The organism is Massilia sp. GER05, from assembly GCF_052056005.1.
GTDB classification, from domain to species: Bacteria; Pseudomonadota; Gammaproteobacteria; order Burkholderiales; family Burkholderiaceae_D; genus Telluria; species Telluria orientalis.
Map to the genome: position 1 here is coordinate 516,928 of NZ_CP178858.1, position 55,811 is coordinate 572,738.

Sequence of the window (55,811 nt, forward strand, 5' to 3'; positions counted from 1 at the left end):
CGGCCACGGCCATCAGCAGCCAGAACGCGAAGACGGCGCAGCCGATCAGGCCGGCCAGCGGCAGGTGCCGGCGCGGCTTGCGCCGGGCGATGGGAGAAATCACGGAGGTCTTCATTTTCTTAACCTTGGGTTGGAAACGATTGCGCACACATCCGCCACGGTCAGCAGCACCAGGTAGCCGGCGCAGAACAGCATCGCGCAGGCCTGCACCACGGGCATGTCGCGCATGGTGACGGAATCGACCATCAGGCTCGCGATGCCCGGATAGTTAAAGATCGATTCGATGATGATCACGCCGCCGATCAGGTAGGACAGCGACAGCGCCACCGCGTTGGCGATCGGGCCGATCGCGTTCGGCAGCGCGTGGGACAGCACCATGCGCACTGGACGCACCCCCTTCAGGCGCGCCATCTCGACGTAGGACGCATTGAGCTGGTCGATCACGGCGGCGCGGGTCATGCGCGCCATCTGCGCCACGATCCCGCAGCACAAGGTCATGACCGGCAACGCATAGGCGCGCATGAATTGGCCGAAGGTGGCGATATCGTCGGTGTGCGACAGCGCGGACAGCCAGCGCAGCTTGACAGCGAACAGCAGCACCGCCAGCGTGGCGATCAGGAACTCCGGCACGGAGACGGTCCACACCGTCGCCACGCTGACGACGCGGTCGAACAGCGAGCCGCGGTACATCGCGGACAGGATGCCGAGCGCCAGCGCGAGCGGCACCGAGACGACGGTGGTGGCCGCCGCCAGCATCAGCGAGTTCGACAGGCGGCCGCCGATCAGCTCCGTCACCGGCAGGCCGTTCGCCATGGCCACGCCGGGATGGCCGGTCAGCAGCCCGCCCAGCCAGTGCAGGTAGCGCACGTGGGCCGGCAGGTCGAGCCCCAGCTTGGCCCGCAGCGCGGCCACCAGCTCGGGCGTCGCTTCCTGGCCAAGCGCCGCCTGCGCCGCGTCGCCCGGCAGCAGGCTGGTGATGGTGAAGATCACCACCGACACCGCCAGCAGCGTCAGCACCCCGACACCCACGCGGTTCAATACCAGTCGTACGGTGGTCCCGTTCATGATCACGCTTCCAGCCAGATCTGGTCGGCGAACATATAGCCCATCATCCCGCCGAGCGGATGGCTGGCGTAGCCCCTGACCTTGTTGCCGAGACCGTCGAGCGAGTGGATGAACATGGGGATGCCGACGCCGCACTGTTCGTGCACGAGCACCTGCATGTCGCCGTACATCTGCTTGCGCCTGGCTTCATCGGTTTCGCCGCGCGCCAGGTCGAGCAGCTGGTCGAACTTCTCGTTCTTCCAGCCCGACACGTTCATCGGCGAATCGGATTTGTAGAACAGCGAGAACATCAGGTCGACCGTCTGGCGCGGATTGATATTCCCGAACGACATCGGGTGCTTGGCCCAGTGGTTCGACCAGTAGCCGTCCGGCGGCATGCGCTTGATGTCCAGGTTGAGGCCGGCCCTCTGCGCCGACAGCTGGATGATCTGGGCCATGTCGACCGAGCCGCCGGCGGCGGTCGAGGCCACGATCGGCAGGGTCTGGCCGGCCATGCCGGATTTCTTCAGGTAGAACTTGGCCTTGTCCAGGTCGAACTTGCGCTGCGGCAGGCCGGCGAAATAGAAGCGGTTGCCGGGCTGCACCGGCTGGTCGTTCGCGATAGTGCCGTAGCCGCGCATTGCCACCTTGCGGATCTGTTCGCGGTCCAGCATGTATTTCATGGCCAGCACGAAGTTCGGGTTCTTCACCGGGCCGAGCTGGTCGCGCATGATGAGGTCGGTGTACAGGCCCGTCTTCGATTCGAACAGCGTGCAACCGGAGCCCGAGAAACTGGCCGCCGAGCGCGGGTTCACGCCGTTGATCAACTGCACGTCGCCCGACAGCAGCGCGTTGACGCGGGCCGCCTCGTCCGGGATCGAAAAATATTCGATCTCGTCCAGGTAGGGCTTGCCCGGCTTCCAGTACTCGTCGTTGCGCACGCCGATCGAGCGCACGCCCGGCCTGAATTCCTTGCACTTGTAGGGCCCGGTGCCGACCGCCGTCGCGAAGTCGGTGGTACCGTCCTTGACGATGGCGAAATGGGACGCGGCCAGCAGCGCCGGCAAGTCGACGTTCGCCGAATTGAGCCTGATCTGCACTTCGAGCGGGCCGGTGGCCTTGACCTCCGCGAACTCGTCGGCCACGGTCTTGACCTTGGACGCGTTGGCGGGATTCTTGTGGCGCAGCAGCGAGTACACGACGTCCGCCGCACCGAGCGCCTTGCCGTCGTGGAAGCGCACGTCCTTGCGCAGCTTGACGGTCCACAGCGTGCCGTCCTTGCTGTCGACCGATTCGGCCAGCGCCATCTGCGGCGCGAGCTTCGCGTCGATGGTCGTCAGGCAGCTGTAGAACATGTAGTGCCGCACGTAGTCGGCGATGGTGCTGCCCCTGGCGGGATCGAGTGTATCGGCCGTCGATCCGGACCCCATGGCGACCCGGATCCGGCCGCCCTTGCGCGGGGTCTGGGCCAGCGCGGTGCCGGGGAAGGTCAGCAGGCCGCCTGCGGTGGAAGCCAGCATGCCGCCCGCCAGCAGCGTGCGCATCACGTCACGGCGCGTGGCGCTTGCGGGAACGCCGGCGGCGTCGAATGGTGTGTCGCTCATGATTGTCTCCTTGGTCTTGAAATAATTGTTCAGTGCAGCCAGTCCTGCAGCCGGTAATACGCGCCCACCACCGGCAGGAACCAGGGTGTGCCGAAATGCCCGGGCACGGCCGGCCATTCCAGGTGGCGCCACGGGTTCAGTTCGGCGCGGCCGGCCATGACGTCGGCCATCACCTGCCCCATGTGGACCGACATCTGCACGCCGTGTCCGCTGTAGCCCGTCGAGTAGTACATCCCGCAGTGCTCGCCTGCGCGCGGCAGGCGGTCGGCCGTCATGTCGACCAGGCCGCCCCAGCAATAGTCGATGCCGACCCCGCGCAGCGCCGGGAACATCTTTTCCATGGCCGCGCGCAGGACGACGCCGCTCTTTTGGTCCGAGCGCGGATTCGACAGCGCGAAGCGCGCCCGCCCGCCGAACAACAGGCGGTTGTCCGGCGAGATGCGGAAGTAATTGCCGATGTTCCTGGACGTGACGTAGTTGCGGCGCCGCGGCAGCAGGCGGCCGAGCAGCGCCGGATCCAGCGGTTCGGTCGCGATGATGAAGCTGCCCACCGAGATCATGCGGCGGCGGAACCAGGAAAACGGCCCCTGGCGTGAGTTGCCGGTCGCCAGCAGCACCTGGCCGGCCTGGACGACGCCGCGGCTGGTGGTGACGCGGAACCCGCCCGCGGGGAGGCGGTCGAGCCCCGTCACCGGGGTGTGTTCATGAATGCGCGCACCGGCACGGGCGGCGGCATGGGCCAGGCCGACGCCGAATTTCCCCATGTGCATTTGCGCGCTGGTGTTCTGCAGCAGGCCGCCGTAGAACTGGCTTGATGCGACCTCGTCGCGGATCCGCGCCGCGGACACCATCTCGACGTGCGGATCGACCTCGCGCCGCAGCACGTCGCAACTGCGCGCCAGCTTGTCGTAGTGCTCCGGCTTGGCCGCCAGCTTGAGCTTGCCGACGCGCGCGAAGTCGCAGTCGATGGCTTCCCGCGCGACCAGGTGTTCGACCGTGTCGACCGCGGCGTTGTAGGCCTGGTAGAACGAGCGCGCCGTGTCGACGCCGAGCCGGGCGGCGAGCGCCCCGAAATCGTGCGCGGTGCCGCTGTTGCAGTGCCCGCCGTTGCGGCCCGACGCTTCGCCGACGACGCGGCCCGCCTCCAGCACCAGCACCGAGGCGCCGCGCCGGGCCAGCGTCAGCGCCGCCGACAACCCGGTAAAGCCGGCCCCGACCACGACCACGTCGGCGTGCCCCGTCACCGGTTCCGCTGCGCCGTCGGCAAAGACCGGTGCCGTATCGAGCCAATAAGATTCGAGCTTCATGATCGTGTCCTGTCGAGGTAGCTTTCCGGGTGCATGCGCATGCCGCTTACAGGCCGACCAGCGCCGGCAGGCCGCCCAGGTCCGTGATCTGGTGCGAACCCCACACCGGCCACGCCGGTTCGTGCCCGCGCGCCACGAAGACCTTGTTCTTGATGCCGACGTCGTCGGCCGACAGGTGGTCGTAGCGCATGCTCGACGACACGTGCAGGATGTCTTCGGGATTGCAGCCCAGCTGGTCGATCATGTACTCGAACGCGCGCAGGCGCGGCTTGTACGCTTGCGCCTGCTGCGCCGTGTAGACGCGGTGGAACGGCGCGCCGAGCTTGTCGACGCTGGCCTGGATCTGGGCATCCATCGCGTTCGACAGGATCACCAGCTTGTACTCCTTGGCCAGGCGTGCCAGCGCGGCCGGCACGTCCGCGTGCGGGTTCCAGGTCGGCACCGCGCGGTAGAAGTTCAGGCCCTCGTTGTCGCGGTATTCGACGGCCCAGCGCTTGCAGGTGCGCTCGACCGAATTGCACAGCAGCTGGTCGTACGGGCGCCAGTCGCCCATCACTTCGTCCAGGCGGTAGCGCGCGAAGTCGGTGGTGAATTGCTGCATGTTCTCCGGGGCGACGCGGTCGGCGAACAGTTCGCGCGCCAGCTCCGCCATCTGGAAGTTGATCAGGGTGCCGTAGCAGTCGAAGGAAATGTATTTGGGCCGCAGGTTGGTAGTCATGGTTCTGGTTCCTTAGATGATTGATGTTGGCGGTTCGGGTCAGGAAGCGCGTTCGTAGGGCGATTCGCGGTCACTGCAACGTCGTCTCCTGCATCCATTACACCATCGCCTCCCTGCACGAAAATCCCGTTCTGACCCTGGCAAAACAGAACAAACCGTGGCATTTGCGGCGCCTTTCGGCACACTATGCGGCGCCGAAAAACGTCAGTCCTCCAGGGCGAAATCGACCAGCACGCTCTTGTGGCGCAGGTTCGCTTCGTACGCCTGGCGGCCGAGGTCCTTGCCGATGCCGGAGCGCTTGTAGCCGCCGGTCGGAATCACGTAATCGGCCGTGCGGCCATAGCGGTTGATCCACACCGTGCCGGCCTCGATGCCGCGCGCCAGGCGCAGGGCGCGGCCGATGTCTGCGGTATGCACCCCGGCGGCCAGGCCGTAGTCCGGGTGGTCGGCCAGCGCCAGCGCCTCCGCCTCGTCGTCGAACGCCTGCACCGTGATCACCGGTCCGAAGATTTCCGACTTCACGGCATCCATCGCGGGATCGACGCCGGCCAGGATGGTCGGCTGGTAGTACGCACCGTCGTTGCCGCAGTCGACCGGGCCGCCGCCGGCGACCAGTCGGCCGCCCGCGGCGATCGTGCGCTGCACGATGCCGTCGATGCGGTCCATCTCGCGGCGCGCGATGATGGGGCCCAGCGTGGCCTCGGGGTCCCACGTGGTCCCGGCCCGGAGTTCGGCGAAGACTGCAACCAGGCGCTCGACGACGCGATCCGCCACCGCGCGCTCCACGATCAGGCGCGACCCGGCCACGCACACCTGGCCGGCATTCAGCGTGATGGCGCGTGCGACGGTGCGAACGGTGCGTTCGAGGTCGGGCGCGTCGGCGAACACCACTTGCGGGCTCTTGCCGCCCAACTCCAGCGTGACCGGTTTGGTGCCGCTTTCCGCGCAGGCGGCCATGATGGCGGCGCCGCTGCGGGTCGATCCGGTGAACGTCACTTTCGCGATGCGCGGATGGCGGCACAAGGCGGCGCCGGCACCCTGGCCGTCGCCCTGGACGATGTTGAAGATCCCCGCGGGCATGCCGGCCTCGATGGCCAGTTCGGCCAGGCGCAGCACGGAGAACGGCGTCATCTCGGAGGGCTTGAGGACCACCGCGTTGCCCGCCGCCAGCGCCGGCGCCACCTTCCAGGAGGCCATGACCAGCGGGAGGTTCCAGGGGGCGATGGCGGCGATCACGCCATAGGGTTCGGCGATGGTCATGCCGAGATGGTCGGTGCGGGTCGGCGCGATGTCGCCGCCAATCTTGTCGGCCCACTCGGCGAAGAAGCGGATGCCGTCCGCGGTGAACGGCACGTCCCAGCCGGCGGCATCCTTGAGCGGACGGGTCGAGCCGACCGCCTCCAGCCGCGCCAGGACCTGCGCGTCGGCGTCGATCAGGTCGGCCCAGCGGCGCAGCACGCGCGCGCGCTCGCGCGGCGCGCAGCGCGCCCAGTTGCTGGTCTTCCAGGCGCGCCACGCATCCTGTACCGCGCGGTCGACCAGGTCGGCGTCGGCCAGCGGCACGCCGGCGTACACCCGGCCATCGGACGGGCGCCTGACGTCCATCGCCTGCGCGCCCCCCGCCACATATTGCCCGCCGATGAAGTGGGCGCTGCGTATTGCCACCCGGTCGGGGTCGAAACGTTCCATCGTGTGTCCTTTCAGTGTTGCGTCATATGCGACTCTGAAAAGATTGTAGGAGCGTTCCCCAAGCATTTTATGCGGTCCGGCCGGCCCGGAACGGCACAAGCTTTCGTATTGAAGCGGCAAATGGTGGATCGTTTCGAATTGCATTTACCCCGTCGCCGGATGGATTCGTGTGTGGCATGATGCGACCGGATAGCCACTCGGCGAGGAGCATTCACATGAAAGATCGAAACGCAAAAAGCCAGGTGCGGTACCGCAGGATGACGGCCGCCGACCTGCCGGCGGCGCACAAGCTGTCGCTGTCCGTGTTATGGCCGCACCGCCTGGAAGACTGGCAGTTCATCCACGCACTCGGTGAAGGCATCGTCGCCGAAGACACATCCGGCATCGTCGGCACCATCATGTGCTGGCTGCACGGCCCCGACTACGCGTCGCTCGGCATGACCATCGTCGCACCCGGCCACCGGGACCGGGGAATCGCGAGCGCGCTGCTCGAGCGCATCCTGACGGAGATCGGCGACCGCACCATCCTGCTGCATACCACCGCGACCGGGGTGCGCTTCATCGAACACAAAGGTTTCGTCCAGACGGGCTGGGTGCACCAGCACCAGGGCAGCGTGTTCCGCGCCCCGTTCGTGCCGCTCGGCCCGGGCGAACGGATCCGGCCGGTCGGTCCACGCGACGAGGCGGTGCTGGCCGATCTGGCCACGCGCTCGACCGGCGTGCCGCGCGCCACCGTGATCAAGCACCTGCTGACCGTGGCGGACGTCGTCGCCATCGACCGCTACGGCGACCTCGTCGCCTTCGCGGCGCTGCGCAAGTTCGGCCACGGCTATGTGATCGGCCCCGTCGTCGCGGCCGACGCCGGGCACGCCAAGGCGCTGATCGCCCATTGGGCCGGCACGCAGGCGGGGGCATTCGTCCGCGTCGACGTGCCGGACAGCAGCGGCCTCAGTCCCTGGCTCACCGAAATGGGCCTCGTCCAGGTCGAGGAATCGGTACACGCGATGATGCGCGGCGACCCGCCGCGGCCCGCGGGTCCCGTCAAGCGCTTCGCCCTGCTCAGCCAGTCGCTCGGCTGACCGGAAGGACAGATCATGACAACGACATATACCGCCATCACCTGCCGCCCGATGCGCGAGGACGACCTGCCCGCAGCGCTCGCGCTGTCGCAAGCCGTGCGCTGGCCGCATCGTCCCGAGGACTGGCAGTTCGCCCTGCGCCTGGGCACCGGCTTCGTGGCCGAGGAAGACGGCGCCGTGGCCGGCACCGCGCTGTGCTGGCATCAGGGCGCGCACCACGGTTCGCTGGGGCTGATCATCGTGGCCCCGGCCCACCAGGGCAAGGGCATCGGCCGCCGGCTGATGCACCTGGTGCTCGACCAGCTCGGCGACCGCTGCACGGTGCTCAACGCCACCGTGGCCGGGCAGCCGCTGTACGAAAGCCTGGGCTTCCGTGCCATCGGCACGCTCCACCAGCACCAGGGCATATTTGCCCCCCGGCGGCATCGGCGGGACCGCGTGCGCGCCCGGCCACCGCCGCCGACATCCCCGCCATCGTCGCACTGGCGAACCGCGGCACCGGGATGGTGCGCGACGAGTTGCTGAAACACCTGATCGGCGTGGCCGACGGCGCCGTGCTGGAGCAGGATGGCGCCGTGACCGGTTTTTCGCTGATACGGCCGTTCGGCCGCGGCCACGTGATCGGGCCGGTGGTCGCGGCCGACGCCGAGTGCGCGCAGGCGCTGATCGCGACGTGGGGCGATGCCTACGCCGGCGCCTTCGTGCGCCTGGACGTGACGGGGTCGAGCGGCCTGGGCGAATGGCTGGCGCAGGCCGGGCTGGCCGAGGTGGACACCGCGGTGACGATGGCCCGCCATGGCGTGCCGGCGCAGGACGCTACGGTCCGGCAGTTCGCCATCGTCAGCCAGGCGCTCTGCTGACCGGTCAATAACCGCTGGTCCGGTCGATGACGCCGTCGACCGGCAGTCCGCGCTCGATCCGGGCGATCCTGGCCGCGATCTGGCACGCGCTTTCCCGGCGCAACGTCAGCGCGGCCACGTGCGGCGTGATCTCGATGCGCGGATGCCGCCAGAACGGGTGATCGGGCGGCAGCGGCTCCTCGCGGAACACGTCCAGCGTGGCCTGGGCCAGCTGTCCGCTGTCGAGCGCGCGCAGCAGGTCTTCCTCGACCAGGTGGGCGCCTCGTCCGATGTTGATCAACTGCGCGCCCGGCGCCAGCCGCGCGAACAGCGCCCGGTCGAGTATGTCCGCCGTGTGCGGCGTCAACGGGAGCAGGTTCACCAGCACGTCCAGGCCATCGAGAAAGTCCGGCAACGCGGCCGGCCCGGCAAAACAGGCGACCTGGCCGACTGCGCGCGGTCCGCGGCTCCAGCCGCGCACCGCGAATCCCAGCTGGGCCAGCGCGCCGGCCACGGGCGTGCCGAGCGCGCCCAGGCCCATGACTCCGACCGCGTGCGTAGCTGCGTCGCGTCCGGGCAGGGGTTGCCAGCGCCGGGCCCGCTGGAGCACGGCGTACTCGGGGAAGCGGCGCACGTGGCGCAGCACGGCGGCCAGCACGTACTGCACCATTTGCGGTGCCATCCCGGCATCGTCCAGCTTGATCAGGGGCACGTGGGGCGGCAACAGGTCCGGCTGCGCCGCCAGCGGCGCGAGCACGGCATCCACGCCCGCGCCGAGGTTGAACACGGCCTTCAGCCGCGCGCGTCCGGCGAGCGCCTCCATGGGCGGATTCCAGACCAGCGCATAGTCGGCGGCGGCACGGTCGCCCGGTCGCCATGGGCGCACGCGGGCCGCCGGCAGCACGGCGGCGAGTTCGTCGATCCAGGACGCGGCGTCGCCATCCGGCAGGCATACGAGGATATCCATGTGCGCCTCACGCCAGACGTGCGTTGCCGGCCGCCGGTTGCCGGTCGAGCTGGAAGACGGCCACCAGTTCGCCCAGCGCGCCGGCCTGGTCGCGCAACGAGGCCGCGGCACCGGCGGCATCGTCGACCAGCAGCGCGTTGCGCTGCGTGACCTCGTCGAGATGGCCGATCGCGGCGCTGATCCGGTCGATGCCCGCGCTCTGCCGCTGGCTGGCGGCGGCGATGTCGCCCACGATGTGCGTGACCCGATCGACGCTGTCCACGATGTCCCACATCGTCTGGCCGGCCTGGCGCACCAGCGCGGTGCCGGCGCCGATCTGGCCCACCGACGCGTCGATCAGGGCCTTGATTTCCCGGGCCGCGCCGGCGGAGCGCTGGGCCAGGCTGCGCACCTCCCCCGCGACCACGGCGAAGCCGCGCCCCTGTTCGCCGGCGCGCGCCGCCTCCACCGCCGCATTCAACGCCAGGATGTTGGTCTGGAAGGCGATGCCGTCGATGACGCCGATGATGTCGACGATCCGGTTCGCCGACGCGTTGATCGACTCCATCCTGTCCACCACGCCGGCCACGACCTCGCCGCCCCGTTGCGCGGTCGCGGCGGCCGAGGCCACCAGCCGGTCGGCGTCGCGCGCGCTGTCGGCGTTCTGCTTCACGGCCCTGGCCACCTGGTCCATCGATGCCGCCGTCTGCCGCAGGGCGTTGGCCTGCTCCTCGATCTGGCCGCGCAAATCCGCGCTGCCGCCGGCGACCTGGGTCGACGCGGCGCCGATCGTCACCGCCGTGGCGTCGATCCGGCCGATGGTCCGGGCCAGGTCGCGCTGCATGGAATCCATCGCGGCCAGCAGGCTGCGCCGGTCGTCCGCGCGCAGGGCGACCGCGCCGCTCAAGTCCCCTGCCGCGATGCGGCGCACGATGGCGGCCGCATAGGCCGGCTCGCCGCCGAGGTCGCGATAGATGTGGCGGATCAGGTAGCCGCCGAACAGCGCGGCGGCGAGCGTGCCCAGCGCAATGGCCGCTGCCGCGCCGTTGCGCAATACCGTGTAGCGCGCGGCCGCCCGCTCATACTCGCGCCGTGCCGCGTCCACCTGCAGCCGGCGCAAGCCGTGCATGTCCTCCGCGACCTCCACCGCCATCGGGCGCATGTGCTCCTGCGCGGCCTTGGCCGCTTCCACATCGCCGCTCCGCAGGGCGGCCTTGGCCGGCCGCAGCCCCTCGTCCCGCATCCGCGTCCAGGCGGCGCCGAAGCGGTCGGCCAGGCGCCGCTCCTCCGGCAGGATGGCGGCGGGCAGGCAGGCGCGCCAGGCCTCGTCGATCTCGGCGGCGTTGCGCTCGATGCGCGCCGATTCGGCCTTGATGTCGGCCATCGGGTCGTTGATGGCCTGCGCCAGCGACAGGCGGTTTTGCAGCAGCAGCGCGTCGATGCGCGAGATCCGCTCCAGCATCAGTGCGCGGTTCTCGTAGACCTCCTTGAGGCCCTGGTTGGCCAGCTGCATGCCGTGCAGGCCGAGCACGCCGATGCCGGCCGCGAGGACCGACAGGAAGGCGATCACGATGCCGAGGCGGGTCTTGATGGTGAGGGTCAAGGCAATCTCCTGATGAGTTACGGGCTGCGTCGGGCAGGCAGTATCGCACCGGGTGCGCAGCAGGAAATTCCGAATCCTTCGCAATTACGCAATGCCCGCCATGTTTTCCAGCGCGCCGGCGGCAGCTATCGCTGCGCGCCCGTGGCTACCATGTCGCTGTCTTCCCCTTTCATCTGGAGCCCTTCATGTCTACCCATTCCCTCGTCGCGCTGGACCGCGACCACCTGATCCACCCCCTCGTCAATTACCAGGTCCATGAGCAAAGAGGCGTCACGATCCTCGAATCGGGCCACGGCGCCTACCTGCGCGACGCGCAGGGCACGGAACTGCTGGACGCGTTTTCCGGCCTGTGGTGCGTCAACGTCGGTTATGGCCAGGAGAGCGTGGTCCGGGCCGCCGCCGAGCAGATGCGCAAGCTGCCTTATGCGACCGGCTATTTCCATTTCGGGTCCGAACCCGCCATCCGCCTTGCCGCACGCCTGGTGGAACTGGCGCCGGCCTCGCTGCGCCACGTGTATTTCACGCTGGGCGGCTCGGACGCGGACGATTCCGCCATCCGCTTCGTCACGCACTACTACAACTCGACCGGCCGTCCGACCAAGAAGCAGTTCATCTCGCTCGAGCGCGGCTACCATGGCTCGTCCACGATGGGCGCGGGCCTGACCGCGCTGGCCGTGTTCCACCACAATTTCGACCTGCCCCTGCCCCAGCAGCACAAGATTCCCTCACCTTACCCGTACCGCAATCCAGCCGGTTCCGATCCGGACACCATCATCCGCACGTCGGTCGAGGCGCTACGCGCCAAGGTCCGCGAGCTGGGCCAGGACAATGTAGCGGCGTTCTTCTGCGAACCGATCCAGGGCTCCGGCGGCGTGCTCGTGCCGCCCAAGGGCTGGCTCAAGGCGATGCGCGACGCCTGCCGCGAACTGGACATCCTGTTCGTCGTCGACGAAGTCATCACGGGCTTCGGCCGAACGGGCCCGATGTTCGCGTGCGAGGAGGAAGGCGTGGAGCCGGACCTGATGGTCGTGGCCAAGGGTCTCACGGCAGGCTACGCGCCGATGGGCGCCGTGCTGATGTCCGACGCGGTGTACCGCGGCATCGCCGACCACATGCCGGCCGGCGTACCGGTGGGCCATGGCCATACGTATTCCGCGCACCCGGTGAGCGCTGCGGTCGGCCTCGAAGTGCTGCGCCTGTACACCGAAGGCGGGCTGCTGGCCAACGGCCAGGCCCAGGCACCGCGCTTCGAACAGGGCCTGCGCGACCTGCTCTCGCACCCGCTCGTCGGCGACGCGCGCAGCCGCGGGCTGCTCGGCGCGCTCGAACTGGTCGCCGACAAGGCCGACAAGACCCGCTTCGACCCCGCGCTGAAGCTGCACGAGCGCATCGCCGTCGCGGCCTACCGCAACCGCCTCGTGTTCCGCGCCTTCGGCGACAACGTGCTCGGCTTCGCCCCGGCCCTGTGCTATACGGCGGATGACTTCGACCTGATGTTCGAGCGCCTGACCCGGACCCTCGACGAGGTGCTCGACCAGGCCGACGTGCGCCGCGCGCTCAAGACAATTTGATGTGGCCTCAGGGAAAAATCATCATATGCATTACAGAGACGCTGATAGTATGATGATTAGCATCAACGGCGAGACAGAAATGGCAGGCCACGATGATCCCTGATACCCTCAAGCTGGACCGGATCGACATCCGCATCCTCAGCCACCTGCAGCGTAACGGCCGGGTCACGAATGTCGACCTGGCCGATGCCGTGGGCCTGTCTCCCAGCCCGTGCCTGATCCGCGTGAAGCGCCTGGAGAAGGCGGGCTACATCAACGGCTACGGGGCCCATCTGCAGCTCGAGAAACTCGGCGACATGCAGGTGGTCTTCACGCAGGTCACCCTGTCGGACCACCGCCGCGAGGACTTCGCCAAGTTCGAGGCCGCCATCCGTAGCATCGACGAGATCGTCGAATGTCATCTGGTCAGCGGCGGCTTCGACTACCTGCTCAAGTTCGTCACCCGCAGCGTCGCCCACTACCACAGCATCGCCGAAGACGTGCTCCGGCAGAGCATCAACATCGAGAAATACTTCAGCTACATCGTGATCCAGTCGCCCTTCGTCAAGCACCACTATCCGATCGAGAAGCTGTTCTCCTCGCACGAGTGACGAGACGGCGGCCGCGGCCTAGCGCGGCGGCTTGTATTCCGGGAACATTTCCTTGTACAGGAAGGCCATCAGTTCGTCCGTATCCTGCGGCCGGGCCGACAGCGTGACGACGCGGTTCAGGCGATGCGAATCCCACTCGAAGTCGCCGGTCTTTTCCTTGCGGATCAGCTCGATCATCTTCTTGACGATCGCGGTCTCGATGTCCGGTTCGCTGCCGCGCTCGACCGTCACGGCCGTCAGCCAGCGGCGCTTGAAGTTCGGGTTCCAGCCGCGGAATTTCAGGTCCGCCCGGCTGAACGTCTTGTTGGAGATGCTGAACACGCCGCCCGTCTCGTTCGGATCCTGGCCGCCGCGGCCGTTGATGGCGGCGATGTTCGCCAGCGCGTTGCGCGTGCCGCGCGCGGCTTCGCTTTCCTCGGCCTGGTCCGTCTGCGCCGGGGCGCCGCGGCGCTTGCGCTGGGCCTCGATATACGCCTGCATGTCGACTTCCTGCGGCGGCGCCTTCGTCTCTTCCTTCGGCGGCTGCGGCTTTTCCTCCACCGTTTTGACCTCCGGCACGGTGATCGTGTTCGGCAGGCGCGGCATCGTGATGCGGGGCGGCGTGAACTTCGGCGCGGCCGCTGCCTTGGCGGTGTGCTTCGGTGCCTGCTCGGCCGGCTTGGCGGCGGGCTTGTTCTGCTTCAGCGGCGGCAGCCACACGACGGCTTCGCCGGCTTTCGGCGGCGCGTGCTTTTCGATTTTCGGCTGGAACAGCCAGACGGCCACGAGCAGCAGGTGCAGCCCGATCGTGATCGCGATGCCGGTCCGGTTCGGGCCCTTCTGCCCATAGATGACCACTTTCCGTCCGGGCAGCGGCTGGCCGCAATGTGCGCAGACATCGCTGTCTTCCAGCGGGATATGGGAATGGTCACGCAAGATAATGAACGCCTCCGGTTGGAGGACAAATAAATGATATTGACGAGGCGCAGTCTAACCCGTTTGGATTAGCCGCGCACGCGCTGTTAAGGATCTGTAATGAGAGTACAAGCTGGGTAGCTTAATGGTTGTTACAGTGTGTATCAAACTTGCCCAGCAGAATCGTTACGCCACCTTCGTCAATACCGGCTTCCGCCCCTGCTCCACATCCACGAGCTGCGTATCCGTCATCGGGCCGCTGCCGCTGTACTTGTCGAGGTACAAATAAATCACCGGGGTGATGTACAGCGTGATGACTTGCGAGAAGATCAGGCCGCCGCACACCGCAAGACCCAGCGGCTGGCGCAGCTCGGCGCCGGCACCCAGGCCCAGGGCGATCGGCAGCGCGCCCATCAGCGCGGCCAGCGTCGTCATCAAGATCGGGCGGAAGCGCAGGATGCACGCCTCGCGGATCGCCTGCTCCGGCGCCATGCCCCGGTTGCGCTGGGCGTCGAGGGCGAAGTCGATCATCATGATCGCGTTCTTTTTCACGATGCCAATCAGCATCAGGATGCCGATGATGGCGATCATCGTCAGGTCCAGGTCGAACAGGCGCAAGGTCAGCAGCGCGCCCACCGCGGCGGACGGCAGGCCGGCCAGGATCGTGATCGGGTGGATGAAACTCTCGTACAGCACGCCCAGCAGCACGTAGATGACGCCGACCGCGGCGACGATCAGGATCAGCTGGCTCGACTGGGAATCCTGGAACACGGCCGCGTCGCCGCCGTATTTCGTGATGATCGACGCGGGCAGCTTCATGTCGCGGCCCATCTGCTCGATGGCGGCCGTGGCGTCGCCGAGCGGCGCGTCCGGCGCGAGGTTGAACGACAGCGTGATCGCCTGCAGCTGGCCCTGGTGGTTGACGGCGATGGGGCCGACCGTGCGTTTCACCGTCGCCACGCTGGAGAGCTGCACCAGCTGGCCCGTCTTGCTGCGCACGGACAGGCGCGACAGCGCATCCTCGAACTGGCGGTCTTCATTCGCCGTTTCCAGGATCACGTAATAGCTTGCCGCGCTCGAATAAATCGTCGAGACCTGGCGCTCGCCGAACGCCGCGTACAGCGCCGTGCGGATGTCGCCCAGCTGCACGCCCAGCAGGTTCGCCTTGTCGCGGTCGATGTCGAGCTTGGCCTGCAAGCCCTTGTCCTGCGTATCGCTCGTCACGTCACGGAACAGCGGGTTGTTGCGCATGCGTTCCTGGTACTCGTTGGCCCACTGGCCGATGTCCGCCCCGGACACGCTCTGCAGCGTGTACTGGTAGCGGCTCTTGCTCGGGCGGCCGCCCAGCTGCAGGTTCTGCACGGGTGCCATGTAGACGTTGACGCCGGCGATCCCGCGCAGCGACTTGCGCAGGCGGTCGACGACCTGCGGCATCTTGTCGCGCTGGTTGCGGGGTTTCAGCACGATGAACATGCGGCCGTTGTTGCCGCCGCCGGTGAACGACGTGACGTCCTGCACGGCCGGATCGGCCTGGATGACTTCCGCCACCTTCGTCTGCAGCACGACGAGCGCGGACGACGAAATGTCCTCGGCGGCCTCGGTCGTCACGCGCAACTGGCCGATGTCTTCCTCGGGGAAGAAGCCTTTCGGGATGGTCGTGTACAGCACGACGGTCAGCGCGAACGTGCCGAACGCGACGATCAACACGACGAAGCGGTGCTTCAGCGCCACGTCGAGCGTCTTCTCGTAGGCATTGCGCAGCGCCGTGAAGCCGCGCTCGAAATGGCGGCCGATGAAGGTTTTCTCTTCCGTGTGGTCGTGGCCATGCGCGGGGAGCAGGCGCGATGCCAGCATCGGCACGAGGGTCAGCGACACGGCGGCCGACACGAGGATCGCGAGGCCGACGATGACGGCGAATTCGTGGAACAGCAGGCCGATCACGCCCGGCATGAAGAAGATCGGGATGAACACGGCGATCAGCGACACCGAGATCGACACGATGGTAAAGCCCATCTCGGCCGAGCCGTCGAGCGCGGCGCGCAGCGGCTTCTTGCCCATCTCGATGTGGCGCACGATGTTTTCCAGCACGACGATCGCATCGTCGACGACGAGGCCGACGGCGAGCGTGATGCCCAGTAGAGAAATATTGTCGAGGCTGTAGCCGAGCCAGAACAGCAGCGCCAGCGCGCCCAGCAGCGAGATCGGCATCGTGATCGCGGGGATGAATGTGGCGGACGCGCGGTGCAGGAACAGGAAGATCACGAGCACGACGAGGCCCACCGTCAGCGCCAGCGTAAAGTTCACGTCGTGGATCGCCTCGCGGATCGATCTGGAGCGGTCGTTGACGAGGTTGATCTTGATGGACGCCGGCAGCTGCGACTGGAAGCGCGGCAGCAGGCGGCGCACGCCGTCGACCACTTCGACCGTGTTCGCGTTCGGCTGGCGCTGCACGAGCAGCACAATGGCGCGCTCGCCGTTGTAGGCGCCGAAGGCCCGGGTCGACTGGTAGCTGTCCTCGACGGTCGCGACGTCGCGCAGGCGCACCGGCAGGCCGTCGCGCGTGGCGACGATCAGGTTTTCGAAGTCGGCCGCCTTCATCATCTGGGCGGGGCCCTGGATGGTCATGGTCTGCTGCGGGCCGTCCAGGATGCCCAGCGCCGAATTCGAGTTGGCCGAGCGCAGCGCCGTCGCCAGCTCGTCCATCGTGATGTTGCGGGCATTCATGAGATCGGTCTTCGCGCGCACGCGCACGGCGAAGCGCTTGCCGCCGTTGACGGACACCTGCGCCACGCCCGGCAACGTCGAGATCGCGGGCGACACGAGGTTTTCCGCGTAGTCGTTCAGCTCGGACAGGTTCATCGACGGCGACGTCATCGTCATGAACAGCACGGGCGCATCGGCCGGATTGACCTTGCGGTACGACGGCAGCGTCGTCATTTCCTGCGGCAGCTGGCGCTGGGCTGCAAGCAACGCCGCCTGGACGTCGACGGCGGCCGCGTTGACGTCGATCGACGGGTCGAATTCCAGGGTGAGCGACGTGCTGCCCTGCGTGCTCGTCGACGTGATCAGGTTGATGCCGGCGATGGTCGAGAACTGCTTTTCGAGCGGCAGCGCGACGGACGACGCCATCGTCTCGGGACTGGCGCCGTCCAGGTTGGCGTTGACGTTGATGACGGGCGTGTTATAGCTGGGCAGCGCCGCGACGGGGATGTGCGAATACGCCAGGATGCCCACGAGGATCAGGCTGATCGACAGCAGCACGACCATCACGGGCCGGCGGATGCACAGTTCGGACAGGTTCATCGTGTTCAGCCCTTGTCGGCGACGTGGACGTCTTTGCCCTTGCCTTTACCCATTTCGGACGCCAGGCGGACCTTGGCGCCCGGGCGCACGTTCTGCTTGCCGTCGGTAATGACCTGCTCGCTGCCGGCGAGACCGCTGACGGCCGCATCGACGCCCGCGCCGTACACGCGGCGCACGGGCACGAGGCGGGCCGAGTGGTCCTTCTCGAGCACGTAGACGAACGTGCCCTGGGCATTGGTGATGATGGCGTTCTGCGGGATCACGACGGCATCCTTCAAGGTCTGCACGATGACCTTCGTGCTCACGTACTGGCCGGGCCACAGTGTGGTCTCGCGGTTGTCGAACTCGGCCTTCACCCTGATCGTGCCGGCCTGCGGGTCGACCGTGTTGTCGACGAAGCTCAGCAGGCCCTTCACCGGTGCCAGGTCGGCGCCCGGCAGCGCCTCGACCTCGACCTTGCCCCGCTTCTGCGCCGCCAGCAGCGACGGCAGGCTGGATTCCGGCAACGTGAACGCGACGGTGATCGGGTCGAGCTGGGTGATCGTCGTGAGCGACGTCGCCGGCTGCACGAGGCTGCCCGGATAGACGTTGATGCCGCCCACGCGGCCGGACATCGGCGCGCGGATCGCGGTGTAGCTCGTCGTGACGCTGCTCGCGCGCGCGGCGGCGCTGTCGGCCTGCAGGGTGGCGCGGGCCTGGTCGACCTGGGCACGCAGCGTGTCGACGGCGCTCTGGGCGATGAAGTGCTGCGCGAACAGATCCTGGCTGCGCTTGTATTGCCGCTCGAGGTCGGCCAGCGACGCGCGGTCGCGTGCGACCTGGGCCTGGGCCTTGTCGAGGTTGGCGCGGTCTTCGCGGTCGTCGAGCGAGAACATCAGCTCGCCCTGTTTGACGAACTGGCCTTCCTTGATGTGGACTTGGCGGATGGTGGCGGTCGTCTGCGGGTGCAGGTCGACGGCGCGGATCGGCGTCACGGTGCCGTTGGCCTGCTGCACGACGGACACGTCCTGGCGGTGCGGCGCCACGACGTTGACGACGGCCGGCGGCTGCGCCCCTTTACCCTTGCCGCCCGGGGCGGCGGCCCCGTCGGCATGCGCATCGGAACCGCGGTTTACGGCCCACGTGCCGGCGCCGACGGCAACGACAATGCCGGCGACGATCGCGATATTCCTGGTCTTCATTCCACTCCCTGTGCCGCCTGTCCGCGGTCTTTCTCTTTGTGTATTTATGCGATGAGGATGACGCCGGCCGCAAGACCGAGTCTCCGCCGGAGATTCTCCCACACGGGTGTAACAGTAATGTTTCTGCCCGTGCGATTTTTCAGCGTGCTTATTTGCCGGGATAAAACTCCGGCAACATCAGGGTCGCTTCGAGCCCGCCTTCCGGATGATTGGCGAGGTTGATGCTGCCGCCGTGCTGCTCGGCGATGTTGCGGGCGATGGTGAGCCCGAGGCCCGTGCCGCCCGATTCGCGCGAGCGCGACGTCTCCACCCGGTAGAACGGGTCGAACACGCGGGCCAGCTCGGCGCCCGGGATGCCGGGGCCGGCATCGCGGATACGGATGCGCGCCGCGCCGTTGATGCGGTCGACGCTGACCCTGGCCGCGTGGCCGTACTTGACGGCGTTGTCGATCAGGTTCACCAGGCAGCGGCGCAGGTCCATCGGCCGGCCCAGCAGCGCCATGCCGGCGTGGCCGGACAGGGTCACGCGCTGGCAGCTCTCGGCCGCGTCGGCGACGACGGAGTCCAGCAGCGAGTCGAGGTCCAGCATCTGCATGGCCTCGTTCGTGTCCATGCTGCGCGCCAGGTCGAGGCCTTCGCGCACCATCGCCTGCATCGCGGACAGGTCGCCGATCAGGCGCTCCTGCAGTTCCGGCTCGTTGACCTTTTCCAGGCGCAGGCGCATGCGCGTGAGCGGCGTCTGCAGGTCGTGCGTGATCGCGGCCAGCATCTGCGTGCGCTGGAAGATGTACTGGCGGATGCGCGCCTGCATCGCGTTGAAGGCGGCGCTGGCCTGGCGGATCTCGTCGGCGCCCGTGAGGTCGAGCGGCGGGTGGTTGATGTCGTTGCCGAGGTCTTTCGCGGCCTGCGCCAGCTGCTTCAGCGGCCGCGTCGTCATGCGCGCGACGAGGTAGGCGAGGAAGGCCACGCTGACGAGGAACATCGAGATCGTCCACGTGTAATCGGTGCGTTGCGGCGACGTGGCCGAGCGCGGCGGCAGCACGGACAGCACGAGGTCGTCACCGTCGCGCAGGCGTACGGCGATGCTCTCGCACGTGCCGCGCCACTTCATGCGCAACAGGCCGAACACGACGGGCTGTTCGCGCGCCGTCGAGCACGCGGCGGGACGCGCGGCCAGCGAGCGCATCATATAGCCTTTGCCCATGCGGGCGGCGAGCGCCTGGGTGAATTCGGAGTTGGTCGGGGCAAGCGCCGCCGGATGGGTGTCGACGTCGGCGAGCTGCATGCCGGGACGGTTGGCGACGTCGAGGTAGGCCTTGCGCGCGGACTCGGGGACGATCTCGGTGGCCATGATGAGCTGTTCGGCCCGGTCGAGGTTGTGCAGGTCGCGGAACTCGTCGATGACGCGCGCACGTTCGGCGTCGGCCAGCAGCTGGGTCAGCGCGGCCGTGAGCAGGATGCCCAGCAGCAGGGTAGCAAACACGCGGCCCGTCATCGAGCCGAGGAAAGCTCTCACGCGCTCGGCTCCACCGTGACCTGGCCGGCCAGCACGTAGCCGCCGTTGCGGACGGTCTTGATGATCTGGGGCATGCGCGCATCCTCGCCCAGCTTCTGGCGCAGGCGGCTGATCTGGATGTCGATCGAGCGGTCGAACGGATCGGCGTCGCGGCCCTGCGTGAGGTTCAGCAACTGGTCGCGGTTCAGCACGCGGTTCGGGTGCTCCAGGAAAACGCGCAGCAGGCGGAACTCGGCGCCCGACAGCATGATGACGACACCTTGCGGATTGACGAGATGGCGCGCGGTGAGGTCGAGCGTCCAGCCCGAGAATTTCATCTGCTGCACGTTCTCGACCTGCGAGCTCGGCGGCATCGCGTGGCTGCGGCGCAGCACGCTGCGGATGCGCGCCAGCAGTTCACGCGGCTCGAAGGGCTTCGGCAGGTAGTCGTCCGCGCCCATTTCGAGGCCGAGGATGCGGTCCAGCGGCTCGCTGCGGGCAGTGAGCATGATGACGGGCATGGTCGAATGCGCGCGCAGCTTGCGGCACAGCGTGAGCCCGTCGTCGCCCGGCAGGTTCAGGTCGAGCACGATCAGGTCCGGACGCGACTCGTCCAGGAGTTTCCACATGGCGGTGCCGTCGGCTGCGGCAAGGGCGCGGTAGCCGTTCGCTTCGAGGTAATCGGCCAGCAGCGAGCGGATATCGCGGTCGTCGTCGACGATCAGGATGGTAGATGGATTGTCCATATCGCCATTATCGCGAGTTGTTCGACCCCTGAACAGTCACTTTGTATCGGCTTGTATATGGATCTTCCAGGGAAACAAATTGATACAAAGAACGAGAGACGGGAAACGCTGCGCTTACATCTTGCGCCCATGATGGGAACCGTGCGAAGACGACGCGATGCACGCAGATCGGAGCATGAAGACAACGTTTGGCGGTTTGCCAACTTTTACCCCTACTAGGAACCTGAGATGAAAACCTATCGCAAACACCTCCTCGCCGCCCTGTCCGCGCTGACCCTCGGCGCCGCTGCACTGGGCGCCCATGCACAGACGACGGACCAGCCCGCACCGCAAGCCCGCCACGGCATGCAGCACCAGAAGCTGACTCCGGAACAGCGCGCGCAATTCCGCGCCAAGCGGATCGCGAAGCTGCACGACGAGCTGAAGATCACGCCGGCCCAGGAAAACGCCTGGAATGCGTTCGTGGGGTCGATGCAGCCGCCGGCACGCCAACAGCACGACCGCGCCGCCCGGGCCAACCTGACGGCACCGGAACGCATGGCGAAGATGATCGAGCGGCACAAGCAGCGCACTGCGGCGCTCGAGCAGCGCCAGGCGTCGCTGAGCACCTTCTACTCGGTCCTGAGCGCGGACCAGAAGAAGACGTTCGATGAGAAGGCGGCACGCTTCGGACACCGCGGCCATGGTGGCTGGCAGCATCGCGGCCACACCGCACAAGGCTGATCAGGCGTAGGGTGGGCGGCCCCGCCCACGCGCGATGCTTGCACATTGCCGGCGTTACGCGTGGGCACAGGTGCCCACCCTACATTTTGCTCAACGATGCAAGGAACTTGCGCGCATCCTGATAGCCGATCACCCGGCTATCAGGAATTTCCTTCCCCTGCTTGTCGAACAGGATGATGCCCGGCGGCCCGAACAGTCCGAAGCGCTTGAGCAGCGCCCGGTCATCCGCATCGTTGGCCGTCACGTCGACCTGCAGCAGCACCGTGTTCGCCAGCCGCGTCTTGACGGCCGGATCGACGAACGTCAGCTTTTCCATTTCCTTGCACGACACGCACCAGTCGGCGTAAAAATCCAGCATCGCGGTGCGGCCACCGGTGGCGGCCAGCGCGGCGTCGAGCTGGTCGACGGTCTTGATGCGCGTGAACGCGAGCGGCTGCGCGGGCGCGCCGCCCGTGAAGCGGGCCAGCGGCGCGAGCGGGTCGCGCGCACCGCTGGCCACGCCGACGAGCTGCGTGGCGCCCAGCACGACGCTGGCGGCGCCTAAAGCGAGACCGGCGTAGGGTGGGCGCCCCGCGCCCGCGCGGACACGCATCCAGGAGCCGCTCACCAGATAAAATCCGTATCCCAGCAGCAGGGCGGCCCACAAGACCATCTGCACGATGCCCGGCAGGACGGGCGCGGCCATCCACAAGGCCATCGCCAGCATCAGGACGCCAAAGAAGCGCTTCACGGATTCCATCCACAGCCCGGCGCGCGGCAGCAGCGAGCCGGCGGACACCCCCACGAGCAGCAGCGGAATGCTCATCCCGACCGCCATCGCGAACAGCGCGGCGCCGCCGATGACGACATCGCGCGTCTGGCTGATGTACACGAGCGCACCCGCGAGCGGCGCCGCCACGCACGGGCCGACGATCAGTGCGGAGATCGCCCCCATCACGAACACGCCGGCCAGCTTGCCGGACGACTGGCGGCCAGAGGCACTGGTCAGCCGCGTCTGCAGCGCGGCGGGGACTTGCAACTGGTAGACGTCGAACATCGACAACGCCATCACGACGATGAGCAGCGCGAAGCCGCCCAGCACCCACGGGTTCTGCAGCGCCGCGGCGAGACCTTCGCCCAGCAGGCCGGCCGCCACGCCCAGCGCCGTGTAGACGATCGCCATCCCGAACGAGTACGCGAGCGACAGCACGAAGCCGCGCGTGCGGTGCACCTGTTTGCCTTCACCCACGATGATCGACGACAGGATCGGTACCATCGGCAGCACGCACGGCGTGAACGCGAGGCCCAGGCCCAGCAGGATGAACGCGGGGACGATGGCCAGCAGGCGGCCGCCTTGCAGCAGTGAGGCGATGCCGGAGAGTTCGGACGGTGCCGCCGGTTTCACGGGCGGCGCGGCAGGTGCGGTCGGGGTGTCGACCTGCGGCGCGGGCTGCGGGGCCTGGCCCGGGAAGTTGAAACCGCCGCCCTGCCCCGGCGCGACGCTCATCTGCGGTTCGCTGCCGCCGGCACCCGGCGTGAGCTGAACGGACGCATCCTGCGGCGGATAGCACAGGCCCTTGTCGGCACAGCCCTGGCCGGTGGCGGTCAGGGTGAACGGTCCCGCGGCCTCGACAGGGATGCGGATCTCGACGCCGTTGTGATAGGTCTCGACGTTTTTCTGGAACGTGTCGTCGTACTTGATCTTGCCCGGCGGTATGACGGGCTCGCCCAGCTTCGCGCCGCTTGCCGTGAAGCGGAAGCGCTCGCGGTACATGTAGTAGCCGTCGGCGATCGCATAGTTCACGACGATCGTGTGCGCGTCGGCCATCTGCGCGGAGAACTTGAATGCCTGCTCGGGCGGCAGGAAATCGTCGTCGGCGTGGGCGGTGGAGACGAAGGCGGCGCAGGCCAGCAGCAACGTGCACAGGGCGGCCAGCAGGCGCGCGGCGGGCGATAGGGAAGATCGGAGCATGGATCGGCAAATTGGTTCAACGCAACGGGCATGGTACACCGGGCGCTGTTCCATTGCACGGCGGCCGGCGAAACGGCACGGCCGCCGTGTGATCGCTCAGGCAGCGAGGCGGACGGCCGGCACCGGCTTGCGCGACTCATTGCCGGTGTGGAAAACGCTCACGATGCGCGCGAGGTGCCGGGCCTGCTCGTCCAGGCTGGACGCCGCCGCCGCGGCCTGTTCCACGAGCGCCGCGTTCTGCTGGGTGGTGCCGTCCAGCACCGTGATCGCGTCATTCACTTGGTGGATGCCCGACGCCTGTTCGCGCGACGCCACGACGATTTCCGCTACGAAGGCCGACACGCGCTGCACGCTGGCGAGGATATCGTCCATCGACGTGCCGGCCTGGCTCACGAGACGGCTGCCGGCCGCGACACGCTCCACGCTTTCATCGATGAGCTGCTTGATTTCCTTCGCCGCCGCCGCGCTGCGCTGCGCCAGGCTGCGCACTTCGCCGGCGACGACCGCAAAGCCGCGCCCCTGTTCTCCCGCCCTGGCGGCCTCGACAGCAGCATTGAGCGCGAGGATATTGGTCTGGAATGCGATGCCGTCGATGACGCCGATGATGTCGACGATCCTGCGGGCGCTGTCGTTGATCGCTTCCATGGTCGCCACCACCTCGGACACGACCTTGCCGCCCTGCTGGGCCACGGTGGAAGCCTGGATCGCCACCAGGCTGGCCTGGTCGGCATTTTGCGCATTCTCCTTCACGGTCGACATGAACTCTTCCATGGACGCCGCCGTCTCTTCCAGGCTCGATGCCTGCGCCTCGGTGCGGGCCGACAAATCCGCATTGCCGAGCGCAATGTCGCCGGTCGTCGCACCGATGGTATCGACGCCGACCCGGACCTCGCGCACGATGTTGCGCAGGTTGTCGTTCATGCGCCCGAGGGAAGCCAGCAGCCGCGCCGTTTCGTTGCGACCTTCGGCCGCGATGCGCGCCGTCAGGTCGCCAGCGGCAACGCGTTCCGCGATTTCGACGGCACTGTTCAGCGGCTGGGTCACGGAGCGTGCGATGACGTAGAGCATCAGGCCGCCGAAGGCAAACAGGACGGTGACGGCGGCCAGCATGCCCAGCCGTGTGCGCTGGAGGGCGGAAATCCGTGCGTCGAGCAGGCCGTCGAATCGCTCCGTAGCCTTGTGTGCGAACGCGTACTGGGCGTCGATGGCGGCCGTCGTGCGCTTGACGTATTCCGGTCCGGAGAACGTGAGCGACTCCGCCTTCACGATCTCATCCATCGCCAGCTTCATCGTCTGTTGCGCCTGCTCGCGCATGTCCCGGATCGAATCGCCCAGCGGCCCAGCGAACGCCGGGTTGGCGCGCGCGGCCTTGTCGTACTGGCTCGTCATCTGGTGCAACCGGTCGGCGACGCGCGCCACGATCGCGGACAACGCCAGTCGCTCTTCCGGGCTGGCGGCAGCGGCGGCCAGCAGGCCGGCGCCCTTCGCCCGCATCTTGCCGAGCTCTTCGGAAAGATATGGCAGCTGGTAATAAATGGCCTGGACCAGCTGGTACGAATCCACGCTGGGGTCCAGGTTCAGGCCGTAATGATCGGCCAACTGGTCCTCCACGTCGAGCAGCTTCGGCACGAGGGCCGTATGCGCCTCATAGCTCTGGGGCACCGTGATCGTGCCCGCGACCACGCGTCCGCGCAGCGCTTCCCAGTCGCGCTTCGCCTCCGACCACGCCCGGTCGATGCGCGGATCGTGCAGGCCGGCGACGATGGCCGACATGGCCGCATAGTTGGCGTCCACCTCAACCTGCTTCTTGTCCCGCTTCGGGATCGACTCGGCGACGCCGCCGACGACGAGCGCCGCCAGGCCGCGATGCTGTTGCGTGGTCTGGATGGTATCGAGGATGGTGGCCACCGGCGTGCGCGCCCTCGCTTCGAGTTCCAGGGCATCGAGCGCCTTGCCGGTCTCGCGCAGGTAGAGCGAGGCCGGGATCGCGGCGACGATGACGCCCACCACGCTGAGGATCGCGAATTTATGCCAGAGCAGCAGGTGCTCGAGTCGATGTTGCAGGCCCATGATCTTGTCTACCGTTGAATGATGGTTTGTATCCAAACGGAAACAATAATTGCCCTTCACTTAAACCGCAATACGTATTTACTAGTTCGGGCGGAGATACGACAGGTCGATAGGCGTCATGGCGAAAAAAAACCAGGCGCGAGGCCTGGTTTTTCATGATGCTTGAACCGCGATTACTCGGCGGTCGGCGCGTCTTCAGCCGAGGTGACTTCCGGACGGTCGACCAGCTCGACGAAGGCCATCGGGGCGTTGTCGCCAACGCGGAAGCCCATCTTCAGGATGCGGATGTAGCCGCCCGGACGCGCGTTGTAGCGCGGGCCGATTTCAGCGAACAGCTTCTGGACGATTTCGCGGTCACGCAGACGGGCGAATGCCAGGCGCTTGTTGGCCAGGGTGTCGTTCTTGCCCAGGGTGATGATCGGCTCGACGACTTTGCGCAGTTCCTTGGCTTTCGGAACGGTGGTCTTGATCGCTTCGTGACGCAGCAGCGAAACGGTCATGTTGCGCAGCATGGCGAGGCGGTGGGACGAGGTACGGTTCAGCTTGCGAAGGCCGTGACGGTGACGCATGGTAATTCCTTTCGAGTTAAGTTTAAATCCGAGCTCTTCGATCGCCGCTGTGTGCGACGCGGGCCGGTTGGCGATAAAACGCCCGGGACACCTGCCCCGGGCGGGTACTACGAATTACTTTTCCAGACCTGCGGGCGGCCAGTTTTCCAGCTTCATGCCCAGGGTCAGACCACGGGAAGCCAGGACTTCCTTGATCTCGTTCAGCGACTTGCGGCCCAGGTTCGGCGTCTTCAGCAGTTCGTTTTCCGAACGCTGGATCAGGTCGCCGATGTAGTAGATGTTCTCGGCCTTCAGGCAGTTTGCCGAACGGACGGTCAGTTCCAGGTCGTCCACCGGGCGCAGCAGGATCGGATCGACCAGCGGTGCACGCGACGGTGCTTCCGCGGCGGCTTCCGTGCCTTCCAGGGCAGCGAACACGTTCAGCTGGTCGACCAGGACGCGGGCCGACTGGCGGATCGCTTCTTCCGGCGTGATGACGCCGTTGGTCTCGATGTTGATGATCAGTTTGTCGAGGTCGGTACGCTGTTCGACGCGGGCCGATTCCACGGCATACGACACGCGGCGGACCGGCGAGAACGATGCGTCCAGGATGATGCGGCCGATGGTCTTGTTCGTGTCTTCCGACAGACGGCGCACGTTACCCGGCACATAGCCGCGGCCTTTTTCGACCTTGATCTGCATGTCCAGCTTGCCGCCGGCGGTCAGATGGGCGATCACGTGGTCCGGGTTGATCAGTTCCACGTCATGCGGCAGGTCGATGTCCGATGCCAGGACCGGGCCTTCGCCTTCCTTCTTCAGGGTCAGCGTCACGGAGTCGCGGTTGTGCACCTTGAACACGACGCCTTTCAGGTTCAGCAGCAGGTCGACGACGTCTTCCTGCACACCGTCCAGCGACGAGTACTCGTGCACGACGCCGGCGATCGTCACTTCGGTCGGCGCGTAGCCGATCATCGACGACAGCAGCACGCGGCGCAGCGCGTTACCCAGCGTGTGGCCATAACCACGTTCGAACGGTTCCATCACGACTTTCGCGTGGCCGGCGCCGAGCGTTTCGACATCGATAATACGTGGCTTCAACAAACTATTTTGCATGAGTGTCCTCTTCAATACCCTCGGCTCGTTACACCGATAAGGCTGATGGCATCAGTAGTGGAAACGCCTGCTTCTGGGAGCAGGCGGTAAGGCGAATTCGGTATTAGACGGAGGATAAAACCCCCGTCGTTCCCGCGAAGGCGGGAACCCAAGTTTGCTAGCGTTACGTCAGCTCATGCAAAACTTGGGTCCCCGCCTTCGCGGGGATGACAAATGGAGCGGCGCGCCGCTCCATTTGTCAATTAACGCGAGTACAGTTCGACGATCAGCGCTTCGTTGACGTCGGCAGCGATCTCGTTACGCTCCGGATAGGCGCGGAAGGTTGCTTCCATTTTCTTGGCATCGACCGACACCCAGCTCGGGAAACCAACCTGCTCGGCCAGCGACAGCGCTTCGACGATACGGGTCTGCTTCTTGGCCTTTTCGCGGACGGCGATGACGTCGCCGGTCTTGACCTGGTACGAAGCGATGTTCACGACGTTGCCGTTCACGGTCAGCGCTTTGTGGCTGACCAGCTGACGTGCTTCGGCGCGGGTCGAGCCGAAGCCCATGCGGTAGACGACGTTGTCCAGGCGCGATTCCAGCAGCTTCAGCAGGGTCTCACCGGTGTTGCCCTTGCGGCGCGACGCTTCGGCGAAGTAGCGGCGGAACTGACGTTCCAGCACGCCGTAGATACGCTTGACCTTCTGCTTTTCACGCAACTGGTTGCCGTAGTCCGACGTACGCTGGCCCGACTTGACGCCGTGCTGGCCCGGCTTGACGTCCAGTTTGCACTTGGAGTCGAGCGAGCGGCGTGCGCTCTTCAGGAACAAGTCGGTGCCTTCACGGCGCGACAGTTTTGCTTTAGGTCCGATATAACGTGCCACGTTAAACTTCCTTTGTTTGAATGATCACGCCCCGGATGCGGCTTGAGCCACAACAGGCGCTAGTCCAGTTCTTCGATGAGACCGGACGTGGCTTACAAAATACCTCAGAGCCGGGACGGCCCGAGGCGACAATAGCCGGGCAGTATAACCCATTTCTGGGTTAACTGCACCGGCGATTCTTTACACCACGGCGTGTGGCGCATCAATGCTGCGACGGGCGGCGAACCGCCCGGGCAACATTAGATACGACGACGCTTCGGCGGACGGCAGCCGTTGTGCGGAACCGGCGTCACGTCCTGGATCTCGGTGATCTTGATACCCAGGTTGTTCAGCGCGCGCACAGCCGACTCACGGCCCGGGCCCGGGCCCTTGATGCGGACTTCCAGGTTCTTCACGCCGTATTCCTGAGCAACCTTGCCAGCTGCTTCAGCTGCGACCTGAGCCGCAAACGGGGTCGATTTACGCGAACCCTTGAAACCTGCGCCGCCGGACGTCGCCCACGACAGGGCATTGCCCTGACGATCGGTGATCGTGATGATGGTGTTGTTGAACGATGCGTGGACGTGTGCGATGCCTTCGGCGACGTTCTTTTTGACTTTCTTGCGGATGCGGGCTGCAGCCGCCGAGCTTTGTTGCTTAGCCATGGTCAGTTCCTAGATTATTTCTTGAGCGATTGAGCTGCCTTGCGCGGGCCCTTGCGGGTACGTGCATTGGTACGGGTGCGTTGACCGCGGACCGGCAGGCCCTTGCGGTGACGCATGCCGCGGTAGCAGCCCAGGTCCATCAGACGCTTGATGCTCATGGACAGCTCACGGCGCAGGTCGCCCTCGACCACGAACTTGCCGACTGCATCACGCAGCTTTTCCAGCTCGTTGTCGTCCAGGTCCTTGACCTTCTTGTTGGTCGCAACGCCGGTCGATTCGCAGATTTGCTTCGAGCGGGTACGGCCGATACCATAGATCGCCGTCAGGCCGATGACGGTGTGCTGGTGATTGGGGACGTTGACCCCTGCAATACGTGCCATTCGATATTCCTCGTATTAACCTTGACGCTGCTTGTGACGCGGCTCGACGCAGATCACACGGACCACGCCCTTGCGCTTGATGATCTTGCAGTTGCGGCAGATCCGCTTGACTGAAGCGTTAACTTTCATTTTGCACTCTCTTCCAGATTCGATAACTTGATTAGTTTTACTTGGTGCGGAACACGATGCGGGCCCGGGACAAGTCGTAAGGGGTCAGTTCCACCGTTACCTTGTCACCCGGAAGAATGCGGATGTAATTCATCCGCATTTTACCCGAGATATGTCCAAGCACCACGTGCCCGTTTTCCAGCTTCACGCGAAAGGTCGCGTTCGGGAGGTTCTCCAGAATCTCCCCTTGCATTTGGATGACGTCGTCTTTTGCCATTCGGTCTATTCACTCCTGGGGGGCGCCAGCCGCTCAACGCGACGGGATACCGCCCTTGAAATTAGCCTTGCGCAGCAGCGATTCATATTGCTGCGACATGACGTAGTTCTGCACCTGCGCCATGAAATCCATCGTGACGACCACGATGATCAGGAGCGAGGTTCCGCCAAAGTAGAAAGGTACTTTCCACTGGCTCTGGAAGAACTCCGGCACCAGGCACACCAGCGTGATATAGACTGCACCGGCCAGGGTCAGGCGCATCAGGATCTTGTCGATGTAGCGTGCGGTCTGCTCGCCCGGACGGATGCCCGGTACAAACGCGCCGCTCTTCTTCAAGTTGTCCGCCGTTTCCTTGCTGTTGAATACCAGCGCCGTGTAGAAGAAGCAGAAGAACACGATGGCCACCGCATACAGCAACGCGTGGATCGGTTCGCCCGGGCTCAGCGAGGCAGCGAGGTCTTTCAGGAACCCGACGACGGGGCTGTTGACATCTTTGCCGCGCGTGAACCAGTCGACGATCGTGGCCGGGAACAGGATGATCGACGAAGCGAAGATCGGCGGGATCACCCCAGCCATGTTCAGCTTCAGCGGCAGGTGGCTGGTTTGGCCACCATAGATCTTGTTACCGACCTGGCGTTTCGCGTAATTCACCAGGATCTTGCGCTGGCCGCGTTCGACGAACACGACAGCGTAAGTCACCAGGGCTACCAGAATCACGATGACGATCGCGGAGAAGCTACCGATCGAACCGTTCGACACCAGGGTGAACAAGCCACTCAGTGCGCCCGGCAGACCAGCTGCGATACCGGCAAAAATGATGATCGAGATACCGTTGCCAAGACCACGTTCGGTGATCTGCTCGCCCAGCCACATGAGGAACATGGTGCCGGTCAGCAGGGTCACGACGGTCACGAGGCGAAAGCCCATGCCCGGATCGAGCACGAGGCCTTGCTGCGCCTCGAGCGCGACGGCGATACCGAACGCCTGGAACAGAGCCAGCACGACCGTGAAGTAACGGGTGTACTGGGTGATCTTGCGGCGGCCGGCCTCGCCCTCCTTCTTCAGTGCCTCCATCTGCGGCGAGACGATCGACACCAGCTGCATGATGATCGAAGCCGAAATGTACGGCGTGATGCCAAGTGCGAACACGGCAAAACGAGACAAGGCACCGCCCGAGAACATGTTGAACATGCCGAGAATGCCGCCCTCGTTCTGCTTGAACAGCTGGGCCATGGCGACCGGATCAATCCCGGGGACCGGGATATGAGCTCCGATACGGTACACGACCAATGCGCCAAGCAAGAACCACAACCGGCCCCAGGGGAAACCGGATGCAGCGCTTTTACCAAGTTGTGAATTAGTCGCCAATTTTTGCTCCGATCAGGCAGCGGTCGCGTTTAGGCGACCGAGCCGCCAGCTGCTTCGATCGCTGCTTTCGCGCCAGCGGTTGCCTTGATGCCTTTCAGGTTCACCGCTTTGGTGATTTCGCCCGACAGGATCACGCGCACGTCGCGAGCGACGACCGGCAGCACGCCGGCTTGCTTGAGCACCAGGACGTCGACGTCGGCAACGGCCAGGTTGTTCAGGTCCGACAGACGCACTTCAGCCTTGAACGTAGCGTTCAGCGACTTGAAGCCACGCTTCGGCAGACGGCGCTGCAGAGGCATCTGACCGCCTTCGAAGCCGACTTTGTGGAAGCCGCCCGAACGCGATTTCTGACCCTTGTGGCCGCGGCCGGCGGTCTTGCCCAGGCCCGAGCCGATACCGCGACCGACGCGGCGCTTGGCGTGTTTCGCGCCTTCAGCGGGTTGGATGGTATTGAGTTGCATTATTTTCTCCGTTGACCAAGCCGCGGCTTAGTCGACAATTTTCACGAGGTAGTTGACCTTGTTGATCATGCCGCGGATCGCCGGGGTGTCCTGCAGCTCGGAAACCGAGTTGACACGACGCAGACCCAGACCGCGCACGGTGGCGCGGTGATCCTGGCGGGTACCGATCAGGCCTTTGACCAGCTTGACTTTGATGGTGTTTGCCATAGTTATTCCCCTTAACCCAGGATCTCTTCCACCGACTTGCCGCGCTTGGCAGCGATGTCGGCCGGAGTGCTCATTTTTGCCAGACCGTCGAGGGTCGCGCGAACCAGGTTGTACGGGTTCGACGAACCGGTCGACTTGGCGACGACGTCGGTCACGCCCATGACTTCGAAGATTGCGCGCATTGCGCCACCTGCGATCACGCCGGTACCCGGCTTGGCCGGCGACATCATCACGTACGACGCGCCGTGGCGGCCGGTGACGGAGTGCTGCAGCGTACCGTTCTTCAGGGGCACCTTGATCAGGTTGCGGCGGGCTTCTTCCATCGCTTTTTGCACGCCGACCGGAACTTCCTTCGACTTGCCTTTGCCCATGCCGATGCGGCCATCGCCGTCACCGACAACGGTCAGCGCTGCAAAACCCATGATACGACCACCCTTCACCACTTTGGTGACGCGGTTGATCGCGATCATTTTCTCGCGCATGCCATCATCCGGCTTGTCGCTTGCCATTTTCGCTTGCATTTTTGCCATGACGATTCTTCCTTAGAACTTCAGACCAGCTTCGCGCGCGGCTTCTGCCAGCGCCTTCACACGGCCGTGGTAACGGAAACCCGAACGGTCGAATGCGACTTCGGTGATCCCTGCTTTCAGTGCTTTTTCTGCGACGCGCTTGCCAACCAGTGCGGCTGCAGCGGCGTTGCCGCCGGCACCCGACTTGCCGCCCAGCTCGGCGCGCACTTCTGCTTCCAGCGTCGAAGCCGAAACCAGGACCTTCGCATCCGGGCTGATCAGGTTCGCATAGATGTGCAGGTTCGTGCGGTGCACCGACAGGCGGTTCACGCCCAGCTGCGCGATCTTGATGCGGGTTTGGCGTCCGCGACGCAGACGCGATTCTTTCTTGTCCATCGTCAGCTCCGATTATTTCTTCTTGGTTTCTTTAAGCTTCACCACTTCGTCCGCATAACGGACACCCTTGCCTTTGTACGGCTCAGGCGAGCGGTAAGCGCGCACTTCTGCGGCAACCTGACCGACCTGTTGACGGTTGATACCCTTGATCAGGATCTCGGTCGGGGTCGGGGTCGCTGCGGTGACGCCTTCCGGCATCGCGTGCAGCACAGGGTGCGAGAAGCCCAGCGACAGGTTCAGGGCGTTGCCTTGGACGGCGGCCTTGTAACCCACGCCGACCAGGGTCAGGCGCTTTTCGAAACCTTTGGTGACACCGGTCACCATGTTGTTCACCAGTGCACGCAGGGTGCCCGACATGGCGTTCGATTCGCGGGAATCGTCGATCACGTCAAAGGTCAGCGTGCCATTGTTGTTTTCCACTTTGACCAGGCCGTTCAGCGGCTGGGTCAGGGTGCCCAGCGGGCCCTTGACGGTGATCGACGACGCGTTGATCGCGACATCGGTACCGGCCGGGACGGCGATTGGCATCTTAGCTACTCGAGACATCGTCTACTCCTTAAGCCACGTAGCAAATCACTTCGCCACCGACACCGGTAGCGCGTGCTTTGCGGTCGGTCATCACACCCTTCGGGGTCGAGACGATCGCCACGCCCAGGCCGTTCATGACCTGAGGGATCTCGTCTTTGCCCTTGTAGATGCGCAGGCCAGGACGGGAGACGCGCTCGATGCGCTCGATAACCGGACGGCCGACGTAGTACTTCAAACCGATTTTCAGTTCAGCCTTGCCACCTTCGGTGGACACGGCGTAATCTTCGATGTAACCCTCATCCTTCAGGACGTTGGCAATCGCAACTTTCAGCTTCGACGACGGCATTTCGACGGTGGTCTTCTGCACGCCTTGCGCGTTGCGAATACGGGTCAGCATATCGGCGATAGGATCGCTCATACTCATTGCTTATTCTCCTATTACCAGCTAGCTTTGGTCATACCCGGGATTTCGCCTTTCATGGCGAATTCGCGGAGTTTGGTACGGGCCAGACCGAATTTACGGAAAGTGCCACGGGGACGGCCGGTCATGGCGCAGCGGTTACGCTGGCGGGTCGGCGCCGAGTTACGCGGCAGGGCCTGCAGCTTCAGGCGTGCTTCGTAACGCTCTTCTTCGGTCTTCGACTGGTCGTCGATGATTGCTTTCAGAGCGGCACGCTTTGCGGCGAATTTCTCCACCAGGTCTGCACGCTTCTGTTCGCGGTTAATCAGTGCAAGTTTTGCCATGTTCTTAGTTCCGGAACGGGAATTTGAATGCGGCGAGCAGCGCTTTGGCTTCTTCGTCGGTCTTAGCGGTCGTGGTGATCGAGATGTTCATGCCACGCAGCGCATCGATCTTGTCGTAATCGATTTCCGGGAAGATGATCTGCTCTTTGACGCCGATGTTGTAGTTGCCGCGACCATCGAACGATTTGCCGCTGACGCCACGGAAGTCACGCACGCGCGGCAGGGCCACGGTGATGAAACGGTCCAGGAATTCGTACATGCGGGCGCCACGCAGGGTCACCATCGTGCCGATCGGGTAGCCTTCGCGGATCTTGAAACCTGCGATTGCCTTGCGAGCCTTGGTCACGACCGGCTTCTGGCCAGCGATCTTCGTCAGGTCGCCGGTTGCGTGCTCGATGATCTTCTTGTCGGCGACAGCTTCCGACAGACCCATGTTCAGGGTGATCTTGGTCAGGCGCGGCACTTCCATCACCGACTTGTAACCGAATTTTTCGGTCAGTTCGGCAACGACTTTGTCTTTATAAACTTGTTGGAGACGGGCCATTTCTCATTACCCTTTCACTACTTCGCCGTTCGACTTGAAGACGCGGACTTTTTTGCCATCCACTTCTTTGAAGCCAACGCGATCAGCCTTGCCGGTCGCTGCGTTAAACAGCGCGACGTTCGACACGTGAATCGGCATGGTCTTGTCGACGATACCACCAGTTACGCCGGTCATCGGGTTCGGCTTGACGGCCTTCTTGGCCACGTTCACGCCTTCGACGATGACGTGCTCAGCATCTACGCGCTGCTGAACGACACCGCGCTTGCCTTTGTCTTTACCGGCCAGAACGATGACTTCGTCGTTTTTACGAATCTTATCCATTGCTGCTCCCTTACAGAACTTCAGGTGCCAGGGACACGATCTTCATGAACTTCTCGGTACGCAGTTCGCGCGTCACCGGTCCGAAGATGCGGGTACCGATCGGCTCCAGCTTGCTGTTCAGCAGGACGGCGGCATTGCCGTCGAACTTCACCAGGGAGCCGTCCTGGCGGCGCACACCTTTAGCGGTACGCACGACCACGGCGTTGTAGATTTCACCCTTCTTGACGCGGCCGCGCGGAGCAGCTTGCTTCACGGTGACCTTGATCACGTCGCCAATGCTGGCGTAACGGCGCTTGGAGCCGCCCAATACCTTGATGCACAGAACTTCTTTTGCACCGGTATTGTCGGCCACTTCGAGCCGGCTTTCGGTTTGAATCATGATATTTTCTTTCCCAACTTAAGCCGAAGAAACCCCACGGAAAACCGTAGGCCTGCGGTCAGTCTTGGTCCCGCCGTCCGCACTCATTGCAAGCGCGTACGTTTGGGTGATTGGACTTTCCAATGTTCGTTGCAGGCCGCAGTTACCGAAGGACAAACTGCGGCAACACATGAACGAAGCCCGCTAGTATTCCACATACCAGCGGGCCACGCAAGACAAATTTTAGAGACGTTGTAACAACGCCCCTTCAGGCATTACAGAACCGGAGCTACCTGCAGAACTTTGGTCAGGGTCCAAGCCTTCGTCTTCGAGATCGGGCGACCTTCCGCGATCTCGACGGTGTCGCCGATTTTCGCCTGGTTGGTCTCGTCGTGCGCGTGATACTTGTTCGAGCGCACGATGATCTTGCCGTACAGCGGGTGCTTGACGTGACGTTCGATCAGCACGGTCACCGTCTTGTCCATCTTGTCGGACACGACTTTGCCGACCAGCGTACGCTTCAGCGCCGTTTTAGTGGTGTCGTTCATTTGGCTTCCTTCTGGTTCATCACAGTCTTGACACGCGCGATATCGCGGCGCACCTTCTTGAGCTGGGCGGTGTTCGTCAGTTGCTGCGTAGCGATTTGCATGCGCAGGCCGAACTGTGCCTTCAGCAGCTCATTCAGCTCTTGTTGCAGAGCTGCCTGGTCCTTGCCGCGGAGTTCCGTTGCTTTCATTCTTAACTCCTGTTATTGACCGACTTGACGCACGACGAACGTCGTCGCCAGCGGCAGTTTGGCGGCAGCCAGACGGAAGGCTTCGCGCGCCAGTTCTTCAGCGACGCCGTCCATTTCGTACAGGACCTTGCCCGGCTGGATCTCGGCCACGTAGTACTCCGGATTACCTTTACCGTTACCCATACGGACTTCAGCCGGCTTGTTCGAGATCGGCTTGTCCGGGAAGATACGGATCCAGATACGGCCGCCACGCTTGATGTGACGGGTCATGGCACGACGTGCAGCTTCGATCTGGCGTGCGGTGATACGGCCGCGGGCAACTGCCTTCAGACCGAATTCGCCGAACGAGACCGCGGTGCCGCGGGTGTGCGAAATGCCGGTGTTGCGGCCTTTCTGCTCTTTACGATACTTTCTGCGGGATGGCTGCAGCATGCTTATTCTCCTGCTTTCTCAGCGGCCGGCTTGGCAGCACGGCGGCCTGCGGGTGCGGTACCTGGCTTGGCGCCCGGGCGGCCACGGCCAGCCGGTTTGCCATCGTCACGACGCGGACCGCGCGGCTTTTTCTCGTCGGCCGGAACGTCGATCACCGGTGCTTCGCCGGTCGGCGAACGGTCACCCTTGTAGACCCAGACTTTCACGCCGATGATGCCGTACGTGGTCGAGGCTTCGCTGGTGCCGTAGTCGATATCGGCGCGCAGGGTGTGCAGGGGCACACGGCCTTCGCGGTACCATTCGGTACGTGCGATCTCGATGCCGTTCAGGCGGCCCGACGACATGATCTTGATGCCGACGGCGCCCAGACGCATCGCGTTCTGCATCGCACGCTTCATGGCGCGACGGAACATGATACGTTTTTCGAGCTGCTGGGCGATCGAATCGGCGATCAGCTGCGAGTCGATTTCCGGCTTGCGGATTTCTTCGATATTGACGTGCACCGGCACGCCCATGATCTTCGTCAGCGACGACTTCAGGACTTCGATGTCTTCGCCCTTCTTGCCGATGACGACGCCCGGACGCGACGAGTAGATCGTGAAGCGCGCGTTCTTGGCCGGACGCTCGATGACGATGCGGCCGACGGAGGCGTTCTTCAGTTTCTTCTTCAGGAAAGCGCGGGCTTCCAGGTCTTCCTTCAGCATGTCGGCGAAGTTGCCGTTGCCAGCGTACCAGCGCGATGCCCAGTTACGGGTGACCGCCAGGCGGAAGCCGGTTGGGTGGATTTTCTGACCCATCGTGTGACTCCTTAGTTACCGACAGTCACGAAGATGTGACAGGATTGTTTCGAAATGCGATCGCCGCGGCCTTTGGCACGTGCCGTAAAGCGCTTCAGGATCGGGCCCTTTTCGACATAGATCTGAACCACTTTCAGTTCGTCGATGTCGGCACCATCGTTGTGCTCGGCGTTCGCGATTGCGGACTCCAGCACTTTCTTGATGATGGTCGCGCCTTTTTTCGGGCTGAACTGCAGGATGTTCAGCGCGGCGTCGACTTTCTTGCCGCGGATCAGATCGGCGACGAGGCGGCCTTTCTGTTCCGACAGGCGGACGCCTTTGAGGATAGCTTTAGTTTCCATTATTTCTTCGCCTTCTTGTCAGCGGCGTGGCCCTTGAACGTGCGGGTCAGGGCGAATTCGCCCAGCTTGTGACCCACCATGTTCTCGGACACGTACACCGGCACGTGCACTTTGCCGTTGTGGACGGCGATCGTCAGACCGATGAAGTCCGGGGTGATCGTCGAGCGGCGCGACCAGGTTTTGACCGGCTTTTTGTCTTTGTTCGCTTGCGCGGTTTCGACTTTTTTCACCAGGTGGGCGTCAATGAACGGCCCTTTTTTCAATGAACGAGTCATGTCTTATCCTTATTTCTTGCCGCGGCGCGAGACGATCATCGACGACGTGCGCTTGTTCGAACGCGTCTTCTTGCCCTTCGTCTGCTGGCCCCATGGCGACACCGGGTGACGACCCGCAGCCGTACGACCTTCACCACCACCGTGCGGGTGGTCGATCGGGTTCATCACGACACCGCGAACGGTCGGGCGGACACCGCGCCAACGCATTGCACCGGCTTTACCGATCTTGCGCAGGTTGTGCTCGCCGTTGCCGACTTCGCCCACCGTTGCGCGGCACTCGATGTGCACGCGGCGCACTTCACCCGAGCGCAGGCGAACCTGGGCGTAGGTGCCTTCGCGAGCCATCAGCACGACGCCGGCGCCTGCGGTACGGGCCATCTGGGCACCCTTACCCGGCAGCATTTCGACGCAGTGCATGGTGGTGCCGACCGGGATGTTGCGGATCGGCAGGCAGTTACCCGACTTGATCGGCGCTTCCGAGCCGTTCATGACGGTATCGCCCACGGCCATGCCTTTGGTGGCGATGATGTACGCGCGGAAACCGTCGGCGTAGCACACCAGAGCGATGTGCGCGCTGCGGTTCGGGTCGTATTCAATGCGCTCGACCTTGGCCGGGATACCGTCCTTGTTGCGCTTGAAGTCGACCACGCGGTAGTGGTGCTTGTGACCACCGCCGATGTGGCGGGTGGTGATGTGACCGTTGTTGTTACGGCCAGCGGTCTTCGATTTCTTCTCAACCAGGGCTGCGAACGGACGACCCTTGTACAGGTCGGGGTTCACAACCTTCACCATGCCGCGGCGGCCTGGGGAGGTTGGCTTCATCTTAACGAGTGCCATTATTTAGCCTCCTCGACAAAATTGATTTCCTGGCCCGGTTTCAGGGCCACGAAAGCGCGCTTGGTGTGGTTGCGGCGACCGGTGAAACGGCCCGAACGCTTCTGCTTGCCTTCGCGGTTCACGGTCTGCACCGATTCCACTTCGACTTTGAACAGCAGCTCGACGGCGGCTTTGATTTCCGGCTTGGTCGCGTCCGGCAGGACCTTGAACACGATCTGTTCGTTCTTTTCCGCGACGAAGGTCGCCTTTTCGGAAATGACCGGAGCCAGCAGCACCTTCATCAGGCGCTCTTCGCTGAATTTGATTGCGGCGCTCATGCGTACATCTCCTCGATCTTGGCCAGAGCAGCTTTGGTGACCAGGACTTTCTTGTAGAACACCAGCGACATCGGGTCGGCGTGCTTCGGCTCGACAACCAGCACGTTCGGCAGGTTGCGCGATGCCAGCAGCAGGTTTTCATCGATGGTGTCGGTGATCACCAGGACCGAGTCCAGACCCATGCCCTGCAGCTTTTGCGACAGCAGCTTGGTCTTCGGTGCTTCGACGGTCAGGTTCTCGATGACGCTCAGGCGGTCTTCGCGGGCCAGCTGCGAGAAGATCGAGCAGATACCTGCGCGATGCATCTTCTTGTTGACCTTGTGCGAGAAGTTCTCGTCCGGCGAGTTCGGGAAGATACGACCACCACCGCGCCACAGCGGCGACGACGACATACCGGCACGAGCACGGCCCGTACCTTTTTGACGCCACGGCTTCTTGGTCGTGTGGGAGACTTCTTCACGATCCTTCTGCTTGCGGTTGCCCGAGCGCGCGTTGGCGGCGTAGGCGACCACGATCTGGTGGATCAGGGCTTCGTTGTAATCACGGCCGAACACGGTGTCGGCGGCGTTGACTGCGGCGCCAGCTTGACCTTGCTCATTCAGGAGCTTGAGTTCCATCGCTTATGCTCCTTTCTTGGCTTTGACCTTGACTGCCGGCTTGACGATCACTTGACCGTTCTTGGCGCCAGGAACGGCACCCTTAACCAGCAGCAGTTGACGCTCGGCGTCGATACGGGCGATTTCCAGGTTCTGGGTCGTGACAGTGACGTCACCCATGTGACCGGTCATGCGCTTACCCGGGAACACGCGGCCCGGATCCTGTGCCATACCGATGGAACCCGGCACGTTGTGCGAACGCGAGTTACCGTGGGTGGCGCGGCCCGACGAGAAGTTGTAACGCTTGATGGTACCGGCGTAGCCCTTACCGATCGAGGTGCCTTGCACGTCGATCTTCTGGCCCACTTCGAACAGCGAGACGTTGACTGCGTCGCCAGCTTTGAAACCAGCGGCTTGAGCGGCTTCGACGCGGAATTCCTTCAGCATCGTGCCAGCTTCGACGCCAGCTTTGGCGTAGTGACCGGCAGCGGCCTTGTTCACGCGGGAAGCGCGACGTTGACCGAAGACGACCTGAACTGCGGCATAACCATCAGTTTCAGGAGTTTTGATTTGCGCAACACGGTTGTTCGACACGTCCAGCACGGTAACGGGGATCGAATCACCGTCATCCGTGAAGATGCGCATCATGCCAACCTTGCGACCGAGAAGGCCCAGGCTCATTTTTTCTCCATTCCCACCTGCGATTGGGCGGGGCTAGTTGACTATCGGAAGTTTTAAAAAAACTTCCTCTTAAACGCATGGGCCAAAAAAAGATAGGCCCACACCGAAGCCGGCTAGTATAGCGCGCGCAACGGATGGACGCAACAGGAAAATGCGAAGCTGACGCGGCCTGTTGCGCTTTACGCTAGAGTCGTGGAGATCAGAGAATCCGTTCAAGCTGAACGGCACAGAAAAGACACCTTGGCATCTTTTCTCTACAGGCTCGAGGCCTGCGATATGGAGGAATTCTGGTGGGCGGTGCAGGATTCGAACCTGCGACCCCTTGGATGTCGACCAAGTATTCTAACCAGCTGAACTAACCGCCCGGGGAGCCGCATTATACGAGGATGTTTTAGCAAAGCGCAATACCCAATCCAAAAAACTCGTCATTCCGTGATTCGGTGCAATCATCTCACAGGTTGTCGATGTTATTTTGCAATGTTATCCTTGACGGGTTCCACCGGGGACGAGCGCCGTCTCACACCATAAATACAACCCTCACGCTGGCGCCCCGTTTCAAGTTCACCGTCCGTCCCCGTCGCGTGGATGCCAAGCCGCATCCGCTTTCCTGCGCGCGCACCCGGCCACCGGCCGCGGCCCTGCACGCCTCACTCCCTGCCACGTCCGCGCTCGAGCGGGCCGCGTGGCGGACATCGCTCGACAAGGATGACCATGACCGCATTGCCTTTCCGTTCCCGTACCCCTTACCTCGATCCGCGCAAGCTCGTGCTCGCCACCGACCTCGACGGCACCCTGCTCGCCGGCCCGCAGGAAGCGCGCCGGAGAGTGCGCGAGCTGTTCGGCGGCGGCCTGGAGGGCGCCACGCTCGTGTTCGTCACGGGCCGCGGACTGGAATCCGTGATGCCCCTGCTGGCCGATCCGACCATTCCCACGCCCGACTACATCATCGCCGACGTGGGCGCCACCATCGTGCACGGCAACCTCCGTCCCGTGGAACCGCTGCACCATGAGATCGCGGCGCGCTGGCCCGGCAGCCAGGCGGTGCTGAAGGCGCTGGCCGGCTTTCCGCAACTCGAACGCCAGAGCGTGCCGCAGGAGCGGCGCTGCTCGTTCATCGCGCCCGAGGGTGCCGTCACGCCGGCGCTGCGCAGCGCGGTGGCGGCGCTCGGCTGCGAGCTGCTGTTCTCCGCCGGGCGCTACCTGGACGTGCTGCCGCGCGGCGTCGGCAAGGGTCCCGCGCTGCGCCGGCTGATCGATGCGGCCGGCTTCGACCCGGCCCACGTCGTCGTCGCGGGCGACACGCTGAACGACCTGTCGCTGTTCGAGACGGGCTTGCGCGGCGTGGTCGTGGGCGGCGCGGAGCCCGCGCTCGTCGCGCGCGTGCGCCGCATGCCCAGCGTGTTCATCGCGGAAAATGCCGGCTGCGGCGGCATCCTCGACGGCCTCGCCCACCACGGCCTGCGCGCCCATCACGCGGGCACGGCGGACGTCGCGCACCTGCCCGGCAAGGCGGAACTCGTGATGGTCTACCACCGGCTGCCGTTCGACGAGGCGGTCGAGGATGGCGTGGCCGTGCGGCGCCGCCCGAAAAGCCCGAACGGCATCATGCCGACCCTGCTGAGCCTGTTTTCGGGCGGCCGCACGGGGTCGTGGGTCGCGTGGTCGCAGCAAGACTCGCGCGATCCGGACGGTTTCGCAAGCCACGTCCCCGTCGATCCGGAGCAGTATCCGAACCTGCAGGCGGCGCGCATCGCGCTGACCGGGGAGGACGTGGACCTGTTCTATAAAAAGTTTTCGAAAGAGGCGTTCTGGCCAATCATCTTCTCGTTCCCGGACCGCGCCGAATTCCGCCAGGACCACTGGGAACGCTACCTCGACGTGAACCGCCTGTTCGCCGAGCAGGCCGCGCGCGAGGCGGCGGAAGGCGCCACGGTCTGGGTGCACGACTACAACCTGTGGATGGTGCCCGCGTTCCTGCGCCCGCTGCGCCCGGACCTGAAGATCGCGTTCTTCCACCACACCGCCTTCCCGTCCAGCGACGTCTTCAACATCCTGCCGTGGCGCCGCGACATCGTCGCCAGCCTGCTGCAATGCGACTACGTGGGCTTCCACATCCCCCGCTACGTCGAGAACTTCGTCGATGCGGCCCGTTCCTGTGCGCCGGTCGAGGTCGTCGCCAGCGCCCCGTGCGCGCCCCGCTTCCTCACCTATGGCTGCGCGCTGGGCGTCGACACGACGACGACGGCGATCGAGGCCGGCGGCCGCCGCGTCGCGCTGGGCGCCCATCCGGTCGGCACGGACGTCGCGCTGATCGGGCGCCTGATGCAGACGCCGCAGGTCGCGGCGGATCGCGCCGAGATCGACGGCTACCTGGCCGGCCGCACCGGCATCGTCTCGATCGAGCGCCTGGACTACGTAAAAGGGTCGCTGGAAAAGCTGCAGGCGTTCGAGCGCCTGCTGGAACAGCATCCGGCGCTGGCGGGCAAGGTCACGCTGCTGAACATCATCACGCCCGCCGCGCCCGGCATGGAGATCTACGACACGCTGCGCGAAGAACTGGACCGCACGGTGGGCCGGATCAACGGGCGTTTCTCGACGCTGGACTGGGTGCCGGTACGCTATTTTTATCGCTCGCTGCCGTTCGAGGCCGTGCTGGCCCATTACGCGGCCTGCGACATCGCGTGGATCACGCCGCTGCGCGACGGCCTGAACCTCGTCGCGAAGGAATACATCGCGGCACGCCACGCGGTCGGCAAGCCGGGCGTATTGATCCTGTCGGAATTTGCCGGCGCCGCGGTCGAACTGCATGGCGCCCTGCTGACGAATCCCTACGACGCGCATTCGATGACGGACAGGCTGTACCGCGCCATTACAATGGGGCCCGACGAGGCCGCCTACCGCGCGGAACGCATGGCCGCCATCGTCGCCGACCATGACGTCGCGCGCTGGGGCGGGGAATTCCTCGCCGCCGTCGCCGACGCGGCGGCCGGCACCGACGCATTGCCCGAAGCCGCCTGAGCAATCCCACCGCAACCAACGGAAAGGATGATCGGATGAATGTAGTATTTTTCGATAACACGACGCTGGCCTGGCTCACGGCCCTCGGCATCGCGGCCGGCGTCGCGCTGGCGCTGTACATCACGAAACGACTGGGCGTGCATCACATGCGCAAGCTGGCCGAGCGCACGGAGACGCGGCTGGACGACATCGTCGTCGAAGCGCTCGACGGCACGCGGCTGCTGGCCATCGTCATCATGGGCCTGTTCGCCGGCAGCAAGTTTCTTGTCTTGCCGCCCGAAGTGCATTCGTTCGCGACACGGGCCGCCATCGTCACGGGCCTGATTCAGGCCGCCGTCTGGGGACATCGCGCCCTACGGGCCTGGCTGACGGATTACTACCAGAACCGCGCCGGCGACCCGGCCCGTGCCACGTCGGCGGCGGCCGTCGGCTTCATCGCGCAGACCGTGCTGTGGACCGTGCTGCTGTTGATGGTGCTGGACAATCTCGGCGTCAACATCACGACCCTCGTCGCCTCGCTGGGGATCGGCGGTATCGCGGTGGCATTGGCCGTCCAGAACATCCTGGGCGACCTGTTCGCGTCGCTGTCCATCGTGCTCGACAAACCCTTCGTCGTCGGCGACTTCATCATCGTCGACAAATACCTGGGCACCGTGGAATACGTGGGTTTGAAGACGACCCGGCTGCGCAGCCTGGGCGGCGAGCAGCTCGTGTTCTCGAACGCGGACCTGCTCAAGAGCCGGCTGCAGAACATGACGCGCATGAGCCGGCGCCGCGTCGCGTTCACGGTCGCCGTCGCGTACGACACACCCACGGACAAGCTGCGCCAGATCCCGCCGCTGCTGACGGAACTCGTCAAGGCGCACGAAGGCGTGACGTTCGACCGCGCCCATTTCGCCGGCATGGTGGCGCCATCGCTGAACTTCGACGTCGTGTACTGGGTGGAGTCGGCGGATTACGTCCGCTACATGGATATCCAACAGGAGATCTATCTGCAGCTGATGGACCGTTTCGCCGCGCTGGAGATCGAGTTCGCGTTTCCGACGCAGCGGCTGCATCTGCACGACGCGCGGTAGGGTGGGCGGCCCCCGCCCACGCGTAACGCCAACAAACCGCCTACGTCACGCGTGGGCACGGGTGCCCACCCTACGGGCGCCGTGGAGGCCCGCACGACGAGCGTGCTGGCCAGCGCCGTGTTGCGCAGCGGCGCGTACTGGCCGCGGATGCGATCGATCAGCAGCTCGATCGCAAGCTGCGCCATGGCGCGCTTGGGCGGCGCCACCGTCGTCAGCGGCGGCAGCGTATAGCCCGCGCCGGCAATATCGTCATAGCCCACCACGGACAATTGCGCCGGCACGCGCACCCCGGACGCACCGGCGGCGCACTGGCCGCCCAGCGCCATCAGGTCGCTCGTGACGAATATGGCCGTTGGCCGGTGCTCCCGTCCCAGCAGGCGCGTAAATGCCGCGTGGCCGCCGGCGCTCGTGAATTCCTCGTGCACGATGCCGTCCGGCGTCACCGCCAGCCCCGCTTCCGCCATCGCGCGCAGGAAGCCGCCGACGCGTTCGCGCGTGCGCGGCAGGTCGGCCGGGCCGGATACGCAGGCGATGTCCCGGTGCCCCAGCTCGATCAGGTGGCGCGTCGCCTCGTACCCGCCCTCTTCCTGGCCGGCCTGGACCAGGTCGGCATCGAGCCCCGGCAGCGCCCGCTCCAGCTGGACGATCGGGACCGCTTCATGGCGCAGCAACAGCTCCTGTTCGTCGTCGGCACCGCTGGCGACGAGGACCAGGCCGTCGATGCGCTTTTCCATCAGCAGCCGCAGATAGGCGGCCTGCTTCCGTGCGCCGCCGTGCGCGTTGCAGAGGATGATGTTGTAGCCGACCTCGAACGCAGCGTCCTCGATCCAGCGGATCAGTTCGGCGAAGTATGGATTGGACGAGTTCGGCACGAGCACGCCGATGGTGTGGGTCTTGTCGTTCTTGAGGCTGCGGGCGATGGCACTGGGGATGTAGCGCATCTCGTCGATGATGCCGAGCACGCGCTGGCGCACGTCGTTGCTGACCACGCGCGTGTTGTTGATCACGTGCGAGACCGTGGAGATCGACACTCCGGCACGCTCCGCTACCTGTTTCATGGTCGCCATCGCTTCCTCCTGAGGCGCGATTATTACCGATGTGTTTCAGTAATTACAACTCCCGGGCGTTCGTTCTTCAAGATCAGGTCGCTATCGGGCTTATCAAGAGGGCCACGACCGGCCAGTCGATCTGATATTTCCACGCAAAACGGTTTTGAAAAATTGTATACAGAGGGCGCCAAAATTCCCTGCGTTCCCTCTGTGAGACAGCAGATTCTCCTACTTATTATTCGATAGAAACTGTATACAAATTCGTTGACACTGCCGGCAGGCAGGGGCATCATGATTTGAAAACAAGCCGCCGCAGAGTGGCCCAAGCATTGGGGAGACAGCGCAATCGGTTGCATCCGGATCCCGGATTGCCTGCCGTGGTCGACCGTCTCCACCGTCCGGAAATCATCGAACCACCCGACGCAGTTCAGGACACATCGACGGAGACATACATGAACAATCTGCTGTACAAGGTCGACGACCGCCCTCCCCTCATCACCACGACCCTGCTCGCCGCCCAGCACATGCTGGCCGCCCTCGGGGGCATCATCGCCGTGCCGCTCGTCGTCGGCGCCATCCTCAAATTGCCCGCGGACCAGATCGTCGCGCTCGTCAACGCGGCGCTGCTGGGCTCGGGCATCGTCACGATCATCCAGTGCAAGGGCATCGGCCCGGTCGGCATCCGGCTGCCGTGCGTGATGGGCACCAGCTTCGCCTTCGTCGGCGCGGCCATCAGCATCGGTTTCGAGCATGGCGTGGCGGGCATCCTCGGCTCGTCGCTCGCCGGCTCCGTCGTCATGATCGTAGGCAGTTTCTTCATGCCACAGATCCGCAAACTGTTCCCGCACCAGGTGACGGCCGTCGTCGTGACGATGATCGGCCTGTCGCTCGTCCCCGTCGCCGTCGACTGGGCGGCCGGCGGCAAGGCGCCGGGTGCGGACTACGGCGCGCCCGCGAACCTGGGCATCGCGCTGTTCGTGCTGGCCATCGTCGTCGCGCTCGTCCAGTTCGGCAAGGGCATCATCTCCGCCTCCGCCATCGTGATCGGCATCGCGATCGGCTACGCCGTCTGCCTGGGCCTGGGCCTCGTCGACTTCTCGAGCGTGCAGAAGGCCGCCGTGTTCGCGCTGCCGCAGCCGCTGCACTTCGGCATGAGCTTCCCGCCGAGCGGCATCCTCGCGATGGCCCTCGCCTACGTCGTGACGATGGTCGAAACGACCGGCACCTTCATGGCGCTGGGCGCCGCGACGGAAACCAGGATGCGCGGCACCTTGCTCAAGCGCGGCGTGTTGTGCGACGGCGTCGGTTCCGCGTTCGCCTCGACGCTGGGCGCGCCGCCGATGTCGACGTTCGCGCAGAACGTGGGCGTCATCTCGCTGACCGGTGTCGCGAGCCGCCACGTCGTCGCCCTCACCGGCGTGATGCTGGCGCTGGCCGGCCTGTTTCCGGTGCTGGGCGCCGTCGTCGTCACCATCCCGCAGCCCGTGCTGGGCGGCGCGGGCCTCATGATGTTCGCGATGATTCTTACCGCCGGCGTGCAGATGCTGGGCCAGGTCGAGCACGACAAACGCACGGGCCTCATCATCGCCGTCTCCATCGGCTGCGGGCTCGCCGTCAGCGTGCGTCCGGAACTGCTGGCCAAGCTGCCGTCATTCGTGAACGAAATCTTCGGCTCGGGCATCAGCACGGGCGCCATCATGGCCGTCCTGCTGAACCTGGTGCTGCCGAACCGTCCCGTGGAAGTCCACGACGACGAAGAAGACGTCCCCCAGCCGCTGCTGGTCAAAGACCTGGAGGCGGTCTGACGGGGATACTCCCGACATTGTTTCCGCAGTGCCCGCGCATTGTTTCCGCAGTGTTGAAATCTAAAAAAGTGGAACTTATGAGCAAAACTCTCCTGATCAAGAATGCGCGCGTCCTCGTCACGATGGATGCCGCGCGCCGCGAAATCGCGGATGGCGCCGTCTTCATTCGCGGCAACGTGATCGAACAAGTGGGCACGACGGACGACCTCCCTCAGCATGCAGACGAGGTCATCGACGCGACGGGCCACGTCGTCATCCCCGGCCTCGTCAACACGCACCATCATATGTTCCAGAGCCTCACGCGCGTGATCCCGGCCGCGCAGGACGGCGAACTCTTCAACTGGCTGACGAACCTGTACCCCGTGTGGGCGAACCTGACGGGCGAGATGGTCCACGTGTCGACGCTCACCGCGATGGCGGAACTGATCCTGTCGGGCTGCACGACGAGCAGCGACCACCTGTACATCTACCCGAACGATTGCCGCCTCGACGACAGCATCGAAGCGGCGCACACCATCGGCATGCGCTTCCACGCGTCGCGCGGCGCGATGAGCGTGGGCCGTTCGGAAGGCGGCCTGCCGCCGGACAGCGTCGTGGAAGACGAAACGGCGATCCTGAAGGACACGCAGCGCCTCATCGAGACGTACCACGACGCTTCGCGCCATGCGATGCAGCGGATCGTCGTGGCGCCCTGCTCGCCGTTCTCCGTGTCGCGCGACCTGATGAAGGAAGCGGCGCTGCTGGCGCGCAGCCACGGCGTGTCGCTGCACACGCACCTCGCGGAAAACGTCAACGACATTGCCTACAGCCGCGAGAAATTCAACATGACGCCGGCCGAATATGCGGAAGATTGCGGGTGGGTCGGCCACGACGTGTGGCACGCGCACTGCGTGCAGCTGGACGACGCGGGCATTCATTTGTTCGCACGGACCGGCACCGGCGTCGCGCACTGCCCGTGCTCGAACATGCGCCTCGCGTCCGGCATCGCGCCCGTGCGCAAGATGGTCGACGCCGGCGTGCCCGTGGGCCTCGGGGTGGACGGCAGCGCGTCGAACGACGGCGCGCACATGCTGGGCGAGGTGCGCCAGGCGATGCTGCTGCAGCGCGTGGGCTTCGGCCCGGATGCGATGACGGCGCGCCAGGCGCTGGAACTCGCCACGCTGGGCGGCGCGAAAGTGCTCGATCGCGACGACATCGGCAGCATCGCGCCGGGCATGTCGGCGGACGTCGTCATGTTCAAGCTGGACGGCGTGGGCTTCGCGGGCGCGCTGCACGATCCCGTGGCGGCACTCGTGTTCTGCACGCCGGCCAACGTGAATCACAGCGTCATCAACGGCAAGGTCGTCGTGAAGGATGGGGTGTTGCGGACCGTCGATCTGCCGGTGGTGCTGGAGCGGCACAACCGGCTGGCGGAGGAGTTGGTGCAGTTGTCGAGATAAGAAACACTTAAAACCGTCGTTCCCGCGCAGGCGGGAACCCAAGTTTGCCAGCTGTGCAACGAACTGGGGCCCTGCCTTCGCAGGGACGACGGCAAAAGCAAACGGCCCATCTACCGCGAAGTAGATGGGCCGTTTTGCATGCGCCGGCGGCAAGGCCGCCAGGGCGCTTGAAACGATTACTGCAGCTTGATTTCGACGTCAACGCCAGCCGGCAGGTCCAGCTTCATCAGCGCGTCGACGGTCTTGTCGGTCGGGTCCACGATGTCCATCAGACGCTGGTGCGTACGGATTTCGAACTGGTCGCGCGAGGTCTTGTTCACGTGCGGGGAACGCAGCACGTCGAAGCGCTGGATGCGGGTCGGCAGCGGAACCGGGCCCTTGACGACTGCGCCGGTGCGCTTGGCGGTGTCGACGATTTCCAGGGCGGACTGGTCGATCAGCTTGTAGTCGAACGCTTTCAGGCGGATACGGATTTTCTGATTCGGAGCGGACATGCTATTTCCTTAAAAAAGAACGAACCGGCACACGGGCCGGCAATCATGTGTCAGGTACTGCGGATACTGCGGAGGGGACGGCAGTATAACACCGATTCACCCCTTACTGCACAAACAGAAGGGACAGAACTTTCGCTCTGCCCCTCTGTCTCATTGCTACGACGTAGGGTGGGCACCCCGTGCCCACCCTACGATATCGCTATTAGGCGATGATCTTGGCAACCACGCCGGCGCCGACGGTACGGCCACCTTCGCGGATTGCGAAGCGCAGACCTTCTTCCATCGCGATCGGAGCGATCAGCTTGACGGTGATCGACACGTTGTCGCCCGGCATGACCATCTCTTTGTCGGCCGGCAGAACGATCGAGCCGGTCACGTCAGTCGTACGGAAGTAGAACTGCGGACGGTAGTTGTTGAAGAACGGGGTGTGACGGCCGCCTTCGTCCTTCGACAGGACGTACACTTCGCCCGTGAAGTCGGTGTGCGGCTTGATCGAACCCGGCTTGGCCAGGACCTGGCCACGCTGGACGTCTTCACGCTTGGTGCCACGCAGCAGCAGGCCGACGTTGTCGCCAGCTTGACCCTGGTCCAGCAGCTTGCGGAACATTTCGACGCCGGTGCAGGTCGTCTTGACCGTATCGACGATACCGACGATTTCGATCTCTTCACCGACCTTGATGATGCCGCGCTCGACACGACCGGTCACCACGGTACCGCGGCCCGAGATCGAGAACACGTCTTCCACCGGCATCAGGAAGGCGCCGTCAACAGCACGTTCCGGGGTCGGGATGTAGGTGTCCAGAGCTTCAGCCAGGCGGATGATGCAGTCTTCGCCCATTTCGCCCTGCTGGCCTTCCAGCGCCATACGAGCCGAACCCTTGATGATCGGCAGGTCGTCGCCCGGGAACTCGTACTTCGAGAGCAGCTCGCGCACTTCCATTTCGACCAGTTCCAGCAGTTCCGCGTCGTCGACCAGGTCGCACTTGTTCAGGAACACGATGATGTACGGAACACCCACCTGGCGAGCCAGCAGGATGTGTTCGCGGGTCTGCGGCATCGGGCCGTCAGCAGCGGAGCACACCAGGATCGCGCCGTCCATCTGCGCTGCGCCGGTGATCATGTTCTTGATGTAGTCGGCGTGGCCCGGGCAGTCGACGTGTGCGTAGTGGCGGTTGGCCGTTTCGTACTCGACGTGCGCGGTGTTGATGGTGATGCCGCGTGCTTTTTCTTCCGGAGCCGCGTCGATCTGGTCGTAGGCCTTGGCTTCACCGCCGAATTTCTTCGACAGAACGGTTGCGATTGCAGCCGTCAGGGTGGTTTTGCCGTGGTCAACGTGACCGATGGTGCCGACGTTCACGTGCGGCTTGGTCCGTTCGAATTTTTCCTTTGCCATTTTGATCTTCCTTTAAAAGACAATATTTTATTTATTTGTGGGACAGAGCAGGGCTTACGCCTTCTGCTCTGTCCCCAACTATTTGTAACGCTTTGTGGGACAGAGCAGGGTTCATCGCCTTCTGCTCTGTCCCCAATTGACTATTACTTGGCCTTAGCCGTCACGATGGCGTCCATCACATGCTTCGGTGCTTCAGCATAGTGCTTGAATTCCATCGTGTAGGTCGCACGACCCTGGGTTGCCGAACGCAGCACGGTCGAGTAACCGAACATTTCCGACAGCGGGACTTCGGCCTTGATGATCTTGCCGCCGCCGCCCGGGATTTCGTCCATGCCCTGCACCATACCGCGGCGGGACGACAGGTCGCCCATCACGGTACCGGCGTAGTCTTCCGGCGTTTCCACTTCCACGGCCATCATCGGCTCGAGGATGACCGGGCTGGCTTTACGGCAGCCTTCCTTGAATGCCATCGAACCGGCCATACGGAACGCGTTTTCGTTCGAGTCCACGTCGTGGTACGAACCGAACACCAGCGTGACCTTGACGTCCACGACCGGGTAGCCGGCCATGACACCGCTCGACAGCGTCTCGCGCACACCCTTTTCGACTGCCGGGATGTATTCGCGCGGAACCACACCGCCCTTGATGGCGTCGACGAACTCGAAGCCCTTACCCGGCTCTTGCGGTTCGATGTTCAGGACGGCGTGACCGTACTGACCACGACCACCCGACTGCTTGACGAACTTGCCTTCGACATCGGTGACGGCCTTGCGGATCGTTTCGCGGTATGCAACCTGCGGCTTGCCGACGGTCGCTTCCACGCCGAATTCACGCTTCATGCGGTCGACGATAATTTCCAGGTGCAGCTCGCCCATACCACCGATGATGGTCTGGCCCGATTCTTCGTCGGTACGCACGCGGAACGACGGGTCTTCCTGAGCCAGACGGTTCAGTGCCAGACCCATTTTTTCCTGGTCGGCCTTGGTCTTCGGCTCGACGGCCTGCTGGATCACCGGCTCCGGGAACACCATCTTTTCCAGGATGATCGGGGCGGCCGGGTCGCACAGCGTTTCACCGGTGGTCGCTTCTTTCAGGCCCACGGCTGCGGCGATGTCGCCCGCACGAACTTCCTTGATCTCTTCGCGCTGGTTCGCGTGCATCTGCAGAATACGGCCGACGCGTTCTTTCTTGCCCTTGATCGGGTTGTAGACGGTATCGCCCGAGTTGATGACGCCCGAATACACGCGGAAGAAGATCAGCTGGCCGACGAACGGGTCGGTCATGATCTTGAATGCCAGCGCAGCGAATTTCTCGCTGTCGTCGGCCTTGCGGGTCACCGGCTGGTCGTCTTCGTCGGTACCTGCGACCGGCGGGATGTCGACCGGCGACGGCAGGTATTCGATGACGGCGTCCAGCATCGCCTGCACGCCCTTGTTCTTGAACGCGGTGCCGCACATCATCGGGACGATTTCGCCGTTGATGGTACGCGTGCGCAGTGCCTTCTTGATCTCTTCTTCGGACAGTTCGCCCTCTTCGAGATACTTGTTCATCAGGTCTTCGGTCGCTTCGGCGGCCGTTTCGACCAGCTTCTCGCGCCATTCGTTGGCCTGGTCGACCAGCTCGGCCGGCACGTCGCGGTAGTCGAACTTCATGCCCTGCGAAGCGTCGTCCCAGTAGATCGCCTTCATCTTGACCAGGTCGACCACGCCCTTGAAGTTGTCTTCGGCGCCGATGGGGATCTGCAGCGGGATCGGGTTGGCCTTCAGGCGGGCGCGCATCTGCTCGTACACCTTGAAGAAGTTCGCACCGGTACGGTCCATCTTGTTGACGAAGGCCAGACGCGGGACTTTGTACTTGTTAGCCTGACGCCACACGGTTTCCGACTGCGGCTGCACGCCGCCGACTGCACAGTAGACCATGCAGGCGCCGTCCAGGACGCGCATCGAACGCTCCACCTCGATGGTGAAGTCGACGTGGCCCGGGGTATCGATGATGTTGAAGCGGTGCGGCTCGAAGTTGTTGGCCATACCCTTCCAGAAGCAGGTCGTCGCTGCCGAGGTAATGGTGATGCCGCGCTCTTGCTCCTGCTCCATCCAGTCCATGGTTGCTGCACCGTCGTGCACTTCACCGATCTTGTGGTTGACACCGGTGTAGAACAGGATGCGCTCGGTGGTCGTCGTCTTACCGGCGTCGATGTGAGCGGAGATACCGATGTTACGGTAGCGCTCAATAGGGGTAGTGCGTGCCATAAATTTTCCTAACTTTTGAATGGACAAAACCGAGCAGCATTCTGGTGATCAAAATGAGCTCGGCCTGAACAACGGATACTGCATGGCCGCACCACCCCGGAGGCGTTCTGCCCCCGAAGCGATTGGGCCATCTGCTTAGAAGCGGAAGTGCGAGAACGCCTTGTTCGCTTCAGCCATACGGTGAACTTCATCACGACGCTTCATCGCGCCGCCGCGGCCTTCTGCTGCTTCCATCAGCTCGCCACCCAGGCGATGCGGCATGGATTTTTCGCTACGCTTGTTTGCGGCTTCGCGCAACCAACGCATAGACAGGGCCATACGGCGGACCGGACGCACTTCAACCGGCACCTGGTAGTTGGCGCCACCGACGCGGCGGGATTTCACCTCGACCATCGGCTTGCAGTTGTTGATCGCGGTTGCGAACACTTCCAGCGGGTCCTTGCCCGATTTGGACTGGATGTAGTCGAATGCACCGTAGATGATGTTCTCAGCGACCGATTTCTTACCGGACAGCATCAGAACGTTGACGAACTTGGCGACATCGGTGTTGCCGAATTTCGGATCCGGCAGAATCTCGCGCTTGGGTACTTCACGACGACGTGGCATTTCAATTCCTTTTTGTCTTCAGTTGAGCGCTTATCGCACTCGCGAAAGGCCATCAAAGCCCTTCACTTACTCGGCCTTCCGGCCGCCTCAACTAACTCAATATTAATTTACCCAGATTGCAAGAAGATTACTTCTTGGCAGCCTTGGCACGCTTGGCACCGTACTTCGAACGGGCCTGCTTACGGTCTTTCACGCCCTGGGTATCCAGTGCACCGCGGACCATGTGGTAACGCACACCCGGCAAGTCTTTCACACGACCGCCGCGGATCAGCACGACCGAGTGTTCCTGCAGGTTGTGGCCTTCACCGCCGATGTACGAAATGACTTCGAAACCGTTGGTCAGGCGAACTTTGGCGACTTTACGCAGTGCCGAGTTCGGCTTCTTCGGGGTCGTCGTGTAGACACGGGTGCAGACACCACGCTTTTGCGGGCAGTTTTCCAGTGCCGGCGACTTGCTCTTCACAACCGCGGCTTCACGCGGCTTGCGAATCAGTTGATTGATGGTTGGCATCGTTCAAAAATCCAACAAAATGACTACTAGTTAATGACCCGGGGTTCTTGCTTCCGGGGGCTGAAACCTTGTCCCGCTACTTTCCGTACAGGCGACGACAGCCACTCACCAGCGGGAGCGGCTGTTATGCGTAAACCATGCGCAGAATAATTCGAGAACTCGCGAGTATAGACCTGAAGCGGGACCGGGTCAACAAACTTGCTGACCGGGCACCGCGACAGCGGCGGAAGATTGTGTAATTGCTCAGTAGATGTCGTGATAACGACACAGCCAGTGTACGCCGGATTTCATCCGTTGTGCAGAGGGAATAGCGTTACCCCTGGCAAAAATCGGATAATAGCGGACTTCGCCTCCGCGCTGCCGCACACGTCCGTTCGATGTCATTCCTGCTACGCCCGCGCAACCTGTACGTCGCGCTCACTTATCTGCTCCTGTCCTGCGTGCCGTACGTGGCGCCGCTGTTCGGCCAGCCGCTGTCGCACCCCGGCCAGGTGGCCGGCATCGAACTGCTGGCCTGGCTGGGCGTGTGGGGCGTGTTCAAGCGCCCGGCGTACTTCCACTGGCTGCTGCTGCCCGCGTTCCTCGCGCTGCCCGTCGAGCTTTATTTATATGCGTTCTACGGCCAGGGCATTTCCACGCACCACCTCGGCATCATCGCGGAGACGAGCCCGGCCGAGGCCATGGAATTCCTCGGCAGCAAAGTCTGGCTGCTGGCCGGCGTCTTCGTCGGCATGCTCGCGTGGTTCGTCACGAGCTGGATCGCCGCCTGGCGCACGCGCGACCTCGACTGGGCCGACGTGTCGCGCCCCGTCGTGGTGGGCGTACTGGCGGTCGTGGCCGTCGTGTTCGCCTACGGCCTGAAGTACGGCGTCGCGCCGCCGCCGCTCGCGGGTGCCGGCCCGGCAGCGGCCAGCGTGCGGCTCGTGAAAGCCTCCGACAGCGTCGAGGCCGCCAGCGAAGAGACCGCCCCGCCCCGTCCATCCAGCATCCCCCGCCCCGCCTCGCTGCCGCCGCTGGCGCACTGGATGAAGCTGCCGTTCGACCTGGACACGTTCGCCCACTCCTGGCCGTTCGGCCTGGCCGCGCGCGGCGTCGATTTCTACAAGGAGCGGGTCTATCTCGCCGACCTGAACCGGCGCAGCGCCAACTTCCGCTTCCACGCGCACCTGGCCGCGCCGAACGACGACCCGCAGGTGATCGTGATGGTGATCGGCGAATCGTCGCGCTACGACCGCTGGAGCCTGAACGGCTACGACCGCGATACGAACCCGCTGCTGTCCAAGGAAGACAACCTGGTGCCGCTGCGCGACGTGATCACGTCCGTGTCGGCCACGCGCCTGAGCGTCCCCGTCATCATCTCGCGCAAGCCGGCCACGCAAAGCCTCAAGGACGGGTTCTCGGAAAAATCGTTCCTGACCGCGTTCAAGGAAGCGGGCTATAAAACGTTCTGGCTGTCGAACCAGATCTCGTTCGGCAAATTCGACACGCCCGTGTCCGTGTTCGCGAAGGAAGCGGACGTCGTCGACTTCCTGAACCTGGGCGGCTTCACGGACAATTCCAATTACGACGAAATCCTGTTCGGACCGCTGAAGCATGCCGTCGCGGATCCGGCGCCGAAGAAACTGATCGTGCTGCACACGCTGGGCAGCCACTGGAACTACAGCCACCGCTACCCGAAGCAGTTCGACAAATGGCTGCCGTCGCTGTACGGCATCGACAAGCCCGTCTACACGGACATCCGCATCAAGGACAAGCTGAACAACAGCTACGACAGCTCGATCTTGTACACGGACTGGTTCCTCGACCACGTCATCGGCACGCTGAAGGAAGCCGACAAGCCGGCCGCCATGCTGTACGTGGCCGACCATGGCCAGACGCTGTACGACAACAGCTGCCGCCTCGCCTTCCATGGCCACAACACGCAATACGAATTCCACGTCCCCGCGTTCGCCTGGTATTCGGATACGTACGCGGAGCGATTCCCGGACAAGGTCACGCAACTGCGCCGCCACCGCAAGGCGAAGCTGGCGACGGAAAACATGTTCCACACCCTGCTCGACCTGGGCGACGTGCGCTACCCGGACGAGCGCCTGGAGTGGAGCTTCGTCAACGCCGCCTTCAAGCAGCACAAGCGCTACGTCGACAGCTACGGCTGGACCGACTACGACAATGCCACCATCAAGGGCGACTGCCACGAAGTCATCGCCAAGGGCAAGCCATTGCCGCGCGACTGATGCGCCATCTCAAACCGGGGTCAGAGCCCTTTTTTGGGAAATTTCCAAAAATCGGGCTCTGACCCCGGTGGTGCCGGCCGCGAGGCCAGCAGGTACAGGAACGCCCAAGCGAGCCGGGCGAGACGGCGACACAAGGTGCTGGCAAAGGTGGGCATCGGTGCTCCGCGGCGTGATCGTGATCCATCCCATGCAAGGTCGAT

General features: G+C 64.3%; 58 protein-coding genes, 1 tRNA gene and 1 pseudogene (1 of these 60 running past the window's edge). 10 read left to right on the top strand and 50 right to left on the bottom strand.

The features are described from left to right. The 6 genes from ACL58G_RS02275 to ACL58G_RS02300 form a co-directional block, all read right to left on the bottom strand. On the bottom strand, window positions 1-115 hold the start of the coding sequence (locus ACL58G_RS02275) for an ABC transporter permease (RefSeq protein ID WP_440964948.1). The gene continues 737 nt to the left of window position 1, outside the view; 115 of the gene's 852 nt are visible here — the first part of the coding sequence; its start codon is at window positions 113-115; the stop codon falls past the left edge of the window. Next, window positions 112-1,065, bottom strand: coding sequence for an ABC transporter permease (locus tag ACL58G_RS02280; RefSeq protein ID WP_440964950.1), 954 nt, complete (start codon window positions 1,063-1,065; stop codon window positions 112-114). Before ACL58G_RS02280 ends, ACL58G_RS02275 begins: the two co-directional genes overlap by 4 nt. 2 nt (window positions 1,066-1,067) lie before the next feature. Then, window positions 1,068-2,648, bottom strand: coding sequence for an ABC transporter substrate-binding protein (locus ACL58G_RS02285; protein ID WP_440964952.1), 1,581 nt, complete (start codon window positions 2,646-2,648; stop codon window positions 1,068-1,070). 29 nt (window positions 2,649-2,677) lie between these two features. Continuing rightward, entirely contained in the window at window positions 2,678-3,955 is a 1,278-nt protein-coding gene (locus tag ACL58G_RS02290; RefSeq protein WP_440964954.1) for an NAD(P)/FAD-dependent oxidoreductase, read from the bottom strand. A 46-nt stretch (window positions 3,956-4,001) separates the two neighbouring features. Further along, window positions 4,002-4,673, bottom strand: coding sequence for a haloacid dehalogenase type II (locus ACL58G_RS02295; RefSeq protein ID WP_413346226.1), 672 nt, complete (start codon window positions 4,671-4,673; stop codon window positions 4,002-4,004). Between the two features lie 204 nt (window positions 4,674-4,877). After that, window positions 4,878-6,362 (bottom strand): aldehyde dehydrogenase family protein, encoded by a 1,485-nt coding sequence (locus ACL58G_RS02300; protein WP_440964956.1) that lies wholly within the window; start codon window positions 6,360-6,362, stop codon window positions 4,878-4,880. A gap of 215 nt (window positions 6,363-6,577) precedes the next feature. Here ACL58G_RS02300 and ACL58G_RS02305 point away from each other — a divergent pair, with 215 nt between their 5' ends. After that, window positions 6,578-7,441, top strand: a complete 864-nt coding sequence (locus ACL58G_RS02305) for a GNAT family N-acetyltransferase (RefSeq protein WP_440964957.1) — start codon at window positions 6,578-6,580, stop codon at window positions 7,439-7,441. 15 nt (window positions 7,442-7,456) lie between these two features. Further along, window positions 7,457-8,301: pseudogene (locus tag ACL58G_RS02310) on the top strand (GNAT family N-acetyltransferase). A 4-nt stretch (window positions 8,302-8,305) separates the two neighbouring features. On the opposite strand, the gene ACL58G_RS02315 reads toward ACL58G_RS02310, so the two are convergent. Together ACL58G_RS02315 and ACL58G_RS02320 are read right to left on the bottom strand one after the other, a co-directional pair. Then, window positions 8,306-9,247, bottom strand: coding sequence for a 2-hydroxyacid dehydrogenase (locus ACL58G_RS02315; protein WP_440964959.1), 942 nt, complete (start codon window positions 9,245-9,247; stop codon window positions 8,306-8,308). 7 nt (window positions 9,248-9,254) lie between these two features. After that, a complete protein-coding gene (locus ACL58G_RS02320; RefSeq protein WP_440964961.1) occupies window positions 9,255-10,829 on the bottom strand; it encodes a methyl-accepting chemotaxis protein in 1,575 nt (524 codons plus the stop codon). A gap of 185 nt (window positions 10,830-11,014) precedes the next feature. Between ACL58G_RS02320 and ACL58G_RS02325 the strand changes: the two genes are divergently transcribed. Together ACL58G_RS02325 and ACL58G_RS02330 are read left to right on the top strand one after the other, a co-directional pair. After that, entirely contained in the window at window positions 11,015-12,400 is a 1,386-nt protein-coding gene (locus ACL58G_RS02325) for an aspartate aminotransferase family protein (RefSeq protein ID WP_440964962.1), read from the top strand. Between the two features lie 92 nt (window positions 12,401-12,492). After that, a complete protein-coding gene (locus tag ACL58G_RS02330) occupies window positions 12,493-12,990 on the top strand; it encodes an Lrp/AsnC family transcriptional regulator (RefSeq protein WP_371759419.1) in 498 nt (165 codons plus the stop codon). A gap of 18 nt (window positions 12,991-13,008) precedes the next feature. On the opposite strand, the gene ACL58G_RS02335 is transcribed toward ACL58G_RS02330, so the two are convergent. The 5 genes from ACL58G_RS02335 to ACL58G_RS02355 form a co-directional block, all read right to left on the bottom strand. Beyond that, complete coding sequence (locus ACL58G_RS02335; RefSeq protein WP_440964965.1) at window positions 13,009-13,905, bottom strand: cell envelope integrity protein TolA; 897 nt, start codon at window positions 13,903-13,905, stop codon at window positions 13,009-13,011. A 165-nt stretch (window positions 13,906-14,070) separates the two neighbouring features. After that, window positions 14,071-17,187 (bottom strand): efflux RND transporter permease subunit, encoded by a 3,117-nt coding sequence (locus ACL58G_RS02340; protein ID WP_440964966.1) that lies wholly within the window; start codon window positions 17,185-17,187, stop codon window positions 14,071-14,073. Window positions 17,188-17,192: 5 nt separating this feature from the next. Next, window positions 17,193-18,368 carry an efflux RND transporter periplasmic adaptor subunit gene (locus ACL58G_RS02345; RefSeq protein WP_440964968.1) on the bottom strand — a complete coding sequence of 392 codons (1,176 nt, stop codon included), beginning with the start codon at window positions 18,366-18,368 and terminating at the stop codon, window positions 17,193-17,195. A 148-nt stretch (window positions 18,369-18,516) separates the two neighbouring features. Beyond that, complete coding sequence (locus ACL58G_RS02350; protein ID WP_440964970.1) at window positions 18,517-19,884, bottom strand: ATP-binding protein; 1,368 nt, start codon at window positions 19,882-19,884, stop codon at window positions 18,517-18,519. After that, a complete protein-coding gene (locus ACL58G_RS02355) occupies window positions 19,881-20,609 on the bottom strand; it encodes a response regulator (RefSeq protein ID WP_413386114.1) in 729 nt (242 codons plus the stop codon). The genes ACL58G_RS02350 and ACL58G_RS02355 overlap by 4 nt, the downstream gene beginning before the upstream one ends. A 228-nt stretch (window positions 20,610-20,837) precedes the next feature. Here ACL58G_RS02355 and ACL58G_RS02360 point away from each other — a divergent pair, with 228 nt between their 5' ends. Beyond that, on the top strand, window positions 20,838-21,332 hold the full coding sequence (locus ACL58G_RS02360; RefSeq protein ID WP_440964971.1) for a Spy/CpxP family protein refolding chaperone: 495 nt from the start codon (window positions 20,838-20,840) through the stop codon (window positions 21,330-21,332). A gap of 79 nt (window positions 21,333-21,411) precedes the next feature. On the opposite strand, the gene dsbD is transcribed toward ACL58G_RS02360, so the two are convergent. The 31 genes from dsbD to ACL58G_RS02515 all read right to left on the bottom strand — a co-directional run bounded on the left by dsbD (window position 21,412) and on the right by ACL58G_RS02515 (window position 40,102). Further along, window positions 21,412-23,283: a protein-disulfide reductase DsbD gene (gene dsbD, locus ACL58G_RS02365; protein WP_440964972.1), complete on the bottom strand. Its 1,872-nt coding sequence runs from the start codon at window positions 23,281-23,283 to the stop codon at window positions 21,412-21,414. Window positions 23,284-23,379: 96 nt separating this feature from the next. Next, window positions 23,380-25,353, bottom strand: a complete 1,974-nt coding sequence (locus tag ACL58G_RS02370; RefSeq protein ID WP_440964974.1) for a methyl-accepting chemotaxis protein — start codon at window positions 25,351-25,353, stop codon at window positions 23,380-23,382. A gap of 173 nt (window positions 25,354-25,526) precedes the next feature. Continuing rightward, entirely contained in the window at window positions 25,527-25,922 is a 396-nt protein-coding gene (gene rplQ, locus ACL58G_RS02375) for a 50S ribosomal protein L17 (RefSeq protein ID WP_413344803.1), read from the bottom strand. A gap of 114 nt (window positions 25,923-26,036) precedes the next feature. Continuing rightward, window positions 26,037-27,014 (bottom strand): DNA-directed RNA polymerase subunit alpha, encoded by a 978-nt coding sequence (locus ACL58G_RS02380; protein ID WP_056449152.1) that lies wholly within the window; start codon window positions 27,012-27,014, stop codon window positions 26,037-26,039. A gap of 242 nt (window positions 27,015-27,256) precedes the next feature. Next, window positions 27,257-27,880: a 30S ribosomal protein S4 gene (rpsD, locus tag ACL58G_RS02385; RefSeq protein WP_036240371.1), complete on the bottom strand. Its 624-nt coding sequence runs from the start codon at window positions 27,878-27,880 to the stop codon at window positions 27,257-27,259. Between the two features lie 239 nt (window positions 27,881-28,119). Next, entirely contained in the window at window positions 28,120-28,524 is a 405-nt protein-coding gene (gene rpsK, locus ACL58G_RS02390) for a 30S ribosomal protein S11 (RefSeq protein ID WP_036172227.1), read from the bottom strand. Window positions 28,525-28,538: 14 nt separating this feature from the next. Next, window positions 28,539-28,904 carry a 30S ribosomal protein S13 gene (gene rpsM / locus ACL58G_RS02395; RefSeq protein WP_036240369.1) on the bottom strand — a complete coding sequence of 122 codons (366 nt, stop codon included), beginning with the start codon at window positions 28,902-28,904 and terminating at the stop codon, window positions 28,539-28,541. A 15-nt stretch (window positions 28,905-28,919) separates the two neighbouring features. Next, window positions 28,920-29,033 carry a 50S ribosomal protein L36 gene (rpmJ, locus tag ACL58G_RS02400; RefSeq protein WP_005663407.1) on the bottom strand — a complete coding sequence of 38 codons (114 nt, stop codon included), beginning with the start codon at window positions 29,031-29,033 and terminating at the stop codon, window positions 28,920-28,922. A 37-nt stretch (window positions 29,034-29,070) separates the two neighbouring features. After that, window positions 29,071-29,289, bottom strand: a complete 219-nt coding sequence (gene infA / locus ACL58G_RS02405) for a translation initiation factor IF-1 (protein WP_005663428.1) — start codon at window positions 29,287-29,289, stop codon at window positions 29,071-29,073. 33 nt (window positions 29,290-29,322) lie between these two features. Continuing rightward, complete coding sequence (secY, locus tag ACL58G_RS02410) at window positions 29,323-30,657, bottom strand: preprotein translocase subunit SecY (RefSeq protein ID WP_413339836.1); 1,335 nt, start codon at window positions 30,655-30,657, stop codon at window positions 29,323-29,325. 29 nt (window positions 30,658-30,686) lie between these two features. Beyond that, the gene (gene rplO / locus ACL58G_RS02415) at window positions 30,687-31,118 is read right to left on the bottom strand and encodes a 50S ribosomal protein L15 (RefSeq protein ID WP_036240364.1); all 432 of its coding nucleotides are present in this window, start codon (window positions 31,116-31,118) and stop codon (window positions 30,687-30,689) included. A 27-nt stretch (window positions 31,119-31,145) separates the two neighbouring features. Then, window positions 31,146-31,325, bottom strand: a complete 180-nt coding sequence (gene rpmD, locus ACL58G_RS02420) for a 50S ribosomal protein L30 (protein WP_036240361.1) — start codon at window positions 31,323-31,325, stop codon at window positions 31,146-31,148. 11 nt (window positions 31,326-31,336) lie between these two features. Next, entirely contained in the window at window positions 31,337-31,855 is a 519-nt protein-coding gene (gene rpsE / locus ACL58G_RS02425) for a 30S ribosomal protein S5 (RefSeq protein WP_036240359.1), read from the bottom strand. A 12-nt stretch (window positions 31,856-31,867) separates the two neighbouring features. After that, complete coding sequence (rplR, locus tag ACL58G_RS02430; RefSeq protein WP_036240357.1) at window positions 31,868-32,230, bottom strand: 50S ribosomal protein L18; 363 nt, start codon at window positions 32,228-32,230, stop codon at window positions 31,868-31,870. A gap of 12 nt (window positions 32,231-32,242) precedes the next feature. Continuing rightward, complete coding sequence (rplF, locus tag ACL58G_RS02435; RefSeq protein WP_056126497.1) at window positions 32,243-32,776, bottom strand: 50S ribosomal protein L6; 534 nt, start codon at window positions 32,774-32,776, stop codon at window positions 32,243-32,245. A 10-nt stretch (window positions 32,777-32,786) separates the two neighbouring features. Further along, the gene (gene rpsH, locus ACL58G_RS02440; RefSeq protein ID WP_036240352.1) at window positions 32,787-33,182 is read right to left on the bottom strand and encodes a 30S ribosomal protein S8; all 396 of its coding nucleotides are present in this window, start codon (window positions 33,180-33,182) and stop codon (window positions 32,787-32,789) included. A 14-nt stretch (window positions 33,183-33,196) separates the two neighbouring features. Next, entirely contained in the window at window positions 33,197-33,502 is a 306-nt protein-coding gene (gene rpsN, locus ACL58G_RS02445) for a 30S ribosomal protein S14 (protein ID WP_036240351.1), read from the bottom strand. Window positions 33,503-33,506: 4 nt separating this feature from the next. Beyond that, the gene (rplE, locus tag ACL58G_RS02450; RefSeq protein WP_036240349.1) at window positions 33,507-34,046 is read right to left on the bottom strand and encodes a 50S ribosomal protein L5; all 540 of its coding nucleotides are present in this window, start codon (window positions 34,044-34,046) and stop codon (window positions 33,507-33,509) included. Window positions 34,047-34,052: 6 nt separating this feature from the next. Beyond that, entirely contained in the window at window positions 34,053-34,367 is a 315-nt protein-coding gene (rplX, locus tag ACL58G_RS02455) for a 50S ribosomal protein L24 (protein WP_036240348.1), read from the bottom strand. A gap of 10 nt (window positions 34,368-34,377) precedes the next feature. Beyond that, complete coding sequence (rplN, locus tag ACL58G_RS02460) at window positions 34,378-34,746, bottom strand: 50S ribosomal protein L14 (protein ID WP_056126494.1); 369 nt, start codon at window positions 34,744-34,746, stop codon at window positions 34,378-34,380. A 254-nt stretch (window positions 34,747-35,000) separates the two neighbouring features. After that, a complete protein-coding gene (gene rpsQ, locus ACL58G_RS02465) occupies window positions 35,001-35,273 on the bottom strand; it encodes a 30S ribosomal protein S17 (RefSeq protein WP_036240344.1) in 273 nt (90 codons plus the stop codon). Continuing rightward, window positions 35,270-35,461 (bottom strand): 50S ribosomal protein L29, encoded by a 192-nt coding sequence (rpmC, locus tag ACL58G_RS02470; RefSeq protein ID WP_036240341.1) that lies wholly within the window; start codon window positions 35,459-35,461, stop codon window positions 35,270-35,272. Before rpmC ends, rpsQ begins: the two co-directional genes overlap by 4 nt. 12 nt (window positions 35,462-35,473) lie before the next feature. Further along, window positions 35,474-35,893 carry a 50S ribosomal protein L16 gene (gene rplP, locus ACL58G_RS02475; RefSeq protein WP_005663456.1) on the bottom strand — a complete coding sequence of 140 codons (420 nt, stop codon included), beginning with the start codon at window positions 35,891-35,893 and terminating at the stop codon, window positions 35,474-35,476. A gap of 2 nt (window positions 35,894-35,895) precedes the next feature. Continuing rightward, on the bottom strand, window positions 35,896-36,690 hold the full coding sequence (gene rpsC / locus ACL58G_RS02480) for a 30S ribosomal protein S3 (protein WP_036240339.1): 795 nt from the start codon (window positions 36,688-36,690) through the stop codon (window positions 35,896-35,898). 11 nt (window positions 36,691-36,701) lie between these two features. Then, entirely contained in the window at window positions 36,702-37,034 is a 333-nt protein-coding gene (rplV, locus tag ACL58G_RS02485) for a 50S ribosomal protein L22 (RefSeq protein ID WP_179966292.1), read from the bottom strand. Then, on the bottom strand, window positions 37,031-37,306 hold the full coding sequence (gene rpsS, locus ACL58G_RS02490; RefSeq protein ID WP_056449183.1) for a 30S ribosomal protein S19: 276 nt from the start codon (window positions 37,304-37,306) through the stop codon (window positions 37,031-37,033). The genes rplV and rpsS overlap by 4 nt, the downstream gene beginning before the upstream one ends. Before the next feature lie 9 nt (window positions 37,307-37,315). Further along, window positions 37,316-38,143, bottom strand: coding sequence for a 50S ribosomal protein L2 (rplB, locus tag ACL58G_RS02495; RefSeq protein WP_105378895.1), 828 nt, complete (start codon window positions 38,141-38,143; stop codon window positions 37,316-37,318). After that, window positions 38,143-38,460, bottom strand: a complete 318-nt coding sequence (gene rplW / locus ACL58G_RS02500) for a 50S ribosomal protein L23 (protein ID WP_036240333.1) — start codon at window positions 38,458-38,460, stop codon at window positions 38,143-38,145. Before rplW ends, rplB begins: the two co-directional genes overlap by 1 nt. Further along, window positions 38,457-39,077, bottom strand: a complete 621-nt coding sequence (rplD, locus tag ACL58G_RS02505; RefSeq protein WP_056126492.1) for a 50S ribosomal protein L4 — start codon at window positions 39,075-39,077, stop codon at window positions 38,457-38,459. The genes rplW and rplD overlap by 4 nt, the downstream gene beginning before the upstream one ends. Window positions 39,078-39,080: 3 nt before the next feature. Then, on the bottom strand, window positions 39,081-39,737 hold the full coding sequence (gene rplC, locus ACL58G_RS02510) for a 50S ribosomal protein L3 (RefSeq protein WP_036240330.1): 657 nt from the start codon (window positions 39,735-39,737) through the stop codon (window positions 39,081-39,083). Window positions 39,738-40,025: 288 nt separating this feature from the next. Beyond that, a tRNA-Val gene (locus ACL58G_RS02515) sits at window positions 40,026-40,102 on the bottom strand. A 346-nt stretch (window positions 40,103-40,448) separates the two neighbouring features. On the opposite strand from ACL58G_RS02515, the gene ggpS reads away from it, so the two are divergent. Further along, complete coding sequence (gene ggpS / locus ACL58G_RS02520; RefSeq protein ID WP_440964979.1) at window positions 40,449-42,755, top strand: glucosylglycerol-phosphate synthase; 2,307 nt, start codon at window positions 40,449-40,451, stop codon at window positions 42,753-42,755. 35 nt (window positions 42,756-42,790) lie between these two features. Then, window positions 42,791-43,831 (top strand): mechanosensitive ion channel family protein, encoded by a 1,041-nt coding sequence (locus ACL58G_RS02525; RefSeq protein WP_440964980.1) that lies wholly within the window; start codon window positions 42,791-42,793, stop codon window positions 43,829-43,831. Here ACL58G_RS02525 and ACL58G_RS02530 read toward each other — a convergent pair. Then, a complete protein-coding gene (locus tag ACL58G_RS02530) occupies window positions 43,744-44,898 on the bottom strand; it encodes a LacI family DNA-binding transcriptional regulator (RefSeq protein WP_440964982.1) in 1,155 nt (384 codons plus the stop codon). The genes ACL58G_RS02525 and ACL58G_RS02530 overlap by 88 nt on opposite strands. A gap of 434 nt (window positions 44,899-45,332) precedes the next feature. Between ACL58G_RS02530 and ACL58G_RS02535 the strand changes: the two genes are divergently transcribed. Then, complete coding sequence (locus ACL58G_RS02535; protein WP_413386100.1) at window positions 45,333-46,685, top strand: nucleobase:cation symporter-2 family protein; 1,353 nt, start codon at window positions 45,333-45,335, stop codon at window positions 46,683-46,685. A 77-nt stretch (window positions 46,686-46,762) separates the two neighbouring features. Next, window positions 46,763-48,124, top strand: a complete 1,362-nt coding sequence (locus tag ACL58G_RS02540; protein ID WP_440964984.1) for an 8-oxoguanine deaminase — start codon at window positions 46,763-46,765, stop codon at window positions 48,122-48,124. Window positions 48,125-48,300: 176 nt separating this feature from the next. Here ACL58G_RS02540 and rpsJ read toward each other — a convergent pair whose 3' ends face one another. The 5 genes from rpsJ to rpsL all read right to left on the bottom strand — a co-directional run bounded on the left by rpsJ (window position 48,301) and on the right by rpsL (window position 53,377). After that, window positions 48,301-48,618, bottom strand: a complete 318-nt coding sequence (gene rpsJ / locus ACL58G_RS02545; protein ID WP_005663509.1) for a 30S ribosomal protein S10 — start codon at window positions 48,616-48,618, stop codon at window positions 48,301-48,303. A 202-nt stretch (window positions 48,619-48,820) separates the two neighbouring features. Beyond that, entirely contained in the window at window positions 48,821-50,011 is a 1,191-nt protein-coding gene (gene tuf / locus ACL58G_RS02550) for an elongation factor Tu (protein ID WP_160406738.1), read from the bottom strand. Window positions 50,012-50,154: 143 nt separating this feature from the next. After that, window positions 50,155-52,260: an elongation factor G gene (gene fusA, locus ACL58G_RS02555; protein WP_440964985.1), complete on the bottom strand. Its 2,106-nt coding sequence runs from the start codon at window positions 52,258-52,260 to the stop codon at window positions 50,155-50,157. A gap of 135 nt (window positions 52,261-52,395) precedes the next feature. Next, entirely contained in the window at window positions 52,396-52,866 is a 471-nt protein-coding gene (gene rpsG, locus ACL58G_RS02560) for a 30S ribosomal protein S7 (protein WP_036240559.1), read from the bottom strand. Between the two features lie 127 nt (window positions 52,867-52,993). Further along, window positions 52,994-53,377 carry a 30S ribosomal protein S12 gene (gene rpsL / locus ACL58G_RS02565; protein ID WP_036240557.1) on the bottom strand — a complete coding sequence of 128 codons (384 nt, stop codon included), beginning with the start codon at window positions 53,375-53,377 and terminating at the stop codon, window positions 52,994-52,996. Window positions 53,378-53,754: 377 nt separating this feature from the next. Here rpsL and ACL58G_RS02570 point away from each other — a divergent pair, with 377 nt between their 5' ends. Further along, window positions 53,755-55,611, top strand: a complete 1,857-nt coding sequence (locus tag ACL58G_RS02570) for a phosphoethanolamine transferase (RefSeq protein ID WP_440964987.1) — start codon at window positions 53,755-53,757, stop codon at window positions 55,609-55,611. Window positions 55,612-55,811: the final 200 nt, after the last annotated feature.

Bases quoted from the DNA above. Each gene is read 5' to 3' on its own strand.
- ACL58G_RS02280 (WP_440964950.1), bottom strand. From the start codon at position 1,065: ATGAACGGGACCACCGTACGACTGGTATTGAACCGCGTGGGTGTCGGG.
- ACL58G_RS02285 (WP_440964952.1), bottom strand. From the start codon at position 2,648: ATGAGCGACACACCATTCGACGCCGCCGGCGTTCCCGCAAGCGCCACG.
- ACL58G_RS02290 (WP_440964954.1), bottom strand. From the start codon at position 3,955: ATGAAGCTCGAATCTTATTGGCTCGATACGGCACCGGTCTTTGCCGAC.
- ACL58G_RS02295 (WP_413346226.1), bottom strand. From the start codon at position 4,673: ATGACTACCAACCTGCGGCCCAAATACATTTCCTTCGACTGCTACGGC.
- ACL58G_RS02300 (WP_440964956.1), bottom strand. From the start codon at position 6,362: ATGGAACGTTTCGACCCCGACCGGGTGGCAATACGCAGCGCCCACTTC.
- ACL58G_RS02305 (WP_440964957.1), top strand. From the start codon at position 6,578: ATGAAAGATCGAAACGCAAAAAGCCAGGTGCGGTACCGCAGGATGACG.
- ACL58G_RS02315 (WP_440964959.1), bottom strand. From the start codon at position 9,247: ATGGATATCCTCGTATGCCTGCCGGATGGCGACGCCGCGTCCTGGATC.
- ACL58G_RS02325 (WP_440964962.1), top strand. From the start codon at position 11,015: ATGTCTACCCATTCCCTCGTCGCGCTGGACCGCGACCACCTGATCCAC.
- ACL58G_RS02330 (WP_371759419.1), top strand. From the start codon at position 12,493: ATGATCCCTGATACCCTCAAGCTGGACCGGATCGACATCCGCATCCTC.
- ACL58G_RS02340 (WP_440964966.1), bottom strand. From the start codon at position 17,187: ATGAACCTGTCCGAACTGTGCATCCGCCGGCCCGTGATGGTCGTGCTG.
- ACL58G_RS02345 (WP_440964968.1), bottom strand. From the start codon at position 18,368: ATGAAGACCAGGAATATCGCGATCGTCGCCGGCATTGTCGTTGCCGTC.
- ACL58G_RS02355 (WP_413386114.1), bottom strand. From the start codon at position 20,609: ATGGACAATCCATCTACCATCCTGATCGTCGACGACGACCGCGATATC.
- ACL58G_RS02360 (WP_440964971.1), top strand. From the start codon at position 20,838: ATGAAAACCTATCGCAAACACCTCCTCGCCGCCCTGTCCGCGCTGACC.
- dsbD (WP_440964972.1), bottom strand. From the start codon at position 23,283: ATGCTCCGATCTTCCCTATCGCCCGCCGCGCGCCTGCTGGCCGCCCTG.
- ACL58G_RS02370 (WP_440964974.1), bottom strand. From the start codon at position 25,353: ATGGGCCTGCAACATCGACTCGAGCACCTGCTGCTCTGGCATAAATTC.
- rplQ (WP_413344803.1), bottom strand. From the start codon at position 25,922: ATGCGTCACCGTCACGGCCTTCGCAAGCTGAACCGTACCTCGTCCCAC.
- ACL58G_RS02380 (WP_056449152.1), bottom strand. From the start codon at position 27,014: ATGCAAAATAGTTTGTTGAAGCCACGTATTATCGATGTCGAAACGCTC.
- rpsK (WP_036172227.1), bottom strand. From the start codon at position 28,524: ATGGCTAAGCAACAAAGCTCGGCGGCTGCAGCCCGCATCCGCAAGAAA.
- rpsM (WP_036240369.1), bottom strand. From the start codon at position 28,904: ATGGCACGTATTGCAGGGGTCAACGTCCCCAATCACCAGCACACCGTC.
- rpmJ (WP_005663407.1), bottom strand. From the start codon at position 29,033: ATGAAAGTTAACGCTTCAGTCAAGCGGATCTGCCGCAACTGCAAGATC.
- infA (WP_005663428.1), bottom strand. From the start codon at position 29,289: ATGGCAAAAGACGACGTCATCCAAATGCAAGGGGAGATTCTGGAGAAC.
- rplO (WP_036240364.1), bottom strand. From the start codon at position 31,118: ATGCAACTCAATACCATCCAACCCGCTGAAGGCGCGAAACACGCCAAG.
- rpmD (WP_036240361.1), bottom strand. From the start codon at position 31,325: ATGGCAAACACCATCAAAGTCAAGCTGGTCAAAGGCCTGATCGGTACC.
- rpsE (WP_036240359.1), bottom strand. From the start codon at position 31,855: ATGGCAAAAATGCAAGCGAAAATGGCAAGCGACAAGCCGGATGATGGC.
- rplR (WP_036240357.1), bottom strand. From the start codon at position 32,230: ATGGACAAGAAAGAATCGCGTCTGCGTCGCGGACGCCAAACCCGCATC.
- rplF (WP_056126497.1), bottom strand. From the start codon at position 32,776: ATGTCTCGAGTAGCTAAGATGCCAATCGCCGTCCCGGCCGGTACCGAT.
- rpsH (WP_036240352.1), bottom strand. From the start codon at position 33,182: ATGAGTATGAGCGATCCTATCGCCGATATGCTGACCCGTATTCGCAAC.
- rpsN (WP_036240351.1), bottom strand. From the start codon at position 33,502: ATGGCAAAACTTGCACTGATTAACCGCGAACAGAAGCGTGCAGACCTG.
- rplE (WP_036240349.1), bottom strand. From the start codon at position 34,046: ATGGCCCGTCTCCAACAAGTTTATAAAGACAAAGTCGTTGCCGAACTG.
- rplX (WP_036240348.1), bottom strand. From the start codon at position 34,367: ATGGATAAGATTCGTAAAAACGACGAAGTCATCGTTCTGGCCGGTAAA.
- rplN (WP_056126494.1), bottom strand. From the start codon at position 34,746: ATGATTCAAACCGAAAGCCGGCTCGAAGTGGCCGACAATACCGGTGCA.
- rpsQ (WP_036240344.1), bottom strand. From the start codon at position 35,273: ATGAACGACACCACTAAAACGGCGCTGAAGCGTACGCTGGTCGGCAAA.
- rpmC (WP_036240341.1), bottom strand. From the start codon at position 35,461: ATGAAAGCAACGGAACTCCGCGGCAAGGACCAGGCAGCTCTGCAACAA.
- rplP (WP_005663456.1), bottom strand. From the start codon at position 35,893: ATGCTGCAGCCATCCCGCAGAAAGTATCGTAAAGAGCAGAAAGGCCGC.
- rpsC (WP_036240339.1), bottom strand. From the start codon at position 36,690: ATGGGTCAGAAAATCCACCCAACCGGCTTCCGCCTGGCGGTCACCCGT.
- rpsS (WP_056449183.1), bottom strand. From the start codon at position 37,306: ATGACTCGTTCATTGAAAAAAGGGCCGTTCATTGACGCCCACCTGGTG.
- rplB (WP_105378895.1), bottom strand. From the start codon at position 38,143: ATGGCACTCGTTAAGATGAAGCCAACCTCCCCAGGCCGCCGCGGCATG.
- rplW (WP_036240333.1), bottom strand. From the start codon at position 38,460: ATGAGCGCCGCAATCAAATTCAGCGAAGAGCGCCTGATGAAGGTGCTG.
- rplD (WP_056126492.1), bottom strand. From the start codon at position 39,077: ATGGAACTCAAGCTCCTGAATGAGCAAGGTCAAGCTGGCGCCGCAGTC.
- rplC (WP_036240330.1), bottom strand. From the start codon at position 39,737: ATGAGCCTGGGCCTTCTCGGTCGCAAGGTTGGCATGATGCGCATCTTC.
- ggpS (WP_440964979.1), top strand. From the start codon at position 40,449: ATGACCGCATTGCCTTTCCGTTCCCGTACCCCTTACCTCGATCCGCGC.
- ACL58G_RS02525 (WP_440964980.1), top strand. From the start codon at position 42,791: ATGAATGTAGTATTTTTCGATAACACGACGCTGGCCTGGCTCACGGCC.
- ACL58G_RS02530 (WP_440964982.1), bottom strand. From the start codon at position 44,898: ATGGCGACCATGAAACAGGTAGCGGAGCGTGCCGGAGTGTCGATCTCC.
- ACL58G_RS02535 (WP_413386100.1), top strand. From the start codon at position 45,333: ATGAACAATCTGCTGTACAAGGTCGACGACCGCCCTCCCCTCATCACC.
- ACL58G_RS02540 (WP_440964984.1), top strand. From the start codon at position 46,763: ATGAGCAAAACTCTCCTGATCAAGAATGCGCGCGTCCTCGTCACGATG.
- rpsJ (WP_005663509.1), bottom strand. From the start codon at position 48,618: ATGTCCGCTCCGAATCAGAAAATCCGTATCCGCCTGAAAGCGTTCGAC.
- tuf (WP_160406738.1), bottom strand. From the start codon at position 50,011: ATGGCAAAGGAAAAATTCGAACGGACCAAGCCGCACGTGAACGTCGGC.
- fusA (WP_440964985.1), bottom strand. From the start codon at position 52,260: ATGGCACGCACTACCCCTATTGAGCGCTACCGTAACATCGGTATCTCC.
- rpsG (WP_036240559.1), bottom strand. From the start codon at position 52,866: ATGCCACGTCGTCGTGAAGTACCCAAGCGCGAGATTCTGCCGGATCCG.
- rpsL (WP_036240557.1), bottom strand. From the start codon at position 53,377: ATGCCAACCATCAATCAACTGATTCGCAAGCCGCGTGAAGCCGCGGTT.
- ACL58G_RS02570 (WP_440964987.1), top strand. From the start codon at position 53,755: ATGTCATTCCTGCTACGCCCGCGCAACCTGTACGTCGCGCTCACTTAT.